General features: G+C 64.6%; 53 protein-coding genes, 1 tRNA gene and 1 pseudogene (1 of these 55 cut by a window edge). 32 read left to right on the top strand and 23 right to left on the bottom strand.

All coding sequences use genetic code 11. From position 1 onward, the window contains the following. The 8 genes from CUR21_RS15445 to CUR21_RS15410 form a co-directional block, all read right to left on the bottom strand. Window positions 1-119 carry the start of a Na+/H+ antiporter subunit G gene (locus CUR21_RS15445; protein WP_100197969.1) on the bottom strand. 280 nt of this gene lie to the left of the window's left edge, so 119 of the gene's 399 nt are visible here — the first part of the coding sequence; its start codon is at window positions 117-119; the stop codon falls past the left edge of the window. Between the two features lie 5 nt (window positions 120-124). Beyond that, window positions 125-394 carry a K+/H+ antiporter subunit F gene (locus CUR21_RS15440; RefSeq protein WP_100197991.1) on the bottom strand — a complete coding sequence of 90 codons (270 nt, stop codon included), beginning with the start codon at window positions 392-394 and terminating at the stop codon, window positions 125-127. Continuing rightward, entirely contained in the window at window positions 394-882 is a 489-nt protein-coding gene (locus CUR21_RS15435) for a Na+/H+ antiporter subunit E (protein WP_100197968.1), read from the bottom strand. Before CUR21_RS15435 ends, CUR21_RS15440 begins: the two co-directional genes overlap by 1 nt. 1 nt (window position 883) lies before the next feature. Next, entirely contained in the window at window positions 884-2,395 is a 1,512-nt protein-coding gene (locus CUR21_RS15430) for a monovalent cation/H+ antiporter subunit D (RefSeq protein ID WP_100197967.1), read from the bottom strand. Continuing rightward, window positions 2,395-2,748: a Na+/H+ antiporter subunit C gene (locus tag CUR21_RS15425; protein ID WP_100197966.1), complete on the bottom strand. Its 354-nt coding sequence runs from the start codon at window positions 2,746-2,748 to the stop codon at window positions 2,395-2,397. The genes CUR21_RS15430 and CUR21_RS15425 overlap by 1 nt, the downstream gene beginning before the upstream one ends. After that, the gene (locus CUR21_RS15420) at window positions 2,748-5,612 is read right to left on the bottom strand and encodes a monovalent cation/H+ antiporter subunit A (RefSeq protein ID WP_100197965.1); all 2,865 of its coding nucleotides are present in this window, start codon (window positions 5,610-5,612) and stop codon (window positions 2,748-2,750) included. Before CUR21_RS15420 ends, CUR21_RS15425 begins: the two co-directional genes overlap by 1 nt. A gap of 169 nt (window positions 5,613-5,781) precedes the next feature. Further along, a complete protein-coding gene (locus tag CUR21_RS15415; RefSeq protein WP_100197964.1) occupies window positions 5,782-7,014 on the bottom strand; it encodes an ROK family transcriptional regulator in 1,233 nt (410 codons plus the stop codon). Next, window positions 7,011-7,445, bottom strand: coding sequence for an RbsD/FucU family protein (locus CUR21_RS15410; protein ID WP_100197963.1), 435 nt, complete (start codon window positions 7,443-7,445; stop codon window positions 7,011-7,013). The genes CUR21_RS15415 and CUR21_RS15410 overlap by 4 nt, the downstream gene beginning before the upstream one ends. Before the next feature lie 215 nt (window positions 7,446-7,660). Between CUR21_RS15410 and CUR21_RS15405 the strand changes: the two genes are divergently transcribed. The 3 genes from CUR21_RS15405 (at window position 7,661) to CUR21_RS15395 (ending at window position 10,642) form a co-directional block, all read left to right on the top strand. After that, a complete protein-coding gene (locus CUR21_RS15405) occupies window positions 7,661-8,674 on the top strand; it encodes a sugar ABC transporter substrate-binding protein (RefSeq protein ID WP_198431730.1) in 1,014 nt (337 codons plus the stop codon). Between the two features lie 121 nt (window positions 8,675-8,795). Beyond that, window positions 8,796-9,866, top strand: a complete 1,071-nt coding sequence (locus CUR21_RS15400; RefSeq protein ID WP_100197962.1) for an ABC transporter permease — start codon at window positions 8,796-8,798, stop codon at window positions 9,864-9,866. Continuing rightward, a complete protein-coding gene (locus CUR21_RS15395; protein WP_100197961.1) occupies window positions 9,866-10,642 on the top strand; it encodes an ATP-binding cassette domain-containing protein in 777 nt (258 codons plus the stop codon). Before CUR21_RS15400 ends, CUR21_RS15395 begins: the two co-directional genes overlap by 1 nt. A 154-nt stretch (window positions 10,643-10,796) precedes the next feature. Here CUR21_RS15395 and CUR21_RS15390 read toward each other — a convergent pair whose 3' ends face one another. Continuing rightward, window positions 10,797-11,717 (bottom strand): DMT family transporter, encoded by a 921-nt coding sequence (locus tag CUR21_RS15390; RefSeq protein ID WP_100197960.1) that lies wholly within the window; start codon window positions 11,715-11,717, stop codon window positions 10,797-10,799. A 142-nt stretch (window positions 11,718-11,859) separates the two neighbouring features. Here CUR21_RS15390 and ade point away from each other — a divergent pair, with 142 nt between their 5' ends. The 4 genes from ade (at window position 11,860) to CUR21_RS15370 (ending at window position 16,202) form a co-directional block, all read left to right on the top strand. Beyond that, window positions 11,860-13,572 carry an adenine deaminase gene (ade, locus tag CUR21_RS15385; RefSeq protein WP_100197989.1) on the top strand — a complete coding sequence of 571 codons (1,713 nt, stop codon included), beginning with the start codon at window positions 11,860-11,862 and terminating at the stop codon, window positions 13,570-13,572. Between the two features lie 153 nt (window positions 13,573-13,725). Next, window positions 13,726-14,607, top strand: a complete 882-nt coding sequence (locus CUR21_RS15380) for a LysR family transcriptional regulator (RefSeq protein WP_100197959.1) — start codon at window positions 13,726-13,728, stop codon at window positions 14,605-14,607. 4 nt (window positions 14,608-14,611) lie between these two features. Further along, a complete protein-coding gene (locus CUR21_RS15375; protein WP_100197958.1) occupies window positions 14,612-15,394 on the top strand; it encodes an SDR family NAD(P)-dependent oxidoreductase in 783 nt (260 codons plus the stop codon). Window positions 15,395-15,434: 40 nt separating this feature from the next. Beyond that, window positions 15,435-16,202 (top strand): CbiX/SirB N-terminal domain-containing protein, encoded by a 768-nt coding sequence (locus CUR21_RS15370; RefSeq protein ID WP_100197957.1) that lies wholly within the window; start codon window positions 15,435-15,437, stop codon window positions 16,200-16,202. Here the strand turns inward: CUR21_RS15370 and CUR21_RS15365 are convergent. Further along, complete coding sequence (locus tag CUR21_RS15365) at window positions 16,188-18,755, bottom strand: ATP-binding protein (RefSeq protein WP_100197956.1); 2,568 nt, start codon at window positions 18,753-18,755, stop codon at window positions 16,188-16,190. The two genes, CUR21_RS15370 and CUR21_RS15365, sit on opposite strands and share 15 nt — an antisense overlap. Before the next feature lie 126 nt (window positions 18,756-18,881). Here CUR21_RS15365 and CUR21_RS15360 point away from each other — a divergent pair, with 126 nt between their 5' ends. Both CUR21_RS15360 and CUR21_RS15355 read left to right on the top strand, forming a co-directional pair. Beyond that, window positions 18,882-19,487, top strand: a complete 606-nt coding sequence (locus CUR21_RS15360; protein ID WP_100197955.1) for a response regulator transcription factor — start codon at window positions 18,882-18,884, stop codon at window positions 19,485-19,487. A 95-nt stretch (window positions 19,488-19,582) separates the two neighbouring features. Further along, window positions 19,583-19,656: transfer RNA gene (locus tag CUR21_RS15355), tRNA-Gly, on the top strand. A 1-nt stretch (window position 19,657) separates the two neighbouring features. On the opposite strand, the gene CUR21_RS15350 is transcribed toward CUR21_RS15355, so the two are convergent. Together CUR21_RS15350 and CUR21_RS15345 are read right to left on the bottom strand one after the other, a co-directional pair. Then, window positions 19,658-20,731 (bottom strand): DUF475 domain-containing protein, encoded by a 1,074-nt coding sequence (locus CUR21_RS15350; protein ID WP_100197954.1) that lies wholly within the window; start codon window positions 20,729-20,731, stop codon window positions 19,658-19,660. 216 nt (window positions 20,732-20,947) lie between these two features. Further along, window positions 20,948-22,549, bottom strand: a complete 1,602-nt coding sequence (locus tag CUR21_RS15345) for a bifunctional UDP-sugar hydrolase/5'-nucleotidase (RefSeq protein ID WP_100197953.1) — start codon at window positions 22,547-22,549, stop codon at window positions 20,948-20,950. Window positions 22,550-22,712: 163 nt separating this feature from the next. Between CUR21_RS15345 and CUR21_RS15340 the strand changes: the two genes are divergently transcribed. From CUR21_RS15340 to CUR21_RS15325, 4 genes are all read left to right on the top strand, one after another. Next, on the top strand, window positions 22,713-23,051 hold the full coding sequence (locus tag CUR21_RS15340; protein WP_100197952.1) for a DUF952 domain-containing protein: 339 nt from the start codon (window positions 22,713-22,715) through the stop codon (window positions 23,049-23,051). Continuing rightward, window positions 23,048-24,106, top strand: coding sequence for a quinone-dependent dihydroorotate dehydrogenase (locus CUR21_RS15335; RefSeq protein WP_100197951.1), 1,059 nt, complete (start codon window positions 23,048-23,050; stop codon window positions 24,104-24,106). The genes CUR21_RS15340 and CUR21_RS15335 overlap by 4 nt, the downstream gene beginning before the upstream one ends. Window positions 24,107-24,172: 66 nt before the next feature. Further along, window positions 24,173-25,540, top strand: a complete 1,368-nt coding sequence (locus tag CUR21_RS15330; RefSeq protein WP_100197950.1) for an aspartate aminotransferase family protein — start codon at window positions 24,173-24,175, stop codon at window positions 25,538-25,540. A gap of 7 nt (window positions 25,541-25,547) precedes the next feature. Further along, window positions 25,548-26,942, top strand: coding sequence for a glutamine synthetase family protein (locus CUR21_RS15325; protein WP_100197949.1), 1,395 nt, complete (start codon window positions 25,548-25,550; stop codon window positions 26,940-26,942). A gap of 57 nt (window positions 26,943-26,999) precedes the next feature. On the opposite strand, the gene CUR21_RS15320 is transcribed toward CUR21_RS15325, so the two are convergent. Genes CUR21_RS15320 through fabA form a run of 3 tightly spaced genes read right to left on the bottom strand, consistent with a single transcriptional unit; the run spans window position 27,000 to window position 29,560 of the window. Next, window positions 27,000-27,788, bottom strand: coding sequence for an enoyl-ACP reductase (locus CUR21_RS15320; RefSeq protein WP_100197948.1), 789 nt, complete (start codon window positions 27,786-27,788; stop codon window positions 27,000-27,002). A 10-nt stretch (window positions 27,789-27,798) separates the two neighbouring features. Continuing rightward, window positions 27,799-29,028 (bottom strand): beta-ketoacyl-ACP synthase I, encoded by a 1,230-nt coding sequence (fabB, locus tag CUR21_RS15315; protein WP_100197947.1) that lies wholly within the window; start codon window positions 29,026-29,028, stop codon window positions 27,799-27,801. A 22-nt stretch (window positions 29,029-29,050) separates the two neighbouring features. After that, on the bottom strand, window positions 29,051-29,560 hold the full coding sequence (gene fabA / locus CUR21_RS15310) for a bifunctional 3-hydroxydecanoyl-ACP dehydratase/trans-2-decenoyl-ACP isomerase (RefSeq protein WP_100197946.1): 510 nt from the start codon (window positions 29,558-29,560) through the stop codon (window positions 29,051-29,053). 149 nt (window positions 29,561-29,709) lie between these two features. On the opposite strand from fabA, the gene irrA reads away from it, so the two are divergent. Next, window positions 29,710-30,141 (top strand): iron response transcriptional regulator IrrA, encoded by a 432-nt coding sequence (irrA, locus tag CUR21_RS15305; protein WP_100197988.1) that lies wholly within the window; start codon window positions 29,710-29,712, stop codon window positions 30,139-30,141. An 18-nt stretch (window positions 30,142-30,159) separates the two neighbouring features. On the opposite strand, the gene CUR21_RS15300 is transcribed toward irrA, so the two are convergent. Next, window positions 30,160-30,495 carry a DUF6476 family protein gene (locus CUR21_RS15300; protein WP_100197945.1) on the bottom strand — a complete coding sequence of 112 codons (336 nt, stop codon included), beginning with the start codon at window positions 30,493-30,495 and terminating at the stop codon, window positions 30,160-30,162. On the opposite strand from CUR21_RS15300, the gene CUR21_RS15295 reads away from it, so the two are divergent. From CUR21_RS15295 to CUR21_RS15265, 7 genes are all read left to right on the top strand, one after another. After that, complete coding sequence (locus tag CUR21_RS15295; RefSeq protein ID WP_100197944.1) at window positions 30,494-31,552, top strand: RluA family pseudouridine synthase; 1,059 nt, start codon at window positions 30,494-30,496, stop codon at window positions 31,550-31,552. The two genes, CUR21_RS15300 and CUR21_RS15295, sit on opposite strands and share 2 nt — an antisense overlap. A 196-nt stretch (window positions 31,553-31,748) precedes the next feature. Then, complete coding sequence (rpoH, locus tag CUR21_RS15290; protein ID WP_100197943.1) at window positions 31,749-32,642, top strand: RNA polymerase sigma factor RpoH; 894 nt, start codon at window positions 31,749-31,751, stop codon at window positions 32,640-32,642. 238 nt (window positions 32,643-32,880) lie between these two features. Beyond that, window positions 32,881-33,573 (top strand): phosphatidylserine decarboxylase, encoded by a 693-nt coding sequence (locus CUR21_RS15285; protein ID WP_100197942.1) that lies wholly within the window; start codon window positions 32,881-32,883, stop codon window positions 33,571-33,573. Then, window positions 33,570-34,325, top strand: coding sequence for a CDP-diacylglycerol--serine O-phosphatidyltransferase (pssA, locus tag CUR21_RS15280; protein ID WP_100197941.1), 756 nt, complete (start codon window positions 33,570-33,572; stop codon window positions 34,323-34,325). Before CUR21_RS15285 ends, pssA begins: the two co-directional genes overlap by 4 nt. A 1-nt stretch (window position 34,326) precedes the next feature. Next, complete coding sequence (locus CUR21_RS15275; RefSeq protein WP_100197940.1) at window positions 34,327-34,950, top strand: class I SAM-dependent methyltransferase; 624 nt, start codon at window positions 34,327-34,329, stop codon at window positions 34,948-34,950. Between the two features lie 107 nt (window positions 34,951-35,057). Beyond that, entirely contained in the window at window positions 35,058-36,050 is a 993-nt protein-coding gene (locus CUR21_RS15270) for a Gfo/Idh/MocA family protein (RefSeq protein WP_100197939.1), read from the top strand. 184 nt (window positions 36,051-36,234) lie between these two features. Then, window positions 36,235-37,056 carry a B12-binding domain-containing protein gene (locus CUR21_RS15265; RefSeq protein WP_100197938.1) on the top strand — a complete coding sequence of 274 codons (822 nt, stop codon included), beginning with the start codon at window positions 36,235-36,237 and terminating at the stop codon, window positions 37,054-37,056. Between the two features lie 36 nt (window positions 37,057-37,092). On the opposite strand, the gene CUR21_RS15260 is transcribed toward CUR21_RS15265, so the two are convergent. From CUR21_RS15260 to CUR21_RS15250, 3 genes are all read right to left on the bottom strand, one after another. Further along, window positions 37,093-38,919 carry a M3 family oligoendopeptidase gene (locus CUR21_RS15260; RefSeq protein ID WP_100197937.1) on the bottom strand — a complete coding sequence of 609 codons (1,827 nt, stop codon included), beginning with the start codon at window positions 38,917-38,919 and terminating at the stop codon, window positions 37,093-37,095. Window positions 38,920-38,996: 77 nt separating this feature from the next. Continuing rightward, window positions 38,997-40,649, bottom strand: a complete 1,653-nt coding sequence (locus CUR21_RS15255; RefSeq protein WP_100197936.1) for an ATP-dependent DNA ligase — start codon at window positions 40,647-40,649, stop codon at window positions 38,997-38,999. Between the two features lie 94 nt (window positions 40,650-40,743). Further along, complete coding sequence (locus CUR21_RS15250) at window positions 40,744-41,760, bottom strand: ligase-associated DNA damage response exonuclease (protein WP_100197935.1); 1,017 nt, start codon at window positions 41,758-41,760, stop codon at window positions 40,744-40,746. A 189-nt stretch (window positions 41,761-41,949) separates the two neighbouring features. Here CUR21_RS15250 and CUR21_RS15245 point away from each other — a divergent pair, with 189 nt between their 5' ends. The 5 genes from CUR21_RS15245 (at window position 41,950) to CUR21_RS15225 (ending at window position 46,705) form a co-directional block, all read left to right on the top strand. Further along, the gene (locus tag CUR21_RS15245; RefSeq protein WP_198431731.1) at window positions 41,950-43,341 is read left to right on the top strand and encodes a circularly permuted type 2 ATP-grasp protein; all 1,392 of its coding nucleotides are present in this window, start codon (window positions 41,950-41,952) and stop codon (window positions 43,339-43,341) included. 7 nt (window positions 43,342-43,348) lie between these two features. Next, complete coding sequence (locus CUR21_RS15240; RefSeq protein WP_100197933.1) at window positions 43,349-44,299, top strand: alpha-E domain-containing protein; 951 nt, start codon at window positions 43,349-43,351, stop codon at window positions 44,297-44,299. Beyond that, the gene (locus CUR21_RS15235) at window positions 44,299-45,126 is read left to right on the top strand and encodes a transglutaminase family protein (RefSeq protein ID WP_100197932.1); all 828 of its coding nucleotides are present in this window, start codon (window positions 44,299-44,301) and stop codon (window positions 45,124-45,126) included. Before CUR21_RS15240 ends, CUR21_RS15235 begins: the two co-directional genes overlap by 1 nt. Before the next feature lie 97 nt (window positions 45,127-45,223). Continuing rightward, window positions 45,224-45,889, top strand: coding sequence for a hypothetical protein (locus tag CUR21_RS15230; RefSeq protein WP_157792038.1), 666 nt, complete (start codon window positions 45,224-45,226; stop codon window positions 45,887-45,889). A 93-nt stretch (window positions 45,890-45,982) separates the two neighbouring features. Beyond that, window positions 45,983-46,705 carry a proteasome-type protease gene (locus CUR21_RS15225; RefSeq protein WP_100197930.1) on the top strand — a complete coding sequence of 241 codons (723 nt, stop codon included), beginning with the start codon at window positions 45,983-45,985 and terminating at the stop codon, window positions 46,703-46,705. A gap of 35 nt (window positions 46,706-46,740) precedes the next feature. Here CUR21_RS15225 and CUR21_RS15220 read toward each other — a convergent pair whose 3' ends face one another. After that, window positions 46,741-47,682, bottom strand: coding sequence for an alpha/beta fold hydrolase (locus tag CUR21_RS15220; RefSeq protein WP_100197987.1), 942 nt, complete (start codon window positions 47,680-47,682; stop codon window positions 46,741-46,743). A 2-nt stretch (window positions 47,683-47,684) separates the two neighbouring features. Next, entirely contained in the window at window positions 47,685-47,972 is a 288-nt protein-coding gene (locus CUR21_RS15215; protein ID WP_100197929.1) for an SCP2 sterol-binding domain-containing protein, read from the bottom strand. Between the two features lie 69 nt (window positions 47,973-48,041). On the opposite strand from CUR21_RS15215, the gene CUR21_RS15210 reads away from it, so the two are divergent. The 5 genes from CUR21_RS15210 to CUR21_RS15190 all read left to right on the top strand — a co-directional run bounded on the left by CUR21_RS15210 (window position 48,042) and on the right by CUR21_RS15190 (window position 53,050). Continuing rightward, window positions 48,042-48,599, top strand: coding sequence for a tetratricopeptide repeat protein (locus CUR21_RS15210; protein ID WP_100197928.1), 558 nt, complete (start codon window positions 48,042-48,044; stop codon window positions 48,597-48,599). A gap of 21 nt (window positions 48,600-48,620) precedes the next feature. Then, window positions 48,621-51,536, top strand: a complete 2,916-nt coding sequence (locus tag CUR21_RS15205) for a helicase-related protein (protein WP_232622827.1) — start codon at window positions 48,621-48,623, stop codon at window positions 51,534-51,536. Window positions 51,537-51,539: 3 nt separating this feature from the next. Beyond that, a complete protein-coding gene (locus CUR21_RS15200) occupies window positions 51,540-51,860 on the top strand; it encodes an RNA-binding S4 domain-containing protein (protein ID WP_100197927.1) in 321 nt (106 codons plus the stop codon). A 51-nt stretch (window positions 51,861-51,911) separates the two neighbouring features. Further along, the gene (gene fdxA / locus CUR21_RS15195; RefSeq protein ID WP_100197926.1) at window positions 51,912-52,250 is read left to right on the top strand and encodes a ferredoxin FdxA; all 339 of its coding nucleotides are present in this window, start codon (window positions 51,912-51,914) and stop codon (window positions 52,248-52,250) included. Between the two features lie 290 nt (window positions 52,251-52,540). After that, entirely contained in the window at window positions 52,541-53,050 is a 510-nt protein-coding gene (locus CUR21_RS15190) for a CarD family transcriptional regulator (RefSeq protein WP_100197925.1), read from the top strand. A 51-nt stretch (window positions 53,051-53,101) separates the two neighbouring features. On the opposite strand, the gene CUR21_RS15185 is transcribed toward CUR21_RS15190, so the two are convergent. Further along, window positions 53,102-53,857 (bottom strand): adenosylcobinamide-GDP ribazoletransferase, encoded by a 756-nt coding sequence (locus tag CUR21_RS15185; protein WP_100197924.1) that lies wholly within the window; start codon window positions 53,855-53,857, stop codon window positions 53,102-53,104. Window positions 53,858-53,937: 80 nt separating this feature from the next. On the opposite strand from CUR21_RS15185, the gene cobT reads away from it, so the two are divergent. Beyond that, entirely contained in the window at window positions 53,938-54,954 is a 1,017-nt protein-coding gene (gene cobT, locus CUR21_RS15180; RefSeq protein WP_100197923.1) for a nicotinate-nucleotide--dimethylbenzimidazole phosphoribosyltransferase, read from the top strand. Between the two features lie 19 nt (window positions 54,955-54,973). On the opposite strand, the pseudogene CUR21_RS18675 reads toward cobT, so the two are convergent. Continuing rightward, window positions 54,974-55,927: pseudogene (locus tag CUR21_RS18675) on the bottom strand (pilus assembly protein PilP); the annotation flags it as partial.

Genomic DNA, 55,927 nt, shown 5'->3' with positions numbered 1-55,927 from the left:
GGGGCGTGCAGGCGCTGCATCATGGTGGGCAGCTTCAGCAGGCCAAAGCTGCCGACGATGGCGAAAAGTCCGCCGATGACCAGCAATGCCGCGAGAAGGTATTCTACGATCTGATCCATGCCACTCACTCGATGATGTCGCCGCGCAGGACGAATTTGCAATAGGCCACGGTCGAGACGAAGCCGGTCATCGCAAAGAGCAGCGCGGCTTCGAAGTTGACGCCCGAACGGGTGCGGATGCCATAAAGGATGAGCAGCGCCAGCACGTTGATCACCATGGTGTCCAAGGCCAAGATGCGATCGGTCACGCCGGGTGCGCGGAAGATGCGATACAGGTTCATCGCCAGACCCAGACCAAAGCAGAGAAAGGCGAAATCTAGGGCGTAGTTCAGGATCATTCGAATATCCTTTTCAGGCGGGCCTCGTAGCGGGTCTTGATGTCTTGGACGATGCTGTCGGGATCGGGCGCATGGAGCGCGTGGATCAAGAGCACCCGGCCACAGGACGACATGTCCGAGGTAACGGTGCCCGGCGTCATGGTGATGGTGCCGGCCAGAATGGTGATCGCCTCGGGCGTCTTCAGGTCGATCGGCACGGCGAGCCAGCCCGAGCGGATGTTTTCATTGCGCATGAACAGCACGATGCGGGCCACTTCGACATTGGCGCGCACGATATCCCACATCACCAGAAGCACATAGGCGGCGAAAGCGGGCACCCGTTTCAAAGGCGGACGGTTGGGCCAATAGGGGGCGGTCAGCTTGGGGATGATGATGGCCAGAATCAAGGCCATGACCAGACTGCCGATCTTGATCTGGTTGACCAAAAGCATCCAGGTGGCGAACAGCAGAAGGGACAAGAGCGGGTGCGGAAAGAGGCGGCGCATGTCAGTTCCCCTCGGGCAGTTGGTTGGCCGCGATATAGGCGGCGGGGTCGAACAGGCTTTCGGCGGTCACTTCGATCCAGCCGATGATGGGGCCCGCCAGCAGGGTCATTACGACCAAGCCCGCGATCAGGCTGCCAAGGCCGACAAAGGCCAGCGCTTGCGCCGGATGCGACGGGGCCTCGCCCTCGGGGGCCGAGGCATGGGCTTTCCAGAACAAGGTGGACCCGGCGCGGGCAAAGCCAAGAATGATCATCAGCGAGGTGACAAGGATCACCGACCAGACAAGGGCCGCCTGATCCCGCAGCGCATCCAGCACCAGAAGCTTGCCGATAAAGCCCGACAGCGGCGGCATCCCGGCGGTGGCGATGGCCGAAACCATGAAGAGCCCCGAGATCAGCCCGGCCTGTGCAATGGGCGGCAAGGCTTGGTGCAGCCCATCATGCGCCCGGCGGTTGCTGACCAGATCCGAGATCAGGAACAGGGCCGCCCCGGCAAGGGTGGAGTGCAGCATGTAATAGATCGCTGCTGCGGTCGATTCAGGCGTGAAGCCGGACACCGCGATAAAGGCGGTGCCCATCGAGGCGACCGCGGCAAAGGCTGCGAGCCGCGACAGGCTGGTGGCGCCCAGAATCCCCAGCGCGCCAAGGATCAGGGTGATCAAGGCGGCGGGCAGGATCAGGTCGACGATGAGGGTGCCGGTGATCGGATGCGTCGGCGGCAGGACGATCACGCCAAAGCGGATGATCGAATAGGCGCCGATCTTGGTCATCACCGCGAAAAGCGCGGCGACCGGGCCGGGCGCGTTGGAATAGGTGCCCGGCAGCCAGAATTGCAGCGGCACCAGCGCGCCCTTGATGGCGAAAACCATCATCATCATCACGGCGGCCACCCGGAAGAGGGCCGCATCGCCTTCGGTCAGTTCGGCCGATTTGACCGCCAGATCGGCGATGTTAAGGGTGCCGGTGATCGAATAGATCGCCCCCAGCGCAAAGAGGAACAGCGAGGAGCCGACAAGGTTGAAGGCGATGTATTGCACGCCCGCCCGCAACCGGTCGCGGCCCCCCGAATGGATCATCAGACCGTAAGAGGCGATCAGCAGAACCTCGAAGAACACGAACAGGTTGAAGGCATCGCCGGTGAGGAAAGCGCCGCAAATGCCCATCAGCTGAAACTGGAAGAGCGCGTGGAAATGCCGCCCGCGGGCATCCCAGCCCGAGCCGATGGTGTAGAGCAGCACCGAGACCGACAAGGCGGCGGTCAGGGTGACCATCAGCGCCGACAGCCGATCCAGCACCAGCACGATGCCAAAGGGCGCGGGCCAATCGCCCAGCTTGTAGACCTCGGGGCCTTCGTTGCTGGCGGCGATCAGCAGCGCCACGCTGACGGCAAGCAGGCCAAGGGCAGAGACCAGCGCGAAGATCCGCTGCAACAGCAGATCGTTGCGCATCAGAAGGACCATTGCTGCGCCCATGATGGCGGGCAAAAGAACCGGAGCCGAAATCCAGTGATACATCATTTCTGGCCCCCGTCGGTCGGGGTGTCTTCGTCGTTCATATCCACCTTGTCATGGCCAGCTTCAAGAAAGGCGCCCAGCGCCATCATCACGATGACCGCCGTCATCCCGAAAGAGATCACGATCGCGGTCAGCACCAGCGCCTGTGGCAGCGGGTCGGAATAGCCCGGCGCGCCTTCGCCATAGATCGCGGGCATATTGGTGGCCAGACGGCCTGAGGTGAACAGGAATACGTTCACCGCATAGGTCAGCAGGGTCAGCCCGACGATCACCGGGAAGGTGCGCTGGCGCAGCATCAGATAGACCCCGGCGGCAGTCATCATGCCGATTGCAGAGGAAACAAGGGCTTCCATCAGCGGACCTCCCCGGAATTGAGGGTGCGGCCTTCGGACGGGTCGATGTCGAAGGGTTGCACGTTGACGGTTTCCCCGGCGCGCAGGCCGATGCGAGACAGCGAGGCAAGCGCCAGCATCACGGCCCCCAGCACGGTGAGGAACACCCCGATGTCGAACAACAGCGCCGTGGCAAGCTCGAATTCCTCAAGCGGCCAGATGGTGAAGTAGCCAAAGGCCGAGGTGAGGAAGGGCAGGCCGTTGAACCAGGCCCCGATGCCGGTGGCGGCAGCCACCAGAATGCCGCAGGCGATCAGCGCATGGTAATCGATCTTTTGCCGCGCCGCCGTCCAGGCAAAGCCCGAGGCCATGTATTGCATGACCAAGGCGATGGCGACGATCAGACCGGCGATAAAGCCGCCGCCCGGTTCGTTGTGGCCGCGCAGGAAGATGAAGAAGCCCACCATCAGCGCGATGGGCAGAATCACCCGCGTGGCCACCACCAGCATCATCGGGTGGCGGTCGCCCGCACGCCGCTGATCCGGGGTCCAGGCCAGCAGACGGTCATTCGCGGGGCCCGCGCGCAGCAAGGCCTCGGTCAAGGCGAAGATGACCAGAGCGGCGATGCCCAGCACGATGATCTCGCCAAAGGTGTCATAGCCGCGGAAGTCCACCAGAATGACGTTGACGATATTGGTGCCACCGCCTTCGGGTTTGGAATTGGTGATGTGGTATTCCGAAATCGGGCTGAAGGCCTGATCGCGGGTCATCAAGGCGAAGGCGAGCACCGCAATCGCGACGCCGGCAGTCACGGCCACGGCCCCATCCCATGTGCGCCGCGTGGGCGTGCTTTCGGAGGGGGTCGTCTTGGGCAGGAAGTTGAGCGCCAGAAGCATCAGGATGATGGTGGCGACCTCGACCGAGATCTGCGTCAGCGCAAGGTCGGGGGCCGAGAAATAAGCGAAGCCGACCGAGACCATCAGGCCGATGATCCCCACCAGCACCAGCGTCAGCAGGCGCTGACGGTGGTAAATCACGATGGCCGCCGTGGCGAGGCAGAGCGCGAACCAGCCGAGCGCCGGAACCGGCTGGATCGGCATCAGGTCGCGGGTGCCCGCACTGTGGGTGGCGGTGGCAAAGGCGTAATAGGACACGCCCACGATCCCCAGCACGCCGATGGCGATATAGCGGGTCAGCGCGCCGTCATGCAGGCGATTCGCGATCCGCCCGGCAAGCGCGGCAAACGGCTCGACCACGCCATCAAAGATACGCTTCGCCTCGGGGCGGGGGGTGGCGTTCCACAGCGCCATCAGGCGCGGGTGCAGGCCCATCAGCATCAGACCCCCGCCAATGGCCGCAAGCGACATCCACAGCGCGGGCGCATAAAGCCCGTGCCAATGGGTGATCTTCACCGCAATCACCTCACCCGTGACCGCGCTTGCCGCGGCGTTCACCAGCCAAGCGGCGGTGAGCATCGGGAAAAGGCCGATCAGGATGACCAGACCCGCCAGCAGGGCAGGGGCCGCCCAAAGGCCAAAGCCCGGATCATGCGGTTTACTGGGGTAATCGCTGCGCACCGGGCCAAGGAAGGCATGGGCGATGAAGCGGAAGCTGTAGGCGACCGAGAACAGCGCGCCGATGGTGGCCAGCACGCCGATCAGCCAAGGATTGGCCATCCATGTGGTGTGCGCCGCCTCTTCCAGCATCAGTTCCTTGGACAGGAAGCCGTTGAGCGGCGGGATGCCCGCCATCGACAGCGACGCGATGGTGACGATGGTGAAGGTGATCGGCATCAGCGTGCGCAGACCGCCCAGACGTTTCAGGTCCCGCGTGTGCGCCTCGTGGTCGACGATGCCCGCCGACATGAAGAGCGCGGCCTTGAACGTGGCGTGGTTGATGATGTGGAACACGGCCACCGTGGCGGCCTCGGCGGTGCCAAAGCCCAGAAGCATGGTGATCAGGCCAAGGTGCGAGACGGTGGAGAAGGCCAGAAGCGCCTTCAGGTCATCCTTGAACAGCGCGATCTTGGCGGCCATCACCATGGTGATCAGCCCGATGGTGGCGACGATGTAGAACCATTCCGGCGTGCCCGCCAGAACTGGCCACATGCGCGCCATCAGGAACAGACCCGCCTTCACCATCGTGGCCGAATGCAGATAGGCCGAAACCGGGGTGGGCGCGGCCATCGCGTGCGGCAACCAGAAATGGAAGGGGAACTGCGCCGATTTGGTAAAGCAGCCCAAGAGGATCAGGATCAGCGCGGGCAGATACCAGTCCGAGGCTTGGATCATTTCCTTGTTTTCAAGAATGACCGACAGATCATAGCTGCCCACGATATTGCCAAGGATCAGCATGCCCGCGATCATCGCAAGACCGCCGCCGCCCGTCACGGTCAGCGCCATCCGCGCGCCTTGGCGGCCTTCGGGCAGGTGCTTCCAATAGCCGATGAGCAGGAAGGACGACAGCGAGGTGAGTTCCCAGAACACCAGCAAAAGCAGGATGTTGTCGGACAGAACGATCCCCACCATCGCGCCTTGGAACAGCATGAGATAGGTGTAGAACTGCCCCATCGGATCAGATTTCGCGAGGTAGAAACGCGCGTAAAGAATGATCAGCAAGCCGATGCCAAGGATCAGGCCCGCAAACAGCAGGCCCAGCCCGTCGAGAAAGAAATTGGCGTTCAAGCCCAACGAGGGAATCCATTCGATGCGGGTCTGCACCACCTCGCCGCGCAGAACGGCGGGGGCATTCAGACCGAGCATCAAAAGGGCAAGGGCAGTGACCGATCCGGTCACAAGGGCGCAGGCATTCTTGCCTGAGCGGATCATAAGGCCGGGAAGAAGCGCTCCGATAAATGGCAGCGCAGCAATCAGGGCGAGTGACATGAAACGGGCGTTCCCTCGTCGTGGCGTGGCGTTTTTGCGTCTTAGGCGTCGCGGCGGGTTTTTGCCGATCAAAGACCTGGCAACAGAATTTTCAAGACCTTTAGGGCCCTGTGCCGGGGGTGGAAAGCATTTTCGGCACCCAAGGGCGCAACAGACCGCAAAACCGCGACTAGGTGTCGCGGCCAGACGCGTTTTGGTCGATCAGATAGCGTTGCGAGAGGGGAATCGCGGCGGCGCCCAGCACGCGCGCATTGGCGCCGACCGTGCCTTCCCGGATGGCCGGAGGGTCGATTCCGGCCAGATCCAGCCGATGCAGCGCCTCATGCGTGCGCTGCGTCAGCGCCGCACGAATGCTGGTGGGCATCCAGCCATCAATCAGCACGGCCTCAAGCTCGATCAGCGCGGCGGCAGACAGGATCGCGTGGGCAAGCCCGCGTGCGGCGGTGTCCAGCCAATCGTCAAGCAAGGCCGGAGCAACGTGCCATTCGCTGTGCTGCGCCCAGAGGTGATCGGCGCTTTGGCCCGCGCGCTCCATCGCATCGGCCAGCACCGACATCGACGCGGTGTCGAACAGCCGCTGGATCTTGCCATCGGGGCCGGGCACCGGCATCGGGCCCACGCCCGCCGCATTGCCGCTGCGCCCGGTGAAGAGCTGGCCGTTCAGCACCAGCCCGCCGCCGATAAAGGTGCCGAAGTAGAAATACAGAAAATCCTTGGGCCGCTCGCCAGTGCCAAACACCAGTTCCGCACCGCAGGCGGCGGTGGCATCGTTTTGCACAAAGACCGGAAGGCCTGACAAGGCGGCGAGTTCGGCCTGAATGTCGCGGTGGCGCCAAGCGTCCATTTCGGCCTGCGGCGCGCCGATGGATTGCACCCAGTTCCACAGCTGAAACGGCATGGCGACCCCCAGACCGCCAATGCGGCCCTGCGCGGGCGGGGGCAGGGCAGCGATCAGGCGGGGCAGGGTGGCGGCCACGAAATCCACCACCGCGCCGGGGGTGGGATAGCGGTAGACCTGACGTTCCAACCGCACCACTTGGCCCAGAAAATCCACCAGCGTCAGATCAGCCGACCGCCGCCCGATCTTGAGCCCGAAGAAATAGGCGCCATCCGCCGCCAGCGACATTGGAATCGACGGCTGGCCGATGCGCCCGCGCTGCGGCGCGCCGCGCGACAACAGACCATCGTTTTCCAGCGCGCGCATGATGACCGATACGGTTTGCGCCGACAGTCCGGTGATGCGGGCGATATCGGATTTCGCCAAGGCACCGTGCTGGCGCAAGAGGGTGAGCACAAGGCGTTCGTTCTGGGCGCGCATGCCGGATTGATTGGTGCCGCGCAGCACCGGATCATCGGTGTTGATACGGTCAACAAGGGGTGCGGCTTCGCCCGGCACGGTCATCCATCTTCCCTGATTACGCCCTTGCGCAGGATCACATTGGCATAAAGCGCGGTTTCGCTGCTGGCAACGATCGTGTGCGCGGCGCGGATGCGCGGATACAGCGCTTCTCCGGCCAGCGCCTGCACGGCATAGCCCGGCTTCAGCCGCCCGCACAGCGCCTCGATCGCGTGGTGAAACGGCCCGGCCTGATCGGGGTCGTTGAACAGGCTGGCGCGGCAAATCGCAAAGGGCGCGTCATCATCCAGCGGCAGCACCGTCAGAATGGCGTCCAGCAAGGGCAAAAGCCCGTGGCCATCGGCACGCACCAGACGGCGCGCATGGTCTTGGGCGGGATAGTTGCCATCGACAATGGCGATTTCATCGCCATGCCCCATGGCGCGGAGCGTGGCCAGCAGATCTGGCCCGAGAATGGATGGTATGCCGATCAACATCTGTCGTCACCTCTGCGCCTTGTGCCCAGAGGCTTCCTCCCCTTGCGCCAGATTGGCGGGCTTTTGCGGCAGCTGTCAATACTAAATCACTCTGATTTATTTATGTTGACGCAAGGCCGCGAATCGGGTTTTGTAAGGGCACCGCAGCAGGAGGAACGGCTGCGACACAAACGTGCAGCAGGGGGCGATCCCCTGACATCCTTGGGAGGAACAGCATGAAACTTTCGATGACGGCTCTGATGGGCTCGGCCGCGCTTGCGCTGATGGCAACCACCGCCAGCGCCCAGACCAGCGCCTGCCTGATCACCAAGACCGACACCAACCCCTTCTTCGTGAAGATGAAAGAAGGCGCCGAGGCCAAGGCGGCCGAGTTGGGCGTGACGCTGAAATCCTATGCTGGCAAGATCGACGGCGACCATGAAAGCCAAGTGGCGGCGGTCGAAGCCTGTGTGGCCGATGGCGCCAAGGGCATCCTGATCACCGCATCCGACACCAAGGCCATCGTGGACTCGGTCAAGGCGGCCCGCGATGCCGGCGTTCTGGTCATCGCGCTCGACACTCCGCTGGACCCGATTGATGCCGCCGATGCCACCTTTGCAACCGACAACTTCCAGGCCGGTCTGCTGATCGGTCAGTGGGCCGCCGCCACCTTGGGCGCCGAGGCTGCCAATGCCAAGATCGCCATGCTCGACCTGTCGATCGCCCAGCCGTCGGTCGACGTGCTGCGCGATCAGGGCTTCCTGCAAGGCTTCGGCATCGATCTGGCCGACCCGAACAAATGGGGCGATGAAACCGATCCGCGCATCGTGGGCAATGAAGTCACCGCAGGCAATGAAGAAGGCGGCCTGAAGGCGATGGAGGCCCTGCTGGCCAAGGACCCGGATATCAACGTGGTCTATACCATCAACGAACCTTCGGCAGCGGGTGCGTTCGAGGCGCTGAAGGCCGCTGGCAAGGAAGGCGTGCTGATCGTCTCGGTCGATGGCGGCTGCCCGGGTGTGGCCGATGTCAAGGGCGGTGTGATCGGGGCCACCTCGCAGCAATATCCGCTGCAAATGGCGGCGCTGGGTGTGGAAGCCATCGCGAAATTCGCCGCCGACGGCACCAAACCTGCGCCAACCGAAGGCAAGGCCTTCTTTGACACGGGTGTCGCCCTGATCACCGATAAGCCGGTGGACGGCGTCGAGTCGATCGACACCGCCAAAGGCACCGAGCTTTGCTGGGGCTGAGGCCAAGGCGCGCCTGATCTTGGGCGCGTGACCATACAGACTTCGCCAAGGGCGGCCATTGCGCCGCCCTTGTCACAGCCAGCGCACAGACATGACCGCAGTGCCGGGGGAGGGGAACGACATGACAGAGGCAAAGACGGCTTCCAGTTTTGAAGAAGGGCTGAAAGGCGCTTCCGAGAAAGTGGCCGAATTCCACGAAGAGAAAAGCACTTTGAAGAAGGTGCAGCACTGGCTGCACCAGACGCCTTCGGCCGTGCCGATGATCGTGCTGATGGTGGCACTGCTTGTTTTCGGGCTTCTGGCCGAGAATTTCTTCAAGGCCGGCACGCTTTCGGTGATCCTGCAGCAAATTGCCATCGTGGGGATCCTGGGCTGCGCGCAGACCATCGTGATCCTGACCGCCGGCATTGACCTGTCGGTGGGGGCGATCGCGGTGTTCTCCTCCGTGCTGATGGGGCAGGCGACCTTTCGCTATGGGGTGCCGGCCGAGCTCTCCATCGTGATCGGGCTGATCCTTGGCACCGCGATGGGCGCGCTGAACGGATTGCTGATCGCCAAGATGAAACTGCCGCCCTTTATCGCCACGCTGGGCACTTGGCAGATCCTGCTTTCCGCGAACTTCATCTTTTCGGCCAATGAAACCATCCGGTCGTCGGATATTGCCGAAGTGGCCCCGGCCTTGCAGTTCTGGGGCGGGTCGATCCAGCCCGGCGGGGTGAAGATCCTGTATGCCGTGTTCCTGATGATCGCGCTGGTGGCGATCATGGCCTATGTGCTGCGCAGCACCGCTTGGGGGCGCCATGTCTATGCCACGGGGGATGATCCGCAGGCGGCTGAACTGGCAGGGGTGCCGACGGGCCGCGTGCTGATCCAGGTCTATGCTTTGGCGGGGCTCTTTTGCGCCATCGCGGGCTGGGTGATGATCGGGCGCTTTGGCTCGGTCTCTCCCACCGCCTCGACGGGGCAGTTGGGCAATATCCAGTCCATCACCGCCGTGGTGATCGGAGGCATCTCGCTCTTTGGGGGGCGTGGCAGCATCATGGGGATGTTCTTCGGTGCCCTGATCGTCGGCGTGTTTGAAATGGGCCTGCGCCTTGTCGGCACCGACCCGCAATGGACGTTCTTCCTCATCGGCGTGCTGATCATTTTTGCAGTGGCCGTGGACCAGTGGATCAGAAAGGTGGCAAGCTGATGGAACCGCTTCTGAAAGGCAAAAACCTCGTCAAACGCTATGGCAAGGTCACCGCACTCGATCATTGCGATTTCGACCTTTACCCCGGTGAAATCCTCGCCGTGATCGGGGACAATGGCGCGGGAAAATCCACGCTGATCAAGGCGATCTCGGGCGCGGTGGTGCCCGATGAAGGCGAGATCACGCTGGAAGGCCGCCCCGTGCGCTTTGCCAACCCGATCGAGGCGCGCGCCGCCGGGATCGAGACGGTGTATCAGACGCTGGCAATGTCGCCCGCCCTGTCCATCGCCGACAATATGTTCATGGGGCGCGAACTCCGCGCGCCGGGGATCATGGGGTCGGTGTTTCGCAAGCTTGACCGCCCCCGGATGGAGAAATTCGCCCGCGAAAAGCTGAACGAGCTGGGGCTGATGACCATTCAGAACATCAATCAGGCGGTGGAAACCCTGTCAGGCGGCCAGCGTCAGGGGGTGGCGGTGGCGCGTGCCGCGGCCTTCGGGTCCAAGGTGGTGATCTTGGATGAGCCGACGGCGGCGCTGGGCGTCAAGGAAAGCCGCCGGGTGCTGGAACTGATCCGCGATGTGCGGGCGCGCGGGATTCCGATCATCCTGATCAGCCACAACATGCCGCATGTGTTCGAAGTGGCCGACCGCATCCACATCCACCGCTTGGGCAAGCGTCTGTGTGTGATCAAACCGGGCGAGCACAGCATGTCGGATGCGGTGGCCTATATGACCGGGGCCAAGGTGCCCGAAGGGGTGGCCGAACAGGCCTGACCGCCGCGCCCCAACGTCTCAAAGCGCCCGGCCCGCACAGGCCGGGCGCTTTCGCATGCACCCTTGCGGCTCATCTGTTTCGAAATATCCTCGGGGGTGAATTGGCGCTTGCGCCAAGAGGGGGCAGACAGCCCCCTTTCTTGCACCGCCTGCCTCAGGCGCCCGGTGGCATCGCCTTGCGCGCCCGCGCCCGCGCCAGACCCAGCTTGCGCTCGCGCCAGATGATCAGAACGCCCGCGCTGATCACCAGCGACGCCCCGATCAGCATCGTCGCGGTCGGCACTTCGGAAAAGAAGAACCAGCCGATCAGCAGCGCAAACAGCATCGAGGCATAATCAAAGGGCGCGATCACCGAAGCATCGGCGCTGCGGTAGGACGAGGTGAGAAAGATCTGCCCCACCCCGCCCAGAAGCCCGGCCGTGACCAGCAAACCGGCCTCGGTCGCGCTGGGCCAGACCCAGCCCCACGGCAGGGTCAGCAAGGACAATAGCGCTGCGGTGACAGAGAACCAGAACACGATCGAGGCGGTTTGCTCGGTATTCACCAGCTTGCGCACGAAGACCTGCGCCAGTGCGGTAAAGACCGCGCCGCTCAGCACCAGCATGGCGCCAAAGGCCTCGGCATGGCTGGCGCCGGTGTTGAGCACGCTCAGCCGGGGGGAGACCACGATCAGCACGCCGATCATGCCAAGGATCACGCAGCTGATCCGAAAGGCCCGCACCTGCTCGCCCAGAAACATGGCGGCAAAGATCACCGTGAGCAACGGGGCGGTATAGCCGATCGCCGTGACCTCGGGCAGCGGCAGATAGGCAAGGGCTGCAAAGCCAAGGCCCATCGCCACGGTGCCCATCAGCCCGCGCCAGAAATGGCCAAAAGGGTTTTGGGTGCGCAAGCCTGTCGACAGCTCGCCGCGCCACACCAGCCAGATCAGGATCACCGGAATCGCGAAGAACGAGCGGAAGAACACCGCCTCTCCGGGGGGGATATGCTCTGCGGTGGCCTTGATCATCGCGGCCATCGTGATGAAGACAAGGACCGAGATCAGCTTGAGGGCAATGCCGCGCAACGGGTTCATGCGCTTATGGTGGCCGAGCCATCGGCGGGCCGCAAGGGGCGCGATTGTCCCCCGCACAATCGCCCGCTTGCGGGGCGCGCATGCATTCGCGGCTTTCCTGTCGCGCCCGGCTCTGATTTGCTGGCGGGCAAAGGAGTCGCCCATGCCGCATATCGCCCCCCAAGCCCCGCTGTCTGACCGTATCGCCCAAGGCCGGGGGGAGGTGCCCGCCGATCTGGTGCTGAAGGGGGGGCGGGTGTTCGACCTGATCACGGGCGATCTGGTGGAAACCGATGTGGCGATCTGTGGCGACACCATCGTGGGGGTGTTCGGCACCTATGCCGGGAAGCGCGAGATCGATGTCTCGGGGCAGATTCTGGTGCCGGGGTTCATCGACACCCATCTGCACATCGAAAGCTCGCTGGTGACGCCGTTTGAGTTTGACCGCTGCGTCACGCCGCGCGGGGTGACGACGGCGATCTGCGATCCGCATGAAATCGCCAATGTTTGCGGGATCAAAGGGGTGGAGTATTTTCTGGCGGCGTCCTTGCACTGCCTAATGGATATCCGGGTGCAGCTGTCGTCTTGCGTGCCTTCGACCCATATGGAAACCGCCGGGGCCCGGTTGGAGGCGGCGGATCTTTTGCCCTTGCGCGACCATCCGCGCGGGATCGGGCTGGCCGAGGTCATGAACTTTCCGGGCGTGCTGATGCAGGATGCGGGCATGATGGCCAAGCTGGAAGGCTGGCAAGGCCGCCATATCGATGGCCATGCGCCGCTTTTGCGCGGGAACGAGCTGAACGGCTATATCAGCGCGGGCATCCGCACCGAACATGAGGCGACCACCGCCGAGGAAGGCTTGGAAAAGCTGCGCAAGGGCATGCGGGTGCTGATCCGCGAAGGGTCGGTCAGCAAGGATCTGGACGCGCTGACGCCTTTGCTGACCGAGCGACACGCGCCCTATCTGTGCCTGTGCACCGATGACCGTAATCCTTTGGACATCGCCGAGCATGGGCATCTGGATTACATGATCCGCAGACTGATGGCGCGGGGCTGTTCACCGCTTGCGGTCTATCGCGCGGCCAGCCTGTCGGCGGCCGAGGCCTTTGGGCTGAAGGACCGCGGGCTGATCGCGCCGGGCAAGCGGGCGGATATCGCGGTGATCGGGTCACTGGAGGCGTGCGACGCGCGGCTGGTGCTGGCGGGCGGTGTGCTGGCCGATGCGGCGGCCTTTGCCGCGCGCGGCACGGTTGACCCGGTGGCGCGGCAGTCGGTCAAGGCGCGCGCGGTGCGGCCGCTGGACTTCCGCACCGGGGGCAATCGGGCCGAGACGCCGGTGATCGGCATTCTGCCCGGCAAGATCATCACCGAGCATCTGACCTTTGACATCGCGCCCGAGGATGGCGACAAGCGCCCCGACCTCGCGCGGGATCTGGTGAAGATCGCGGTGATCGAGCGGCACGGGGTGAATGGCAATCTGGCCACCGGCTTTGTGAAAGGCTTTGGGCTGCAGCGCGGGGCCATCGCCTCGACCGTGTGCCATGACCATCACAACATCGCGGTGGTCGGGGCGGATTATGCCGATATGGCACGGGCGGCGAACCGGCTGGGCGAGATCGAGGGCGGGTTCGTGGTGGTGGCGGGGGGCGAGGTGCTGGCCGAGCTGGCGCTGCCGGTGGCGGGGCTGATGAGCCTTGAGCCGTTCGAGGCGGTGCGCGATGCGCTGATCGCCTTGCGCGCGGCGGCACGCGGCCTGGGGGTGGAGCTGGAAGAGCCGTTCCTGCAACTGGCGTTCCTGTGTCTGCCGGTGATCCCGCATCTGAAGATCACCGATCTGGGGATGGTGGATGTGGACCGATTCGAGGTGATGGCGTGACGGGTGATGGCGTGACGGGGCGGGGCGGCCTCGGGGGGCATCGAGCCCCCGCTCGGCCGCGCTGCCGCGGCACGGCACCGGGCGGTGCGCGTGGCGCTTGCCGGGGCCTCCGGCGGGAGTATTTGGCAAAGATGCAAGCCACGGGGTGGCCCGGTGCTTGAGAAGCTGGAGATGTTCATCGCACTTGCGCGGGCGCGGCATTTCGGGCGGGCGGCAGAGGCCTGCGGGGTGACGCAGCCTTCACTTTCGGCGGCGATCCGGCAGCTGGAAGAGCATCTGGGAGTGCAGCTGGTGTTTCGCGGCGCGCGCTTTCAAGGGCTGACACCGGAAGGGCAGCGCGTGCTCGAGCGGGCGCAGGGGATTGTGGCCGAAGCGCGCGCCTTGCGCGACGAGATGCGCGCGGTGAAGAAAGGGCTGGCAGGAAACCTGCGGATCGGGGTTATCCCGACGGCCTTGCCGATGGTTGCAGAGCTGACCGCGCCCTTCACACAGCGGCATCCCAAGGTGTCGGTCACGATCCTGTCGCGCACCAGCGCCGAGATTCTGGACGGAATCGAGCGGCTGGAGCTGGATGCGGGGATCACCTATCTGGACAACGAGCCTTTGGGCCGGGTGCTGCGCCAGCCGCTTTATGCCGAATTCTACCGTCTGGTCTGCGCGCCGGGCGCGGCCCTGGCCGCGCGGGCGCGGGTGGACTGGGCCGAACTGGCCGGGGTGCCGCTGTGCCTGCTGACATCGGACATGCAGAACCGGCGCATCATCAACCAGCATCTGGCCGAGGCCGGGCTGCGGGCCGAGCCTTCGGTGGAGGCCAATTCCACCATCGCCTTGATGGCACATGTGATGACGGGGCAATGGGCCTCGATCCTGCCCAAGGCGCTGGCGGATCTGTTCGCGCAATCGGGGGCGGTGCGCGCGGTGCCGATCGTCTCGCCGGAGGCAGAGCATCTGGTGGGCTTGATCGCGGCGCGGCGGGACCCGCCGACGCCGTTGATCGAAGCACTGATGGAAGAGGCGCGGCGGATCGCGGGGTGAACAAATGGCTGTGGAAAGGGAGGATGGCATGTTTGCCATGGTGACAGCGGGGCCATCGGCCATCGGGCGCAGTCTGGTGCTGGCTTTGGCCAAGGCCGGGTATGATGTGGCGTTTACCCACCGGGGGGCGGGGCCTGCGGCGGCGGCGTTGGAGGCGGCAGTGGCGGCCGTGGGGCGGCGTGGCCGGGCTTGGGAGAGTGATGCCGGAGACGCGGCGGCGGTGGCGCGGTTTCATGCCGAGGCGGCGGATTGGGCCGGGACGGCGCCGGATGTGCTGGTCAACAACGCGGGCGTGCAGACTTGGGCCGGGCTTTTGGACTTGCGGGCCGATCAGTGGGATGCGGTGATGCACACCAATCTGCGCGGCACCTTTCTGAACACGCAGGCCGCAGGCCGGGCGATGGTGGCGGCGGGCAAGGGCGGCGCGATCGTCAACCTTGGGTCGGGCTGCAACAAGCTCGCCTTTCCGCGGCTGGTGGATTACACGGCCAGCAAGGGTGGCATCGAGCAATTCACCAAATCGGCGGCGGTGGAATTGGGGCCGCATGGCATCCGGGTCAATTGCATCGCGCCCGGCGCGATTGCGACCGAGCGGACGGCGGCGGAAGCGGGCGACTATGCGGCCACATGGTCACGGGTGACCCCGCTGCGCCGGGTGGGCACGCCCGAGGATATTGCCGGGCCGCTGCTGTTCCTGTGCTCGCCCGCTGCGGGTTTCATCACCGGGCAGACGATCTGGGTGGATGGGGGCGTGTTTTCGCAAGCGACCTGGCCTTATGAGGATTGAGGCTTGCCCTGCGCGGTGCTGCCCCTAACTTTGCCGGATGATGACACAGACCGCCTTGATCGTGGCCCATGGCCAACCTTCTGACCCGGCACCCGCGGAAGCGGCACTGGGCAGGCTTGCCGCCGCGGTGGCAGAGCATCTGCCGGGCTGGCGGGTGCTTTCGGCGACTCTGGCAGCCGAAGGCGCGCTGACAAACGCCGCAAAGGCGGCGGGCACGGCGGGGGGGCTGGTCTTCCCGATGTTCATGGCGGACGGATGGTTCACGCGGCAACACCTGCCGGAGCGTCTGGTCAAGGCCTGCCGGGCGGCGCTGTTCGACGCGGGCGGCTGCGACCGATCGGGCTGCGGCGGGGCCGCGGGCTGCGCGCGCTGGCGCGTTCTGCCGCCCTTTGGGCTTGATCCCACGGTGCAGACCTTGGCCCTGCGGGTGCTGCATGAAGCCGGGGTGCCTTTGGGGGGCGAGGTCTTGCTGGCTGCCCATGGCTCGGGGCGCAGTCCCGCACCGGCGGAGGTGGCCCATGCGCTTGCGGCCCTTTTGAAAGAGGGGTTGCAACTGCGTCGGTCCGAGGCGGCCTTTATCGAGCAGGACCCCCGGCTTTCGTCGGTGGCAGGCTTTTCCGCCGAGGCGGTGTGCCTGCCCTTCTTTGCCGCCGAAGGCGAGCATGTGACAGATGATCTGCCCGAGGCCTTGGCCGAGGCGGGCTTTCCCGGCCGGATCCTGCCGCCCTTGGGGCGCGATCCGCGGGTGCCTGCCGCCATCGCCGCGGTCTTGCGGGCGGCGCAAGGCACCGGGTCAGGCGACCAGTGAATCGCGCTTTTCGCTCAGCACCTGCCAAGTGTCGCGCCACAGGGCAGGCAAGGCGCTGATCAGCCGGTTGGCCTCGGCCAGATTGGTCTGGCGCAAGGCCTGTTCCAGCCGCGACAGCAGATCACACAAGGCAAAAGCGCCGAATGTGGCGCAGCTTCCCGCAAGATGATGCGCCAGCCGACCGGTTTCGTCATCCGGGCCTGAGGGATCGACGAGGCGGGCGATGATGGTGTCGCCTTCGGCCAGCATCCGGTTCATCAACGACAGCGTGGCCTCGGCCCCCAGCATATCGCGCAGGTCCTCAAAGGCCGCCAACTGCACCAAGGGGCGCTCTGCCAGAGGGGGCGCGGCGGGTTCCGGGGGCTTGTCCAACAAAGCCAGCAGCCGCGCCCGGGTGACGGGTTTGGTCAGGCAGGCATCCATCCCGGCCTGACGAAAGCGGTCGAGATCTTCGGGCAGGGCATGGGCGGTCAGCGCGATGATCCGGGCCGCTTGCGAGGCGCCCCCGGCCCGGATGCGGCGGGTGGCCTCGATCCCGTCGAGCCCCGGCATGGAGATATCGGTGAAGATCGTGTCAAAGCGCGTTCTTTCGGCCAAGGCCACACCTTGCAGGCCATCGCTGGCCTCGGTCACCTGATGGTGACAATCGCTCAGCGTGCGGTGCAGCAGAAAGCGGTTGATGTCGTTGTCTTCGATCACAAGGATGCGCTGCGCCTTTTCGTCGGAGAGGGCGGTCTTGGCCAAGGGCGGGCGGTTTTGCGCGGCGTCTGGCACTGGCAGGACGGTGGCCACCTCTGGCAGCGGCAGACGCAGCCAGAACAGACTGCCTTCGCCGAACTCGCTTTCCAGCCCGATGCTGCCGCCCATCGCTTGCACCAAGCGCCGCGCGATGCCAAGGCCAAGGCCGGTGCCGCCGGCCTCGCGCCGGTAAGAGGAATCCACCGTGGCGAAATCCTCGAAGACGCGGCTCAGGTCGGCCTTGGGAATGCCGATGCCGGTGTCGCTGACGCGGATTTCCACCATTTCAGGTGTCTGGCTGTCCACCAGCCGTTCGGTTTCGACGGTGATCACGCCGTTGCGGGTGAACTTGACCGCATTGCCGATCAGGTTGAGCAGGATTTGCTGCAAACGCCCCGGATCGCCGCGCACCGTGCCCAAGGGGCCGGTGAGGGCGACGTGACGGATGGTGTTTCCCCCGGCCCGTGCCACGCCCGCCTGATTGGCGATGCAATCGTCGATCAGACGGTCCAGCACGAAGGGCGCTTCCGACAAAAGGATCTGCCCGGCTTCCGAGCGTGAGATGTCGAGAACCGATTCCACATGGCCCAGCAGGATGTCGCCAGACACCTGCATGACCCGCAAAAGCTCGTGCTGGGCCTCGTTCAGCACGGTGTCCTGCATCAGTTCGATCGAGCCGATCAGCCCGTTGAGCGGGGTGCGCATCTCATGGCTCATGACGGCCAGAAAATCGGCCTTGGCCTTTTGCCCGGCGCGCGCCCGCGTCAGCGCCTGTTCCATTGCCAGCCGATCTGCCTGCCGCTGCGAGACATCGCGCAAGAAGCCCACGATCAGCGCGCCCGGGTTGAGATCGCGCACGGCCAGCGAGACTTCGAGCGGAAAGCTGCGCCCATCCGCGCGGCGGCCTGTCACTTCAAAGCGCTGCGGTCCTGCGGCCACCGCCTCGGCCACGGTGTCGCGCAGGCGCTGCGTCTCGGCCGCCGCATCCTCGGCCGCCAGCAAAAGCGGCACGATCTGGCGTCCCATCACCTCGGCGCGGTCATAGCCGAACATGCGCTGGGCGGCCGGGTTGAATTCCACCACCCAGCCGCCCCGGTTTGTCACCACGATGGCATCGGGAGAGGTGGCAATGATCATCTGCAACCGCTCTCCGGCGATCTCGTTTTCCCGCGCCTGACGCCGGGTGACCCGATACAGCCGTGTCGCCATCGCGGCCAGCAGCCCCAACAGCAAGATTGTGGCGGCAGTTGTCACGGCAAGGTTGGTCAGCGTGTCCGACACCCGCGCCCGGGTCCTGTCGGTGCCTGCCGAAAAGGCCAGCAGCGAATCCATCGAAAGCTCGCGCGCGATCTGCTGCACTGCCTCGCTTTCGACCGCCATCTGGGGCAGGGCGGCTGACAAGACCGGATCTGATCCGTCAATGGCGGTGACCCAGCGGTCGACATAGGATTGCATCGCCTGAAGCCGTTGCAGGTTGTCGGGCTGCAGGATGAAATCGGCGTAAAGCGGGCTTTGTTGAAGCAATTGCAGCCGACTGTAAAGCACGTTGAACCAGCGCCGTACCTCGGCCAGTTCGTCCTCGCGCGACTGCGCCCGCAGCAGGGTGGTCTGCAGGCGCAGCAGTTCAACCTCGGTCTGCATCATCACCCATTGGCCATTGTCGCTGTCGGCACGATCCAGCGCCGACATCCGCGCCCGCACATCCAGCGCCAATAAGGTGATCATCGACAACAGGCCCAGCACGACCCCGATCACAAGCATCTGGCGCGTCGTCTCTCCGATGGATTTACGGATCTTGATCGGAACAATTGTCATGCCAAGCCTTGCATCTGCGTGCCAAAGTCAGGCTAGAATACACTGGCAGCTTCGACTCTGTCGATGTGACCTCCTCGGTGCTGTGCAAATGTCCGGCGGCGGACAAAGGATGACCTGATCGTGCGGATGCTTCTGGCCGATGACCACGACCTGTTCCGTGAGGCAGTGGCCGCAATGCTCACCGCCGAAGGCGGTGTTCAGGTGGTTTCGGTCTCGCGGCTGGAAGCCGTGATTGACCGGATGGCGGGGCAGACATTCGATCTGATCCTGCTTGATTATCAGATGCCGGGGATGAATGGCCTGTCGGGGCTGCAACGCGTGCGGGCGCTGGCACCGCAGGTGCCGGTCGCAGTGATGTCTGGCACCACCTTGCGCGATCTGGCCACCGAAGCGCTGGCCTGCGGGGCGGCCGGTTTCGTGCCCAAGACATTGGGAATCCGGGCGATGATTGCCGCCGTCAAGCGCATGGCGGCGGGCGAGATCTTTGCGCCGCTGTCGATGCTGGATGCTCCGCCGCCCTTGCATCCTCCGCTGGAAGATCTGACCCGGCGCGAGCGCGAGGTGCTGGAAGGCATCTGCAACGGCAAGTCCAACAAGGAAATCGCCCGCGATCTGGACGTGCAGGAGGTGACGGTGAAGCTGCATGTCAAGACGCTGGCCCGCAAGCTGGGCGCGCGCAACCGCACCCATGCCGCGATGATTGCCCGCGATGCGGGGCTGACCTTGACCTGACCAGGGGGCAGGGGGCGATCTGCGCAAATCTCGCGCGCGACCCCACACCCCCGGTTGACCCTGCCTGCGCGATCCTTTAATCGAACAGGCAGAGCGCGGGCGTTGTGTAATGGTAAGACCTTAGCCTTCCAAGCTAATGACGCGGGTTCGATTCCCGCCGCCCGCTCCAGTCACTCCGCCGGGTTTGCCTTGTTCCAGCGGATCGATGACCACAGCGACACCCCGATCAATGCTGCGCCGCCCAGTCCTGTGATGACTTCGGGAATATGCGTCAGCGTCTGCACATACATGATCACCGACAGGATCAGGATGGCATAGAAGGCGCCGTGTTCCAGATAGCGGTATTGCGCCAGCGTGCCGCGCTCGACCAGCATGATGGTCATGGACCGCACATACATGGCCCCCACGCCCAGACCGATGGCGATGACGAACAGGTTTGACGACAGCGCGAAAGCGCCGATCACGCCGTCAAAGCTGAAGCTCGCGTCCAGCACTTCCAGATAGAGGAACGCGCCCAGACCGCCCTTGGCCGCTCCGGCCAGCATTTCCTGGCTGCGGTCCAGAATGCCGCCCAGCACCTCGACCAGCAAAAAGGTCAACAGGCCCCAGATCGCCGCATGGAAGAAGGTGGTGGCGTAAACCACGCCCTTTTGGCCTTCGATCACCTTGGAAAAGGCCAGCATCACCACCAGCACAAAGGCAATCTCGATGCCCTTGACCGAAGAATAGGCGGTGACCTTTTCTTCCAGCCAGCGCACCCAATGCACATCCTTTTCGTGGTCAAAGAAAAAGGACAGCGCCACCATCATCAGGAAGGTGCCGCCAAAGGCCGCAATCGGCAGATGCGCCTCGTGCATGATGCGGCTGTATTCCTCGGGCTGGGTCGCGGCCATGACAATGGCGCTCCAAGGCCCGACATTGGCGGCGATCACCACGATCAGCAGCGGGAACACGATCCGCATGCCGAACACCGCGATCAGGATGCCCCAGGTCAGAAAGCGCTGCTGCCAGACCGGGGTCATGTCCTTGAGCTTGTTGGCGTTGACGATGGCATTGTCGAAGGACAGCGAGATTTCCAGCACCGCCAGCACACAGACGATGAAGAACACCTTCATCGCGCCGCCAAAGCTGTGCTCGGTGGCAAAGCCAAGCCAAAGGCCCAGCGCAAGTCCGATGGCGGTCATGATAAACGCCCAAGTGAAATAGGACAGCGTCGAGCGCTGTGTGGCTTCAAGGGAAGACATGAGAATAGCACCGTGCGGCAGGTGGTGGTTCAGGTGCCGACATCGCAGGATTGCCGCATAAACCTGCCAGAGGGGCCCGGTCACCCATGCCGCCAGCTATGCGCCATTTTGTCTCAGCTTGCAAGGTCGACGAAGGCCCGGCTGTGCTTGGGCCCGCCTTTGCCGCATGAAAAAGGGGCCGCCGATGCAGCGGCCCCCAAGGCGCGTGAGCCGCCTTTATTTGCGGGTGATGCGCCCGTCGAGGTAAGGCGTATAGGACCCGTTCTTGGCCAGGAACTCTGCCAGCACATCGGCCAGATCGGGGCCGAAGTCATAGGCGTTCTTGGCGTCGACAAACATCCGGAAGCCATCGCCGCCGCCGCGCACATAGTTGTTGGACACCACGGTGTATTCGACGGCCGGGTCGATCGGGGCCCAGGCATCGCCGCCCAGCATCACTTGCACATCAGACACCCGCGCATCGACCGGCTGCGCCGGATCAAAGGTGTACTTCATCCCCGACACTTGCGCAAAGCGCCCGCCGCCGTCTTCCAGACGGCTGACCCCGTTTTCCAGTGCCGCCACCAGATCGGCGCCTGTCACCGTAAAGGTGGACAGCGTGTTCTGGAAGGGCAGCACGCTGAGCACTTCGCCCATCGTGACGGGCCCCGCGTCAATGGACGAGCGCAGGCCGCCGCCATTGGTGATGGCGATGGTCACGCCCTGATCTTTCACCCGGTCCAGCATCGCATCGGTCACCAGATTGCCCATCTGGCATTCCATCTGGCGGCAGGTTTCGCGGCTTCCGTCGATGGCTTCGGTCGATTCGCCGATCACCCGGGCCTTCACCTCCTCGATCGGCCCTGCCAGTTCGGCGACGCGTGCCTCGATGGCCGGGTCGGGGGTGACGCTGGAATCCAGCAGGATCGTGTTGCCGGACGCATGGATCAGGCTGCCGTCATCGGCAAAGGTCAATTCGAGATGGCCGAGGTATTTCGAATAAGCATAGGCCTGCACCACCGGCACCATCGCGCCGGAGTCCTGACTTACCCATGTGGGGTAGGGGCCTGCCCGGTTGGGATCGGTGGCCGACAGATAGGTGTGGCTGTGGCCGCCCACCACGGCATCAATGCCCGGCACGGCCGCCGCAATCTCCTGATCCAGCGTATAGCCCACATGGGTGACCGCGATGATCTTGGTCACCCCTTCGGCTTCCAGCGTGGCGACATCGGCCTTCAGACTGTCGATCTCGTTCTGAAAGATCACCTGATTGCCGGGGCTGGAGGTTTCGGTGGTGTCCACCGCCAGCGCCGAGATGATGCCGATTTTCTCGCCGCCGACTTCCAGCACCACATGATTCTGCACGCGGCCTGCCAGCACGTTGGACTGGCTGACATCCAGATTGCCCGAGATCACCGGGAAGGTCACCTTGTCAAGGAAGGTGGCCAACCCTTCGGGACCATCGTCGAATTCATGGTTGCCCAAGGCCATCGCATCCGGGCGCAGTGCCTCAAGAAACTCGGCTTCCGCCGCGCCCTTGTAGGTGGTGTACATCAGGCTGCCCTGAAACTGATCGCCCGCATCCACAAGGATCACGTTTTCGCCCGCTGCTGTCAGGCTGTCGCGCAGTTCGTTCACCTTGGCCGACAGGCGGGCAATGCCGCCAAAGCATTTGTTTTCCGCCGCATCTTCGGCGGAACAGGTCGAGTCGGTGGCCCCCACGGGCTCGATCCGGCTGTGGAAATCGTTGATGTGCAGAACGTGCAAGGTGTAGTCGGCCTGCGCGGCACCGGCCGACAGCGCCAGAAAGGCGACAGACCCCAGCAAATGGTTTTTCATAAAGTGCTCCCTTGTTGGTTGATGGGCAAAGCCTGACTCGCGTCTGGCGTGGAGTCAAACCCATGCTGTCGCCTTGCGCGGCTTTGACCTTGGGTCAGCAGTGCAAAACCGGCGTGACAGCAGTTTCGATTGACCAAAGCCTGTGCAATGTGCATGGAAAGCCATGCTGATTTACAAGATCTTCCGCCGCCCCGAATGGGATGCCTTCCGCGCCGCCGGGGAAACCGAGGGTGCCCCCGTCGATCTGGCCGATGGCTTCATTCATTTCTCGACCGCCGCGCAGGTGGCCGAAACCGCTGCCCGGCATTTCGCCACCGAAAGTGATCTGGTGCTGGTGGCCTTTCGCGCCGATGCGCTGGGGCCGGATCTGAAATGGGAGCCGTCGCGGGGCGGCGCGTTGTTTCCCCATCTTTACCGCGCCTTGCGTTTGACCGATGTGGTCTGGGACAAATCCCTGCCGCTGGGTGCGACGGGGCATATTTTTCCCGAAGGTGTCTGGTGAACCTGATCGAACGCGCGGGCCTTGCTGCCCTGCACCGCATGGACCCCGAGGCTGCACATGGCCTATCGCTCAAGGCGCTGAGCCTTGGGCTGGTGCCGCTGCCGGGTCTGGTGACCTCGCCCCGGCTGGCGTGCACGCTGGCAGGGATGCCGCTTGCCAATCCGGTGGGGCTTGCCGCCGGGTTCGACAAGAACGCCACCGCCTTGGGCGCGCTGGCCCGCGCGGGCTTTGGCTTTCTGGAAGTGGGAGCGGCCACACCCTTGCCGCAACCGGGCAACCCCAAGCCGCGCCTGTTCCGGCTGAGCGAAGACCGCGCCGCGATCAACCGCTTTGGCTTCAACAATGACGGCATGCAGGCCATCGCCGCGCGGCTTAAGGCGCGCCCGCGCAGCCTGCCCATCGGGCTCAATCTTGGGGCCAACAAAACCTCGGCCGACCGTGCCGCCGATTTCGCGCATGTGCTGGCGGCCTGCGGTCCCTCTGTCGATTTCGCCACCGTCAATGTCAGCTCTCCCAACACGGAAAAGCTGCGCGATCTTCAGGGGCCGGCGGCGCTGACCGCGCTGCTCGCCCGGGTGATGGAAGTGCGCGACGGGCTGGCCGCGCCGATCCCGGTGTTTCTCAAGATCGCGCCCGATCTGACCCAAGACGAAATCGCCGAGATTGGCGAAATCGCACTTGCCGCCGGTCTTGCCGGGATCATCGCGACAAACACCACGCTCTCGCGCGAAGGTTTGAAAAGTGCAGCTGCCGCCGAAATGGGCGGGCTTTCCGGGGCGCCATTGTTTGAAAAGTCCACCCGCGTGCTGGCGCAACTGTCGCAAGCCACCCAAGGCCGCCTGCCGCTGATCGGCGTGGGCGGCATCAGCACCGCCGAACAGGCCTATGCCAAGATTCGCGCCGGGGCCTCGGCGGTGCAGCTTTATACGGCCATGGTCTATCACGGCATCGGGCTCGCCGGGCGCATCGCGCAAGGGCTGGACGCGCTGCTGGCACGCGATGGCTTTGCCTCGGTTGCGGCGGCCACAGGCACCGGGCGGGCCGACTGGCTCTGACCGCCACGCGACCCCCTTCCATTTGATCAAATTCCCGGCAATACTTCGGCTGACCAAGGGGGCCCCATGTCTCAACCAGCCATTGCCGGAGTGCCGACCGACCGCCTGAACGCCTTCGCCCTTCGCGAAGCCAAACGCTATGGCCAAAGCCGCCCCAAGGCGGCCAAGGCGCTGGCGGCGGGAGCGGGCCATTATCTCAACGGCGTGCCGATGCACTGGATGCGCGATTGGCCGATGCCGCACCTGCCGCTGGTGGCACAGGCCAAGGGCGCGCGGATCACCGATATCGATGGCTATGGCATCGATGATTTTTGTCTGGGCGACACTGGCAGCATGTTCGGCCATTCGCCCAAACCGCTGGCAAGGGCGATCCGCAAACAGGCGGGGCGGGGCCTGACCTATATGCTGCCCACCGAAACCGCGCTGAAAGCCGGGCGGCTGCTGACCAAACGCTTTGGCGATTTTCGCTGGCAGATCGCCACCACCGCCACCGATGCCAACCGCTTTGCCCTGCGGGTGGCGCGGGCGGTGACCGGGCGGCCCAAGGTGCTTGTGTTCAACGGCTGCTATCACGGCACGCTGGATGACACGATGGTGGAGCTGTCACATGGCGAAACCGTCAACCGCGCGGGCCTTGTCGGGCAGGTGCAGGATCTGACGCTTGGCGCGGTGGTCTGTGAATTCAACGATTTGCACGGGGTCGAGGCCGCCTTGGCCAAGGGCGATGTGGCGGCGATCCTCACCGAGCCGGTGATGACCAATTCCTGCATGGTGTTGCCAGAGCCCGGCTTTCACGCCGGGTTGCGCGCGCTGGCGCAGGCGCATGGCGCGCTGCTAATCATCGACGAGACGCACACCATCTCGTCAGGGCAGGGGGGCTATACAAAGGTGCATGGGCTGACGCCCGATCTCTTTGTGGTTGGCAAATGCGTGGCGGGCGGGATGCCAACGGCGGTCTGGGGCATGACCGATGCGGTGGCCGAGCGTTTCAACGTCTATGACGCCGCGCGCCCGGCCGGGCATTCGGGCATGGGCACCACGCTTTCGGCCAATCCGATGCAATTCGCCTGCCTGGCCGCGACCCTGTCCAAGGTGATGACCAAACACGCCTATGCGGTGATGGAGGCGGGCGCGGCGCGGTTGGCCGAAGGCTTGCAGCAGGCGATCACCACCCATGGCGCGCCTTGGCATGTGGTGCGGGTGGGCGCGCGGGTCGAATTCATCTGCGCCCCCGGCCCCTTGAAGAACGGCACCGAAGCCGCCGCTGCGCATCAGCCGCAGGTCGAGGCCGCGCTGCACACCGGCCTGTTGAACCGGGGCTGCCTGATCGCGCCCTTTCACAACATGATGCTGGTCAGCCCCGCCACCCGCCCGCGTCAGATCGACCGTCTGGTGCTGGCCTTTGATGAAATCCTCGCTGAACTCTTTGCCTGAGGCCCCCATGCGCGCGCAGTCCAGCCCCTCCGGTTCCACCACTGCCGAGGCCGAGGCCTTTCTGGCCGCGCATCCGCAGATCGAGGCGATCGATCTGGTCTTGCACGATTCCAACGGAATTGGTCGGGGAAAGATCATAAGACGGGCCGAACTCCTGTCATTTTACAACAATGGTCGGCATCTGCCGATTTCCATTCTGGGACTCGACATCTGTGGTGAGGATGTGGGCGAAACCGGATTGATCTGGGATCAGGGTGATGCCGACCTGCGGGCATGGCCCATCCCCGGCACGCTGGTGCCCTTGCACAACAGCACCCCGCCGCGCGCCGAAGTGCTGATGTCGCTTTACGATCTCGACGGGCAGCCGATGACCTCTGACCCGCGCCATGCGCTTCAGCGCCAGGTTGCGGCCTTGGCCGCCGAGGGCCTGTTTCCGGCAGGCGCTTTCGAGTTGGAGTTCTTCCTGTTGTCCAACACGCGCGGCCCGGATGGCAAGGTGCAGCCCGCCGCCGATGTGCTGGACGGCCGCCGCGGGCCGCGGACGGATGTCTATTCGGTGGACCGGCTGCATGGCATGCTGCCGCTCTTCACCGATATCTATGCGGCGGCGGCGCTTGCGGGGATCACGGCAGAGACCCTGATCTCGGAATATGCGCCGGGGCAATATGAGCTGACGCTGCACTACCGCACGAATATCCTGCAGGCGGCGGATGATCTGATCCGGCTCAAGCGCATGGTGCGGGCGCAGGCCCGCGCGCATGGCGTGACCGCCTGTTTCATGGCCAAGCCAATGGCGGATCACGCCGGATCTGGCATGCATTTCCACGTGTCGATGCAGGATGCCGCAGGCCGGAACCTGTTTGTCGAGGGTGATGCAGCTGGCTGGAACCCGCGCCTCTTGCAGGCCTTGGGCGGCTTGCGCGCGACCATGGGGGAGTCGATGCTGGTCTTTGCCCCGCATGCCAATTCATGGCGGCGCTTTGCCGACCAGAGCTACGCGCCAGTCAGCCCGACTTGGGGTGTCAACAACCGCTCGGTGGCGCTGCGCATTCCGGCAGGTGATCCGCGCGCGCGGCGGATCGAACATCGCCCCGCCGGGGTGGATGCAAACCCCTATCTGGTGGCGGCCACCGTGCTTGCCGGCATACGCCATGGCTGGCAGCACCAGATTGATCCGGGGCCGGAAACGACCGGAAATGGTTATGAAGCGGGGCAGGCGGCGCCTGAGATCCCGGCCGATTGGCGGCAGGCGATCGAGGCTGCCAAAGCCTCCACCTTCTTGAGGCAGGCGCTGGGGGAAGACATGCACCGCACCTTTACCGCCGTGAAAGAGGCAGAATACCGGCGCGTGATGCGGACGGTATCCGAGGTCGATTACGATCTTTACTTGCACAGCGTCTGACCGCGCGATTTTTCTGCGAAAAATCGTTTCCCGAATTTTCGCAGAAAATTCGTGCGCTTACATGTTGGCCGGTTGCGGGAACCCAAGGACATGATAGCCGCCATCCACATGGATGATCTCACCGGTCGTCGATGCGCCGAAATCCGAGCAAAGCCAGGCCGCCGTGCCGCCGATCGCTTCCAGCGTGGCATTGGCGCGCAGGGGGGCATTTTCCTCGGTGTGCCGATAGGTCGCCCGCGCGCCGCCAATGGCCGCCCCCGCCAGCGTCTTCATCGGCCCCGGCGAGATCGCGTTCACCCGCACCTTTTGCGGCCCCAGATCATTCGCCAGATAGCGCGTCGCGCTTTCCAACGCCGCCTTGGCTACGCCCATCACGTTGTAATTGGGCGACACGCGGTTTGACCCTTGAAAGGTCAGGGTGATCAGGCTGCCGCCCTCGGGCATCATCTCGGAGGCGCGGCGCGCCACATCGATGAAGGAAAAGCAGGAGATCGTCAGCGAGTTCTGAAAGTTGCCCCGGCTCGTGTTGATGAAACGCCCCGTGAGTTCAGTCTTGTCGGAAAAGGCGATGGCATGGATCAGGAAATCCATCGTGCCCCAGCGCTCTTTCAGCGTGGCAAAGCAGGCGTCCAGACTGGCGTCATCATTCACATCAACATCAACCAACAGGTCAGACCCGACGGAGGCGGCCAAAGGTTCTACCCGCTTGCCAAAGGCCTCGCCCTGATAGGAAAACGCCAGTTCTGCGCCTTCGTCCGCCAGCGTCTTGGCGATACCCCAAGCGATCGAGCGTTCATTCGCGACGCCCATCACGAGCCCGCGTTTGCCGGTCATCCAATTGGCCATGATCTGCCCCTTACCCGCGATACTTGCTCATCACCAATGTCGCATTGGTGCCGCCAAAGCCAAAGCTGTTCGACAGGACCGAGTCCATCTCGACGCCTTCGCGGTAGTCCGTCGCGATTTCCTCGGGCTTCAACTCGGGGTCAAGCTGGGTGACGTTTGCCGAAGCGGTGATGAAATTGCCTTGCAGCATCAGCAGCGAATAGATCGCCTCATGCACGCCGGTCGCGCCAAGGCTGTGACCGGTCAGCGATTTGGTGGAGGAGATCGGCGGCACCGCCCCTTCGCCAAACACCCGGCGAACGGCCTTGACTTCCGTCACATCGCCCGCGGGCGTGCTGGTGCCATGGGCGTTGATGTAGCTGATCTTGCGATCCGCAGGCAGGGTGGACAGTGCCTGCCGCATCGAGCGTTCGCCGCCCTCACCGCTGGGGGCCACCATGTCATGCCCGTCGGATGTGGCGCCATAGCCGGTCACTTCGCCGTAGATCTTGGCCCCGCGCGCCAGCGCATGGTTCAGCTCTTCCAGAACCACCACACCGCCGCCGCCCGCGATCACAAAGCCATCGCGCGTGGCGTCAAAGGCGCGCGACGCGAGTTCCGGCGTGTCATTGTATTTCGACGACATCGCGCCCATCGCATCGAACAGGCAAGACAGCGTCCAGTCCAGTTCCTCGCCGCCGCCCGCGAAGACGATGTCCTGCTTGCCGAACTGGATCAGCTCTGCCCCGTTGCCGATGCAATGCGCCGAGGTGGAGCAGGCCGAGGTGATCGAATAGTTCACGCCCTTGATCTTGAACGGGGTCGCAAGGCAGGCCGAATTGGTCGAGGACATGCCCTTGGTCACGCCAAACGGCCCGATCCGCTTGGGGCTGCCGCTTTCGCGCACGATGTTATGCGCCTTGAAGAACGACTTGGTCGAAGGCCCGCCGGACCCCACGATGATCCCGGTGCGCTCGTTCGAGATGTCCGAAGCCTCCAGCCCCGAATCCTCGATCGCCTGCCGCATCGCGATGAAGTTATAGGCCGCACCATCGCCCATGAAGCGCAGGTCACGCTTGTCGATGTTGTCTTCCAGCACGATCTGCGGCTGGCCATGCACTTGGCTGCGGAAGCCGCGCTCGGCATATTCGGGCGAGAAGATGATGCCGGATTTTCCGGCGCGCAAAGATGCCTCGACTTCGGCGGCGGTGTTGCCGATGGGCGAAACAATGCCGATGCCGGTGATGACAACGCGACGCATGGGCGCCTCCTTGGTTAGGGGATCAGGTGGTCGAGAGGGCCACTTTCATATCGGTGACTTGGTAGATCACTTCGCCGTCGGCTTCCACCCGGCCATTGGCCACGCCCATGGTCAGGCGGCGCGTTTGCAGCGCTTTGGTGAAATCAACGGTATAGCGCAGCATCTTGCGGTCGGGGCGGACCATCCCTGTCAGCTTGACCTCGCCCACACCCAGCGCATAACCGCGCCCTTGCCAGCCGCGCCAGCCGAGGTTGAAGCCGGTCAGCTGCCACAGCCCGTCAAGGCCAAGGCAGCCGGGCATGATCGGGTTGCCGGGAAAGTGACACTCAAAGAACCACAGGTCGGGGGTGATGTCGAACTCGGCCACCACATGGCCCTTGCCGAACGCGCCACCATCGTCCGAAATCTCGGTGATCCGGTCCATCATCAGCATGGGCGGCGCGGGCAGTTGTGCATTGCCGGGGCCGAACAATTCGCCGCGCGCGCAGGCCAACAGTGCCTCTTTGTCAAAGCTTGACGGATATTGCCCCATCGCCGACGGCTCCCCCTTGTTCCGTGTCGTTCATTTCAACGCTGTAACACTCGCAGCGAGTCAGAGGCAAGGGTGCCCCGCGCGGCAAGACCGGGGGCTTGGGCCTGATTTCCATTGAAATCCCGCCGACACGCCCTTTATATGGGCCTATGACCGAGAGCTTTCTGAACGATACGGCACTGGAACGCGGCACCGAATGGTTGGCGCGCGGCGGCCTGCGGCCCACGCGGCAACGCCTTTCCTTGGCGTGCCTCTTGGTGGGGGACGGGGTGGATCGCCACGTCACCGCCGAGAGCCTGTTTGCCTTGTCGGTCGAGTCTGGGGATCGCGTCAGCCTTGCGACTGTTTACAACACCTTGCGGGCGTTCTGCGCCGCCGGATTGATGAATGAAGTCGTGGTCGACGGGTCGAAAAGCTATTTTGACACCCGGATGGATGACCATCCGCATTTCTATTGGGAAGACACGGCAGAGCTGACCGATGCGCCCAAGGATCAGCTGGAGATCAGCGGTCTGCCTGATGCGCCGCAGGGCACCGAAATCTCGCGCGTGGATGTGGTGATCCGGCTGCGCCGCCGCTGAGCCGTCAGGAAGGGGCCATCAAGGCTGCGCCGTTGGTGCGGCGTTGGAGGTGGTTCCCGGCGCCAGCGCCACCTCTTGCAGCAAGGCGCCATCACGGTCGAAGATCAGGATGCGGTCATCCTCTGTCACCACGGCAATAAATCCCTGACCCATCGTCACCGCCGCCGGACGCGCGCCATCCGGCAGGGCCAGCTGTTCCGGCACGGCCATGGGCGCCAGATTGGGCATCCGGGTGACAAGCAGACCAACCACGGTTATGACACCGACAATCATCGTGGCGGTAAGAACGATCACCAGCCATTTCAGAAGTCTCAGCGAAGGCGGAAGCGCTTCGGGTTCAGGAGTGTTGTTCATGTCAGGTCCTTTTGCCGAAGCCGCCGAAGATGAGGATCTGGCGCTGGTGGTGACCATCGCCGAAGGCTGCGCTGACCGCCTTGATAAGGCGCTTGCCCGCTCGGTGCCAGAGGAAGCGTCGCTGTCGCGCACGCGGTTGATGAAGATGATCGCCGAAGGCGCGGTCTGGCGCGGGGGCGTGGCGCTCACCGATCCCAAGATCAAGGTGGAAGAGGGAGAGGTCATCACCCTGATGCTGGACCCGCCCGCCAGTGTGGACACGCTGGCCGAAGAGATTCCGCTGGTGGTGGTCTATGAAGACGATCACCTGATCGTGGTCGACAAACCCGTGGGCATGGTGGTGCATCCGGCCCCCGGCACGCCGTCCGGCACGCTGGTCAATGCGCTGCTTGCGCATTGTGGCGACACGCTGTCGGGCATCGGCGGCGAACGGCGGCCGGGCATCGTCCACCGGATCGACAAAGACACCTCGGGCCTCTTGGTGGTGGCGAAATCCGACAAGGCGCATCATGGCCTCGCCGCGCAATTCGAACGCCACACCGTCAATCGCCGCTATCTGGCGCTGGTCCATGCGGTGCCCAATGCCGCCGATCCGCGCCTGCGCGGGATCAAGGGGGTCAGCTTTGAAACCGGTGGCATCATCAAGATTGCCACCCTGCTCGCGCGGCACAAGACCGACCGCCAGCGTCAGGCCGTGGTCTGGCACGATGGCCGCCATGCGGTGACCCGCGTGCGCGTGCTGGAAAGCTTTGCCGATCAGGCGGCGCTGGTGGAATGCTGGCTGGAAACCGGGCGCACGCATCAGATCCGGGTGCATATGGCCCATGCGGGCCACGGTCTTCTGGGCGATCAGACCTATGGCGGCAAGCGCAAGCTTTCGCCCAAGGCGCTCAGCGCCCAAGGGGCGGATCTGGGCAACAGCTTCCCCCGGCAGGCGCTGCATGCCGCCACGCTGGGCTTTAGCCACCCGGTCACCGAAGACTGGCTGGAATTCACCTCGCCATTGCCCGAGGATATGGACACACTCTTGCACGCGCTGCGCCAGCCGCCCGAATGAGCGCGGCCCCCAAGACTGCCGCCGAGTGACATTCGCGTGATCTGTTGGTCACAAAGCTTCCGTTACGGAACGGAAATGCCTTCATCCTGCGTTAATTCAGGGATGATACCTCGTGCCCTTGCAGGGGCGGGGGGCAGACCTTAGGTTACACAGTCCTCCGGGGGCTGATGGCACCGGAGATAACAGGGGGCGACAGATGAGCACCTATACGAACCTACCCGCACCAAGCCCGGAACAGGGCTTGAACCGGTACATGCAGGAAATCCGCAAGTTTCCGCTGCTGGAGCCGGAAGAGGAATATATGCTGGCCAAGGCTTGGGTGGACCGGCAGGATAGCGCCGCAGCGCATAAGCTGGTCACCTCGCACCTGCGCTTGGCCGCCAAGATCGCCATGGGCTATCGCGGCTATGGCCTGCCGCAGGCCGAAGTGATTTCCGAAGCCAACGTCGGTTTGATGCAAGCGGTGAAACGCTTTGATCCCGAACGTGGGTTCCGTTTGGCCACCTATGCGATGTGGTGGATTCGGGCCAGCATTCAGGAATACATCCTCCGCTCGTGGAGCTTGGTGAAACTCGGCACCACTTCGGCGCAGAAAAAGCTGTTCTTCAACCTGCGCAAGGCCAAGGCCAAGCTGGGTGCCTTGGAAGAGGGCGACTTGCGGCCCGAGAATGTGGCCCAGATCGCCAAGGATCTGTCGGTCAGCGAGGAAGAAGTCGTCGCGATGAACCGCCGGATGGCTGGCGCCGATGCCTCGCTGAACGCGACCGTGGGCTCTGAAGACGGGGGTGCACAGTGGCAGGACTGGCTGGAAGACGAAAACAGCGATCAGGCCGAAGCCTATGCCGAAAACGATGAGCTTGATATGCGCCGCCGCCTGCTGGTGCAGGCGATGTCGGTGCTGAACGACCGGGAAAAGGAAATCCTGATCCAGCGCCGTCTGGCCGATGAGCCTGTCACGCTGGAAACCCTGTCGGAAAAGCACAGCGTCAGCCGGGAACGGATCCGCCAGATCGAAGTGCGCGCCTTTGAAAAGCTGCAAGGCAAGATGCGCGAACTTGCCAAAGGCAAAGGCATGGTGGTTCCGGGCTGATCCGCGGCCCCGCCGTTGCGGTCAAAGGCGGCCTCACCCGGGGCCGCCTTTTGCATGTCAGGCGCAGCCTGCTTGCCAGCCCTTGGCCTTGGCCGCGCCGCCAGATACGACTCGCTGCACAAACGGCGGCCATCCGCCGATCATATGACGTTTTCGTTGGCTGATGCGTCGTTTTTGTTTGCCCCGGCACAGTGGGCAGGCTACGCCTCGGCCTAAGGTTGAAAGGACCGGACCACAGATGACGATGCTGGGCACATTTCTAAAGCCGATGCACCCCGAGGGGTATAAGTTTGTGGCGATCTTCGCCGCGATCACCTTGGTGCTGTTCTGGCTGTGGGAGCCTTTGGGCTGGATCGGTGTGGGCCTGACGGTCTGGTGCTATTACTTTTTCCGCGATCCGGTCCGCGCCGTGCCGCAAGGTGCGGGGCTTCTGGTATCGCCCGCTGATGGGGTCATCAGCCTGATCGAGCGTGCGGTGCCACCGCCAGAACTCGGGATGGGACCCGAGGCGCTGATGCGCGTGTCGGTGTTCATGAACGTGTTCAACTGCCATGTGAACCGCGCCCCCATTGCGGGAACCGTGGGTGCCATGAGCTATCGTCCGGGCAAATTCCTGAACGCCTCGCTCGACAAGGCCTCGGTGGACAATGAGCGCAATTCGCTGCGCATCGACCTGCCCGATGGCCGCCAGATCGCCGTGGTGCAGATTGCCGGTCTGGTGGCGCGCCGCATCATGTGGTGGGTGTCCGAAGGGCAGGGCCTGCGCACGGGCGAACGCTTCGGCCTGATCCGCTTTGGCAGCCGCGTCGATGTTTACCTGCCCGAAGGCGTGGCACCGCAGGTCGCCATCGGCCAGACCATGGTGGCCGGGGAAACGGTGCTGGCCGTGCTGGGCCGGGATCTGCCTCAGACCGTGGGTCGCATGGAATGACGCAGGAACCCGCCACACCGCCCCGGCGCCGGATGCCGCTGCTGTATCTGGTGCCCAATCTGATCTCCATTCTTGCGCTATGCGCCGGATTGACCGCGATCCGGGCGGCGGTGGAGGGAAACTTTGGCCTTGCCGTCGCGCTGATCGGCCTTGCTGCCGCGCTCGATGGCATCGATGGCCGCATTGCGCGGATGCTGAAAACCGAAAGCGCCATCGGGGCCGAGCTTGATTCGCTCTGCGATCTGGTCAACTTCGGCGTCACCCCGGCGCTGGTGCTGTATTACTGGGGCATGCGCGCCGATACCTCGCTGGGATGGATCGCCGTGTTGATCTATGCCGTGTGCTGCATGCTGCGGCTGGCCCGCTTCAACGTGGGCAACCGCCTGCCGGAAGGGGCAGAGAAGCCCAAGGGCTTTGTCGGCGTGCCGTCTCCCGCCGGGGCCATGTTGGCGTTGCTGCCGCTCTACCTTGCCTATGCGTTCGACAATGCCCTGCGCATGCCGCCTTGGGCCGTGTCGCTCTGGATGGTCTTTGTCGGCGGCTTGATGATTTCGCGCATGCCCACCCCTTCTTTCAAAGGGGTGCGCATCTATGCCGAATATGCCCGTTTCATCCTCGTGGGGTCAGTCGCGCTCATCGCTGCCTTGCTGACCTATCCTTGGGTCACATTGTTGTTGCTGGACGTGGTTTACCTGACCGCCATTCTGGTCCTCTGGCGAAAAAGCGCCCGTTCCCTCAGGAGTGTTGTCTGACATGGATATCCAAGCCGTCCGCAAGTCCTATGCCCGCTGGGCCCCGATCTATGACGCCACCTTCGGCGTGATCACCCGGGTGGGGCGGCGGCGGGCGGTGTCGGTGCTCAACGGTCTTGGGGGCCGCGTGCTCGAGGTGGGGGTGGGCACCGGCCTTTCGCTGCCCGCCTATCGCCCGGATGTGTCCGTCACCGGGATCGACGCCAGCGAAGCCATGCTGGAGAAAGCGCGCGACAAGGTCAAGGAACAGGGCCTCGCGCATGTCGAGGCGCTGCGCCTGATGGATGCCCGTGCCTTGGAATTCGCCGACAACAGCTTTGACCATATCAGCGCCCTGCACATCATGTCGGTGGTGCCCGAGCCTGAGCGGGTGATGGCGGAAATGACGCGCGTGCTGCGCCCCGGCGGCACCATCGTGATGGTCAACCACTTCGCCCGTGATCCCGCCGACAAGGGGGCCTTGCCGTGGCTTGAGCGGGTCTTCGCCCCTTTCGCAGACCGTCTGGGATGGCACTCTGATTTTCAGCGCAGCACGGTGACAGGCACGCGCGGGCTTACTCTGATCGAAGAAACCGCGCTGCCCCCCTTTGGCATGATGACGCTGATGCGCTTTCGCAAGGCGTGACGCCTGACAGACCGCATGGACGGCCCTCTGCACCAGCCTTGCGTCAAATGACTTCCCCCAATCCGTGCAAGCCGTTAGTCTGATTGCGCTAACAGGGAGAGAAGCAGATGAAACCAGTCCGTTGGGGCGTGCTCGGCGCGGCCAAATTCGCACGCGAGCATATGGCCCCCGCCATCCATGCCGCCGAGGGGGCCGAACTTGCGGCGCTGGCCACCTCTGATCCGGCCAAGGCCGAAGGGTTCCGCGCCTTTTGCCCCGCGCTGGAGGTGCACAGCAGCTATGAGGCCCTGTTGGCCGACCCCGGCATTGAGGCTGTCTATGTCCCGCTGCCCAACCATCTGCATGTGGAGTGGACACTCAAGGCGCTTGCGGCAGGCAAGCATGTGCTGACCGAAAAGCCCATCGCCTTGCGCGCCGAACAGATCGACCAGATCATCGCCGCGCGCGATGCCAGCGGGCTCTTGGCGGCCGAGGCCTATATGATCGTGCATCACCCGCAATGGCAGCGCGCCAAAGCGTGGCTGGAGGCGGGCGAGATTGGCACCCTGCGCCATGTCGACGCGGCTTTCAGCTATAACAACGCGGCCGAACCCGGCAACATCCGCAACCGCCCCGACACCGGCGGTGGCTCGCTGCGCGATATCGGCGTTTACACGCTGGGCTCCATGCGCTTTGTCACCGGGGCCGAGCCTGTGGATGTCTCTGCGCGCGTCATCATGGACGCCGGGGTCGAGGTCTTTGCCGATCTGGCCGCGCTGATGCAAGGCCCCACCGGACGCTTCACCTATCGCTCGATGACGTCGATGCGCCTGTCGAACCGGCAAGAGGTGGTGTTCCAAGGCGACAAGGGCATGATCCGCGTCGGCTCTGCGCCCTTCAACGCCAATGTGCATGACGTGGCCGAGGTGGAATTGCACCTTCCCGGCCAGCGCGTCATCACCGACCGCTTCCCCACCGCCAATCACTACAAGCTGCAGGTCGAGGCGTTTGGCCGCAGCATCCGCACCGGCGCGGCCTATCCTTGCCCGCTGGAATTCGTGCGGGGGACGCAAGCGATGATGGATCTTGCCTTGGACGGGGCGTCCGAAATCCGCCTCTAAACAGCCTTGGTCACAGGCCCTGCGCTCGTCGCGGCGCGGGGCCTTTGCAAAAGTAATGTGGACAGGTTGACAGTTTTCCCCCAAATTTCACCTCAAGGGCGGGAATCGCCCAGGGGGGGATCGCCCCGCGCGGGAAGGGCCATCCGGTCCGTCACAGGCGGGGCCACGTTCAAAGTGATCAGAGATGGCAACAGGGCTTCCAGCGTTCACCGCTGACACCGGTTGGCAGTTTTCGCCCGAGGCGGAACTGACCGAGCGGCCGCAGGCCATCGTGCATTCCTTTGCCGCCGAAGTCATCCTGCGCGTGGCCGCGCAGGCCCGCCGCGACCGGATCGAGGCAAGCGCACCCAAGATCGCGCTTTTGCGGGATGCGCTGCTCGGGGCGGATGACGGCGCTGCCTCCGATTTCATGCGCGATGCCCGGCTGTCCGGCATGCCTGCCGACACGCTGTATCATGGCTTGCTCGCAGGGGCGGTGCAGCAGGTGGGCGATGTCTGGGCGCGCGACTCGATTGCGATGCCCGAAATGCTGCGCGCCTCGCACCGCGTCTGGCGCATCATGAACGACCTGCGCGAGGTTTTCGTGCGCCTGTCCGACCGCAAACCCGGCCAGCACGCTGTCTTTGCCCCCTGTCCGGGCGAGGGGCATCTTTTCGGCCTGACCCTTGCCGCCGATGACCTGCGCCGCCGGGGCTGGACAATCGACGTGGTGCAGAACGACAGCGCCGATGATCTCGTGCAAGAGATCGAGGGCCATGCGCCGATCACTGTGGCCTTGGGGGCCACGTCGATCGAGATGATCCTGCCGCTCACACGGTTGGTGGTGGCCTTGCGCGCGCATATCCCCGGGGTTTGGGTGATGATCGGTGGCCCGATCATCAGCCAAGAGTCGCGCCTGCTGTCCTTGACCGGGGCGGATGCCTTGGCAAATTCCGCGGATGAGGCCGAACAGTTGATGCTGGCCCATATGGACGCCCTGATCCAGCGCCGCGCCAACCGGATCTGAGCGTTCGCGCCAGATCCGGCGGCCTTGCGTGAAGGCTCAGTCCTCCATCGCCTCCAGCTCGTCGATGAAGCCTGCAATCATCGACAGGCCTTTGTCCCAGAATTTCGGGTCGGACGCATCCAGACCAAAGGGCGCCAGCAACTCCTTGTGGTGCTTTGATCCACCGGCCTTCAGCATCTCGAAATACTTCTGCTCAAAGTCGGGCAGCCCGCTTTCATAGGCGGCATAAAGCGCGTTCACCAGACCGTCGCCGAAAGCATAGGCATAGACATAAAACGGCGAATGCACGAAATGCGGGATATAGGCCCAGAAGGTTTCATAGCCGTCCATGAAATCAAAGGCATCGCCCAGCGATTCCGCCTGCACACTCATCCACAGGGCGTTGATGTCGTCCGGGGTCAGCTCGCCCTCGGCGCGGGCGGCGTGCAGCTTGCACTCGAAATCATAAAAGGCGATCTGGCGCACGACCGTGTTGATCATGTCCTCCACCTTGCCGGCCAGCAGCGTCTTGCGCTCGGCCGGGGTCTTGGCCTGATCAAGCAGCTTGCGGAAGGTCAGCATCTCGCCAAACACGCTGGCGGTTTCCGCCAGTGTCAGCGGGGTCGAAGAGAGCAATTCTCCCTGTCCCGCCGCCAGCACCTGATGCACCCCATGCCCCAGCTCATGCGCCAAGGTCATCACATCGCGCGGCTTGCCCAGATAGTTGAGCATCACATAAGGGTGGACGGTGGACACGGTCGGATGCGCAAAAGCGCCCGGTGCCTTGCCCGGCTTCACCCCTGCGTCGATCCAGCCTTTCTCGAAAAAGGGCTTGGCCAGATCTGCCATCTCGGGGGCGAAATCGCCATAAGCCCCCAGCACGGTCTGCGTGGCCTCTTCCCAACCCACCACCTTGGGCGCTTCCAGTGCCAAGGGTGCGTTGCGGTCCCAGACCTGCAACCGCTCCAGCCCCATCCATTTGGCCTTCAGCCGGTAGTAGCGGTGGCTCAGCTTGGGATAGGCGGCCACCACCGCATTGCGCAAGGCCTCCACCACCTCGGGCTCCACATGGTTCGACAGATGCCGCCCATGCTGCGGGCTGGGCATCTTGCGCCAGCGGTCGTGGATCTCCTTTTCCTTGGCAAGCGTGTTGTGGACCCGGGCAAAAAGCTTGATGTTCTTGTCAAACACCGCCGCCAGCGCGCGCGCCGCCGCCTCGCGTTTCGTGCGGTCCGGGTCGGTGAGCAGGTTCAGCGTCGCCTCGAGGTTCAGCTCCTCCTCTTCGCCCGCCACCTTGAACATCAGCCCGGCCATGGTCTCGTCGAACAGCTTGTTCCAAGCGCTTGCGCCCACAACCGACTCGTCATGCAGGAACTTTTCCAGCTCATCCGACAGCTGATGCGGCCGCATCGCCCGCATCCGGTCGAACACCGGCTTGTAGCGGGCAAGATCGGCATTGGCGGCGATCAGCGCCGCCAGATGCGCATCTTCCAGACGGTTGAACTCGAGGCTGAAAAACACGAGCGGCGTGGTGAAGGTCGTCACCTCATCCTGCACATCGGCGATGAACTTGGCGCGGTCGCTGTCCATGGTGTTCTGATAGTAGCGCAGGCCCGCATAAGACATCAGCCGCCCGGCCACGATGTCGATCTTTTCATAGGCCAGCACACAGTCCAGCAAGCCCGCCGCATCCAGACTTGCTAGCTTGCCCTCATATTTGGCAGCGAAATCGGCACAAGCCGTCTCCAGCCATGCCAGATCGGCCTGAAACGCCTCCGAGTCGGGCGCCGGATACAGATCGCGCAAGTCCCATTCGGGCAAAGCCCCGAACCCGCCCGAAGCGGCATTGGCATCAAACACAGGGCGAGGCAGCGGCAGGGTCATGGGAATACCTTTCAAAGTTCCCCCTTCAATAGGGCCTGCACGCCCTGCATTTCAACCCGCGCGGACGTCATCTGTTTTCAAATATCCTGGGGGCCCGGGGGCGAAGCCCCCGGATCTTCCTTTTCGGCGGGCAAAGCCCCCGGCTCTGACACCTGCCGCAACAGGCTGCGCAGGCTTTCCAGCGTGTCGATCTCGTCCACCGCCTTGTCCTGCCGCCAGCGCAACATGCGCGGAAAGCGCAAGGCGATGCCGGATTTGTGGCGGGGGCTTTCCTGAATGCCCTCGAAGCCGATCTCGAACACCAGTTCCGGCACCACGCGGCGCACGGGGCCAAAGCGCTCCACCGTGTGCTTGCCCACCCAGCGGGTGATCTCCGCGAATTCGGCATCCGTCAGGCCGGAATAGGCCTTGGTAAAGGGCACCAGATCATTGCCATCGCGCACCGCAAAGGTGAAATCGGTGAACAGATTGGCCCGCCGCCCATGGCCCGATTGCGCATAAAGCATCACCGCATCCACGCTGAACGGGTCCAGCTTCCATTTCCACCAGTCGCCGCGCTTGCGCCCGGCGTGATAGGGCGAGGACAGGCGCTTGAGCATCAGCCCTTCGGCCCGGCGCGCCCGCGCGGTGGCGCGCAGCGCGATCAACTCTGGCCAGTCCCCCTGCACCACCGGGGAAGCCGAGATCGGCAGGCCGGGCGGCAGGGCGGCAAGGATCGCTTCCAGCCGTGCGCGCCGCGCGGCCAGAGGTGTCTCGCGCAGATCCGTGCCCTCCGCTTCCAGCAGGTCATAGGCCAGAAAATGCCCGGGCGCCTCGGTCAGAAGCTTTTTCGGCACCGTCTTGCGGGCGATGCGTTTTTGCAGGTCGGCAAAGGGCAGGGGGGCTGTGCCGCCCCAGGCCACGATCTCGCCATCCAGCACGGTGCCGGGGGGCAGGTGGTCTTGCAAAGGGGCGAATTCGGGAAAGCGGTCGGTGATCAGATCCTCGCCACGGCTCCAGATCGCAAAGCTTTGCGCGCGGGCGATGATCTGGCCGCGGATGCCATCCCATTTCCATTCCGCCAGCCAGTCCGCAGCGGGGCCAAGGCTTTCCGGCGCAGTCTCCAGCCCGCTGGCCAGCGCGAAAGGGTAGGGCCGCGCACCGGTCTCGGCGCCGCCGCTTTCGGTCAGCTCGGCAAAGCGGGTGCGGGCCGGGTCCCAGTCGCCCATCAGCCGATGCGCCATCACCGCCGCATCCACCCCGGTCGCCTGCGCCAGCGCGCGCGTCATCAGCCCGGAACTGACCCCCATGCGAAAGCCGCCCGTCATCAGCTTGTTGAAGAGGAAGCGCTCATCGGGCCCCAGCCCGGCCCAGGCCGCGGTGACATAGGCGCGCCGCTCCGCCTCGGGGCGTCCGGTCAGGGCAATCAGCCCGCGCAAGCTGGCGTCGAGCGAGGGATCTGCCGCCTGTGTGGCGCGTGGCAAAAGATGCGCGATGGTTTCGGCCAGATCGCCCGCGATGGCGTAGGATTCCTCGAACAGCCACAGCGGCACCCCGGCCGCCTCTGCCGCCCATGTGCGCAATTCGGTGGCATTGACCACCCGCTTGGGGCGGCGGCCCGACAAAAGCGCGATGGTCCAGACCCGGTCGGCCTCGGGGGCGGTGCGGAAGTAATCGACCAAGGCGGCGGTTTTGGCCCCGGTCTTGGTGGTGGAATCGAGGGCGTTGAACAGGGCGGCGAAGCGTTTCATGCGCGCGCGCCCTTGGCCAGCGTCGCAGGGGGGGCTGTCTGCCCCCCCAGGCCTGCGGCCTCCCCCCCCGAGAGTATTTCGGAAAGGTGCAAGATCATGACGGCTCCGCCTCGCTTGGGGTGTCGGCCTCTTCGCCGCCGAATTCGGTCTGCACGATCCCGGCTTCATAGCCCTGTTCTTCCAGCCAGCGGCGGAAGGGGGTGGTGTAGCCATGGGTCACGAACACCCGCTCGGCCCCGGTGGCGCGGATGGCGGCGTTGAGGCCGGGCCAATCGGCATGGTCCGAGATCACGAAGCCGGTGCCAAGGCCACGGCGGCGGCGGATGCCGCGCAGGGCCATCCAGCCGCTGGCAAAGGCCTCGGCGCTGGGGCCAAAGCGCCGCGCCCAAGCGGTGCCCAAGGCCGAAGGCGGCGCGATGATCAGCGCGCCGGGGTGGGATTTCGCATCCATCCCGGCGACCACGCGGGTGGTGGCGGGCAGGGGATAGCCTTGGTCGCGCAGGATGCGGGTGGTTTCCTCGACCGCGCCATGGGTGAGGATCGGCCCCGCCTGCGGCAGCAGCGTCATCAGCCGCTGCGCCTTGCCCAAGCCGTAAGCCGCGAGGATCGAGGCTCGCCCTTCGGCAGCATTGGTGTGCCACCAGTTGGCCAGTTGCTCCGCGATCACCGCTTGCGGTTGCCAGCGGAACAGCGGCAGGCCGAAGGTGCATTCGCTGATGAAGCTGTGGCAGGCGACAGGCTCGAAGGGTTCTGACAGCCCGTCGGCTTCCACCTTGTAATCGCCCGACACCACCCAGACCTCGCCGCCACGCGCCACCCGGATCTGCGCCGAGCCGGGCACATGGCCGGCCGGGTGAAAGCTCACCTCGACCCCGCCGATCTGGCGCCGCTCGCCATAGCCGATGCCTTCGGCGCGGATATCGCCAAGGCGGTGCCGCATCACCGGCAGCGCCTGATGGGTGCACAGATAGTGCCCATGGCCCCAGCGGGCATGGTCGCTGTGGCCATGGGTGATCAGCGCGCGGTCCACCGGGTGCCACGGGTCGATGTAGAACCCCCCTTCGGCGCAGAAGATGCCTCGGTCGGTAAAGCTGAGCAATTGTGCGGACATAAGGGGAGCCTAGCACGCCGCGCGCCGGGGGAAAGACCCGCTGCCAGCAAATCGCCGCACAAAATTGGGGCGAATGGCCATTAAGCGCGCAGGAAATGCAGGCTCCCCCTTTCGCAGGCGGGACGGGGCTGATTAACTGAGGTCAAGGACCGGGGAACGGGGGCCGTTGTGACCAGCTATTTTAACGAGATGTATCAGGGCCATTCGGTGCGCGCGCCCTATGCGCGGCTGCAGGACTGGATGACGGCCATGCCGGCCGAGTTGCGCCAGATGAAACAGGCCGAGGCCGAGGCGCTGTTCCGGCGCATCGGCATCACCTTTGCCGTTTATGGCGAAGGCGGCGATCCGGACCGCCTGATCCCGTTCGACATGTTTCCGCGGGTGTTTTCCGGCGCGGAATGGGCCAAGCTGGAGCGCGGCATCAAGCAGCGCGCGCGCGCGCTCAATGCCTTTCTGGTCGATGTCTATGGCCGGGGCGAGATTGTGCGCGCGGGCCGCATTCCGGCGCGGCTGGTCTATCTGAACGAGGCCTATGAGAAGGCGGTCGTCGGTATCGTGCCGCCCAAAGGGGTTTATTCCCATATCGTCGGCATCGATCTGGTGCGCACCGGCCCCGATGAGTTCTTTGTGCTGGAAGACAACTGCCGCACCCCTTCGGGCGTGTCCTACATGCTGGAAAACCGCGAGATCATGATGCGCATGTTCCCGGATCTGTTCCGCGAGAACCGCATCCAGCCCGTCGACAGTTACCCCGAGATCCTGCGCCGCACGCTGGCCTCGGTCGCGCCGCAGAAATGCGACCGCGAGCCGACGGTGGTGATCCTGACCCCCGGCCATTACAACAGCGCCTATTACGAACACAGCTTTCTGGCCGATCTGATGGGCGTGGAGCTGGTCGAAGGGCAGGATCTGTTTGTCGAGGGCGAATTCGTCTTCATGCGCACCACCGAAGGCCCGCGCCGGGTGGATGTGATCTACCGCCGTCTGGATGACGCTTTTATCGATCCTTTGTGCTTCCGCCCCGATTCCATGCTGGGCGTGCCGGGGTTGATGGATGTTTACCGCTCGGGCGGGGTGAGCATCTGTTCGGCGCCGGGTGCGGGCGTTGCCGATGACAAGGCCGTCTACACCTATGTGCCCGAGATGATCCGCTTTTACCTTGGGGAAGAGCCCATTCTGAACAACGTCCCCACCTGGCAATGCGGCAAGGCGGAAGATCTGAAATATGTGCTGGCGCATCTGAATGAGCTGGTGGTGAAAGAGGTGCATGGCTCGGGCGGCTACGGCATGCTGGTGGGCCCCAAGGCCAGCGCCGATCAGGTGGAGCTGTTCCGCGCCCGCATCACCGCCAATCCGGGCAATTACATCGCGCAACCCACGCTCGCGCTGTCGACGACGCCCACCTTTGTGGCCGAAGGCATCGCGCCGCGCCATGTGGATCTGCGGCCCTATTGCCTTGTGGGCGAGCGGATCGAACTGGTGCCCGGTGGCCTCACCCGGGTGGCGTTGACCGAAGGGTCTTTGGTGGTGAACTCGTCGCAGGGCGGCGGGGTTAAGGATACTTGGGTGCTGGCGGAGTGAACCAGACATGCTGAGCAGAACCGCAGACAATCTTTTCTGGCTGGCCCGTTACATGGAGCGCGCCGAAACCTCGGCCCGGCTGTTGGAAGTGGGGGCACGCATCGCGCTGATGCCCTCGGCCGCAGGCTATCGCAACGAATGGGAATCGCTTCTGCACGCGAGCGGCACCGCCGATGGCTTTGCCCGCAAATATGGCGATGCGGTGCAGCGCAATCTGGAAAGCTGGTTCTTTTTCGACGGGGACAATCCGTCTTCGGTGATGTCCTGCATCCGGGCCGCGCGGGAAAACGGGCGCATCGTGCGCACCGCGCTGACCACGCAGGTCTGGGATGCGCTGAACACCGCCTTTCAGGAGCTGCGTCAGCTGGAGCGCCGTCCCCGGTCGGAACTCGATCTGTCGGTGCTGACCGATTGGACCATGCGCAACACCGCCCTTGTGCGCGGGTCGATCGATGCCACGCTGTTGCGCAACGATGGCTGGGATTTCCTGAACCTTGGCTATTTTCTGGAACGCGCCGACAACACCGCGCGGCTGATGGATGTGAAATATTACGTCCTGCTGCCCCGGTTGGAGTTTGTCGGCTCGGGGCTGGACAATTACCAATGGACCACGCTTTTGCGCGCCATGTCCTCGCACCGGGCCTTTCACTGGGCCTATGGCGGCGAGGTGACGGCGGCCAAGATCGCGCATTTCCTGATCCTGAACCCGCAATGCCCGCGCAGCCTGATCACCTGTGTCGACGGCATGACCACGCATCTGGACCGGCTGGCGCGCGGCTATCAGCGCAAGACGGCGGCGCAGGAAAAGGCGCGCGGCATTCAGGCCGAACTGGCCGAGTTGCGCGTGGAAGACATCTTTGACGAAGGCCTGCACGAATTCCTCAGCCGCTTCATCGGCGATATGGCGCGGGCGGGCTCTGTCATCCGGGACTGCTATCTGAATGGGGATGTGCGCTGATGCTGCTGACGGTCGATCATGTCACCCGCTACCATTACGACCAACCCGTGCGCGGCGTGGTGCAAAGCCACCGGCTGATGCCATCGCTCTGCGCAGGGCAAAAGATGCTGCGCTGGAAGGTCACGGTCAGCGATGGCCAGATGGGCGGCGGCTTTCGTGACGGGGCAGGCGACTGGGTTCAGGGATGGACGGTGCTCGGCCCGGTGAATGAGATCACCGTGCATGTGACCGGACAGGTGGAAACGCTGGATCAGGCCGGGGTCTTGCGGGGCCACAAGGAATTGGTGCCGCCAGAGGCCTATCTGCGCAAGACCCATCCCACCGAAGCCGATGCGGCCCTGATCGCCTTGGCAGAAGGGCTGACGCCGCAGCAGGATGCCTTGGCCGCCGCCCATGCCGTTTCGGCGCGCGTCTCTGACGCCATCGTCTACACCCCTGGCACCACAACCTCACAGACCACCGCGGCCGAGGCGATGGCGCTGGGCACCGGTGTCTGTCAGGATCAGGCGCATGCGGTCATCGCCGTGGCCCGCCACATCGGCCTGCCCGCGCGCTATGTCTCGGGCTATCTTCTGGTGGGCATCGACGGCGCGGCCCATGACGCCGCCCATGCTTGGGCCGAGGTGTTCATCGCCGGTCTGGGCTGGGTCGGGTTCGACCCCGCCAACCGGTGCTGCCCGGATGACCGCTACATCCGGCTTGGCTCGGGCCTTGATTCGGCACATGCGGCGATGATTCGTGGCACCACGCGCGGCCCGGGCGAGGAAAGCCTTGATGTCTCGGTGACGGTGCTCCAAAGCCAAACCCAGTCGCAAACCCAGCAATAGCGGCGGAATTGGCGACAGTTTTCGCAATTCCGCCGCGCTGTTGCCACAACTGCTGCGCACCTTGCCCTTGCGAGACAAAGCGCACATGGGGGGCAGCATGGCCTTGGGTTACGATTTCGACATTTTTGAAGTGATCCCGCAGTCGAACGCGCCGGACTCACGGCTGGACGGTCTGCTCGCCGCCGCCGGATTCAGCCCGCAGGATGATTCCGCCACCGTCGCCCTGTTCCGCGATCCGGCCACCGCCGAAGCCTTGCGCCGCGCCCCCAAGCCCTTGCGCGACTATTTCGAGGCCTCGGGCTTTGGCTACAACACCTTCAGTTCCGGGGCCCCCTCAGGGCGCTATCCGGCCAAGGATGAGGCCGCGCGGCTCGCCATCATCTTGCGACTCACCGAAAATGCCGCCCGCCATGCGTTGCCCCCGCTGGAACCCGCCTCGGGAACCGCCTTCAGCCTGGCCGATTTTCTGGCCGCGCTGGACAAGGCGCAACCCATTGACCCAGCGGCACCGCTGGTGTTGCACGCGCCCGTGCCCGCCGCCTCGGTGGCCGCCACCGCCAGCCCCAAACCGCGCCGCCGCACGCTGCCCGCCATGTTCCAGACCGACCCCGGAACGGCTTCCGAGGTCGACAGCGAAGACCTCACCCCCCGGCGCAAATTCTGGCAGCATCGCTTCTTCCGGATCGGTGCCGCCGCCGCACTCGTCCTTGTGACGATGCAACTGGTGAAAGGCCCCGCTTTCACGGTGCTGGCAAGCCTTTAGATGTGCAGTCATGCAGGGCTTTGCTGCATGATCGCCCTTTCCATCCCTCCGCGCCGGCAGTAGCGTTCGGCGTCGAGTCTTGGGGGCGGAAATATGACTTATTGTGTCGGGCTGTTGCTGAACGAGGGCATGGTGCTGTTGTCGGATACGCGCACCAATGCCGGGCTCGACAACATCGCCACCTATCGCAAGATGTTCCACTTCGAAGAACCGGGTGAGCGGATCATCACCATCCTCACTGCAGGCAGCCTATCGGTGACCCAAACCACGATTGCCCGCCTGCGCGACGCGATGGACGACAAGGACGCCACCCCCGACACCTCGGTGATGCTGGCCCCCACCATGCTCAAGGTGGCGCAGATCGTGGGCAATGTGCTGGCCGAGGTGCGGCGCGAGATTGATGAAAAACTGTCGATGGCCCAAGGCGCCAGCGCCACCATGATCGTGGCAGGGCAGCGCAAGGGCGGCGGCATGCGCATGTTCCTGATCTATCCGGAAGGCAATTTCATCGAAGCCACCGAAGACACGCCCTTCTTGCAGATTGGCGAGCATAAATACGGCAAGCCCATCCTTGACCGGGTGGTGAAACCTTCCACCTCGCTCAGCGATGCCCAAAAGGCGGTGCTGTTGTCGATGGATTCCACCTTGCGCTCCAACCTGTCGGTGGGCATGCCGCTTGATCTGTGCGTCATCCCCCGCGATGCGCTGCGCATCGGCACCCAGCGCCGGATCGAAGCGGGCGACGAATCCTTCCGCGCCATGAGCGAGGCTTGGTCACATGCGCTGCGCGAAGGCTTCAGCCAGATCAAGATCTGATCAGCGGCAGGCCGCGCCTCAGGGCGCGGCGCCACTCAGCGATGCGCGTCGAACAGCGCCGCTGCCTCGTCATAGAAACGGGTCCGGTGCATCGGTGTTTCCATCGGCACCTCATGCTCGGCGCGCTCATACAGCGCCAGCCGCCCCCCCCGCCAACGCGCCATGCGCAGATGGATCGGCGCCACATCAACCACCTTTTCGGCGGTGCCCAGCGCCGTCAGCGCCGGATAATCGGGCGAAGGCCGCAGCGCCAGATCGCGGCATTCCGCCAGCGCCGTGGCCAGCCATGCAATGCTCGGCCCGCCCAAGGCCAGTTCTGGCCGCTCGACCATCTGGCGTTTCATATACTGCCACATCTCGGGGTCGGTGGTCAGCACATTGCCGCCAAAGCCGGTTTCCAGCACATAGCTTTTGGCGCTGGTGCTGGGCGCCAGCCGGTTGGCCTGTCCCAACCAGCCCGAGACCCGCGTCACCTGCGGCACAAAGGGCCGCAACCACGCTTTCATCGCAATGCCCCACATCGGTGCCGAAAACACCGCCGCCTTGACCGGCAGGCCCTGCATCAGCGAGCGCAGCGCAATCGCGCCGCCCATCGAATGCGAGATCAGGTAATAGGGTTCCGGCAGGCCCAACCGCTGCGCCATTTGCAGCACCGCCTGCACATCGCGCTGATAATCCTGAAACTGCGCCACATGCCCCAGCATACGGTCAGGCAGCAACCGGTCCGCCAGCCCTTGGCCGCGCCAGTCGATCACCACCGTCGCATAACCGCGCGCGCGCAGATCCGCCGCGCCCAACCCGTATTTCTCAACATATTCGGTGCGGCCGGGAAACAGCAGCACCGTCCCTTTTTCGCCGCTCGGCCACACCCCGGCACGGATACGCACCCCATCCGAGGCGGTCAGCCAATAGGCGGCACCGCCCTCTGGCCCCAGCGCCAGTTCGGCATGCAGCGGTGCGGGGGGCGGGCCGGACACGCTCACCCCAGAACCGAGCCCAGTTTCATCGCCATGCCCATGCTGCCATCCACCGCCAGCTTGCCCTGCATGAAGGCCATCGTCGGATTCAGATCGCCGTCAAGGATGCGCTTGAACACCTCGGCGCTCGCCGTCATCGTCACATCGGCCGGGTCGTCGCCCGCGCGCACGCCTTCGCCATCCAGCATGATCGCGCCTTCGCCTTCGATCACGAATTTGGCCACGCCGTCAAAGCCGCCCGACAGCTTTTTCGACAGCACCTGCACCGCTTCGGTTACCACGTCGCTCATGTAGAAATCCTCTCTGCCTTGTGACGGCTTGGATATGGTTTTTCCGCGCCAATACGCTACCTTCGACATATGAAAGCACATGCGCGGTTTCTCAATCTTTTCGTGGCGGCACTTTGTGCAGTTTTTCTCTCCGCGCCGGTGGCAGGGGCAGAGGAATCGCTCGACGATTTGTTCGACAAGCTCAAATCTGCCGATGAACGCACCGCCCCCCGGCTGGAGCGTGAGATCTGGAACGAATGGTCCAAAAGCGGCTCTCCGGCGATGGATCTGCTGTTGCAGCGCGGGCGTGACGCCATGGCCGCGGGCAAGATCTCGGAGGCGATCGATCACTTCACCGCGCTGACAGACCATGCCCCAGAGTTTGCCGAAGGCTGGAATGCGCGGGCCACCGCCTATTATCAGGCGCGCCAGCTCGGCCCCTCGATCTCGGACATCGGGCGCGCGCTGACCCTGAACCCACGCCATTTCGGGGCGCTGGCAGGCTTGGGCGCGATTTACGAAGAACTGGACAATCCCGGCAAGGCGTTGGAGGTCTACCGCGCCGCGCTGGCTATACATCCCAATCTGCGCGGCGTATCAGACAATGTGAAGCGGCTGGAAACCCAGGTCGCGGGCACCGATCTTTAACGTCAGGCACAAGGGCACAGGATGGGCGCGACCACCGGCCGGATCACGGCGGTCCTCGGGCCGACCAATACGGGCAAGACCCATTATGCGATCGACCGCATGCTCGGCCACCGCACGGGGGTGATCGGCCTGCCGCTGCGTCTGCTTGCCCGCGAAGTCTATGACCGGATCGTTGCGCTGCGCGGCCCTTCGGTCGTGGCGCTGGTCACCGGGGAAGAGCGGATCGTGCCCGACCGCACCCAGTATTGGGTCTGCACGGTCGAAGCGATGCCGCTGGAAATCGGTGCCGACTTCGTGGCCATCGACGAAATCCAGCTTTGCGCCGATCCCGACCGCGGCCATGTCTTCACCGACCGTCTGCTGCGGGCGCGCGGCCTGCATGAAACCCTGTTCATGGGCGCGGAAACCATGCGCCCCGCGATTGCGGGTCTGGTGCCGGGGGTGACCTTCCTGAAACGCGAGCGTTTCAGCGAGCTGACCTATACAGGTTCGAAAAAGATAAGCCGTATGCCCCCGCGCAGCGCGATTGTGGGCTTTTCGGTTGAAAACGTCTATGCCATCGCCGAGTTGATCCGTCGTCAGAAGGGTGGCTGTGCGGTGGTGATGGGGGCGCTTTCCCCACGCACCCGCAATGCGCAGGTGGCGCTGTATCAGAATGGGGATGTCGATTATCTGGTGGCCACCGATGCCATCGGCATGGGGCTCAACCTTGATATCAAGCACATCGCCTTCTCCGCCACCGCCAAATTCGATGGCCGCCGGATGCGCGGGCTTTACCCGCAAGAATTGGCGCAGATCGCCGGGCGGGCAGGGCGCCACACCGAAAACGGCACCTTTGGCGTCACCGGTGAGGCGCGGCCCTTTGACGAAGAGATCATCGAGGCCATTGAAAACCACCAGTTTGCCCCGGTGCGCAAGCTCATGTGGCGCAACCACGCGCTGGATTTCGGCAACGCCGACCGGCTGATCCGCAGCCTGGAAGAGCATACCTCGAACGAATGGCTCACCCGCGCCCGCGATGCCGATGACGTGCTGGCGCTGAAATCGCTGGTCGAGATGCCCGAGGTGCGCGACCGGCTGACCGGGCCAAAGCGGGTGCAGCTGTTGTGGGATGTCTGCCGCGTCCCCGATTTTCGCGGGGCCTCCGCCAGCGATCACGCAGGGCTTCTCGCCCGCCTTTTCGAATTCCTCTGTGGCCGGGGTCTTGGCGGCGGGCGGGTGCCTTCTGACTGGATCGGCAAGGCGGTCGCCCGCATCGACCGCACCGATGGGGACATCGACGCCATCTCGAAACGCCTCGCCTATATCCGCACCTGGACCTACATTGCGCAGCGCAAAGGCTGGGTGGATAACGAAAGCCATTGGCGCGACGAGACTCGCGCTGTAGAAGACCGTCTGTCAGATGCATTGCACGCAAGACTGACGCAAAGATTTGTAGACCGGCGGACAAGTGTGCTGCTTCGCCGGTTGAAGCAGAAGGAGACCCTCGTGGCCGAGGTGAACGACAAAGGCGAAGTGACGGTTGAAGGCGAATTCGTCGGCCGTCTGGAGGGATTCCGGTTCCGGCAGGATGCCAGCACCTCACCCGATGAGGCAAAGGTGATGGCGCAGGCCGCCGTTCAGGCGCTCAAGCCGGAATTCCACCTGCGGGCAGACCGGTTCTACAATGCGCCCGACACCGAGATGGATTTCACCGAGCAGGGGGGCCTGATGTGGGGCACCACTGCGGTGGGCAAACTGGTGAAAGGCGCCGAGGCGCTGCGCCCCTCGGTCGAGGCTTTCGTGGACGAGGAAGCGGGCTTCGAGGTGGCCGAAAAGGTGCGCCGTCGCTTGCAGCATTTCATCGACCGCAAGGTGGCCGCCCTGTTCGAGCCGCTGGCCGCGATGAGCCGGGATGAAACCCTCACCGGGCTGGCCCGGGGGTTCGCCTTCCGTCTGGTCGAGGGTCTGGGCGTCTTGCCGCGCGACCTCGTGGCCAATGACGTGAAAGAGCTGGATCAAGAGTCGCGCGGCGCGCTGCGCAAGCATGGCGTGCGCTTTGGCCAGTTCACCATCTTCCTGCCGCTTCTGCTCAAACCCGCGCCCACCCGGTTGCGCTTGGTGCTGTGGTCGCTGTGGAACGGTCTGGACGAATTCCCCGAAAGCCCGCCTCCGGGCCTCGTGACCATCCCCAATGTGGCCGAGGTGCCGAAATCGCATTACACGCTGGCGGGCTATCACCCGGCGGGCAGCCGTGCGATCCGCATCGACATGCTGGAGCGTCTGGCCGATATCCTGCGCCAGAAAGACAGCCGCGCCGGGTTCGAGGCAACGCCCGACATGCTGTCGATCACCGGCATGACGCTGGACCAGTTCGCGGATCTGATGGCGGGTCTGGGCTATAAGGGCGAAAAGGCCGAACGCGCCAAGGTCAAGACCTCGGAACCCGTGGTCGTGGCCCCGGCCGTCGATCCCGACGCGCCGCAAAACCCGATCCCGGAAGAAGTCTCGGTGCTGGCCCCCGTGCCGGAAGAGCCGCAGGCCGAAGCTGCCGCACCCGAGATGGAGTCGTTCTACACCTTCACTTGGGCGCCCAAGCCTCGCAACCCGCGCCCCGAGCGCGGCGCGCGGCCGCAAGGCGAACGGCGGGAGCGTCCCGCAGGGGATCGGCCGCGCGGCGAACGTCCGCAAGGGGATCGTCCGCAAGGCGACAAGCCGCGCAGCGAGCGCCCGCAGGGCGACCGGCGCGACCGTCCGCAAGGCGAGGGCAAGCCCGCGCAGGGCAAGGGGGACCGTCCTAAGAACGACCGTGGCGGCAAGGGCGACCGTGGCAAGGGCGGCGACCGCCCCGACAGCAACAAGCCCCGCCAGTTCGAGGCACGCCCTCAGCGCGCCGAAAAGCCGATCGATCCCGACAACCCCTTTGCCGCGCTGATGGCGCTGAAGGGCAAGGTCTGACGCTTGGCCGGTCCGGGCGCGAAACCCGCCCCCGGTGTCCAGCCGCGCCTGCGGCTGGACAAATGGCTCTGGCAGGCGCGGTTCTTCAAGACCCGCGCCTTGTCTGCCGAGGTGATCGAAGGCGGCCATTGCCGAGTGAACGGTCAGCGCACCAAAAAGCCCGGCCATGGCATCTGCATCGGCGATGTGCTGACCTTTGCCCAAGGCCGCCAGATCCGCGTGATCAAGGTGCAGGCGCTTGGCCTGCGCCGGGGTCCCGCCGCCGAGGCGCAGGCGCTTTATCTCGATCTCGACCCGCAAGCCGCGCCAGAGGCGCTTGAATGATCCCACCGCTTGCTCTAGCTACTGACCCGACCAATCCAAGGGCCTGATCCGATGACATATGTGGTGATTGATAACTGCATCGCCTGCAAATACACCGATTGCGTGGAAGTCTGTCCGGTGGACTGCTTCTACGAAGGCGAGAACATGCTGGTCATTCACCCCGATGAATGCATCGATTGCGGTGTGTGCGAACCCGAATGCCCCGCCGATGCCATCCGCCCGGACACCGAGCCGGACATGGATCAATGGGTGGCCTTCAACCGCAAATATTCCGAAATGTGGCCGGTCATCACCGTGCGCAAAGACCCTCTGCCCGAGGCCGAGGCGCGCGATGGCGAAAAAGACAAGCGCGAGAAGTATTTCTCCGAAGCCCCCGGCGAAGGCAGCTGACGCCTTTTTCCTGCCTGATTCGTCAAACCAGCTATGCCGATTCGGCAAAGATGGTAAATATTCCATGTTTTCAACCCCGGTTTGCCCCTTTGAACGGGTCTGCGGCAGTTGGAATCATGCAAAATTTGTGATATACCAGCGTCACAAACAATCATGGACGCCTGACCTCCGCTCAGCGCTGCTCGCCTGAGGTGGAATTTCTTGTGACAAAACCGCCGTATCGCCCGACCTGATGGGGTCGGGGCGGTTCTTTTGTCGCCAGAGGGCCTCCGCTGTTAGGAAGCGACTGAATGACCAAGTCCAAAAGACCCGAGTTCCGCCCCAACGAATTCGTCGTATATCCCGCCCATGGCGTGGGCAAGATCATGTCCATCGAAGAGCAGGAAATCGCCGGCTTCAAGCTGGAGCTGTTCGTCATCACCTTTGAAAAAGACAAGATGACGCTGCGGGTGCCCACCCATAAGGCCACCGAAATCGGCATGCGCGCCCTGTCTGCGCCCGATGTGGTGTCGAAGGCGCTGGACACGCTGAAGGGCAAGGCCAAGGTCAAGCGGGCGATGTGGTCGCGCCGGGCGCAGGAATATGAACAGAAGATCAACTCCGGCGATCTGATGGCCATTGCCGAAGTGGTGCGCGACCTGCACCGCAGCGACGATCAGCGCGAACAATCCTATTCCGAGCGTCAGCTTTATGAAGCCGCGCTGGAACGGCTCACCCGCGAAGTCGCGGCGGTGTCGGGTGTGGACGCAGGCTCCGCCGCGAAAACCGTGGATGACGTGTTGGTCAGCCGCGCCGCCTGATCCGCGCGCCTTTGCCCTATTTCACGGCGGCCCCGCAGCGGGCCGCCGTTTTCATGTCAGCAGCGCCGCCGCCATGCTCAGCGCCGCCAGATGCGCCATCTGCTGACTGGCGCCCAGAATATCGCCGGTCTGCCCGCCGATCTTGGCCCGCGCGATCAGCGCCACCGCCAAAGCGGCCAGAGCCGCCGCCGCCGCCATGGCTCCGGCCAGCCCGCCCAGCGGCGCCACAAGCGCCAGTGCCATCCCCAGCGCCGCCGCCGCCGCAAGCGCCGAAGGCCGCCCGACGCGCCGCGACAGACCATCGGCCCGCGCATAGGGCAGGGCGGCCATCACCACCGCCATCGGCGCACGCGACAGCACCGCCGCCGCCAGAATCGCGCCATAAGCGCCCACCGACAGCAGGGCCACCAGCACCGACCAGACCGCCAACCCCATCAGCAGCAGCGCCAGCGTGCCATAGCTGCCGATATGGCTGTCCTTCATGATCTCCAGCCGCCGCTCGCGCGTCCAGCCGCCGAACAGCCCGTCCGCCGTATCGGCCAGTCCGTCCTCGTGCAGCGCGCCGGTGCACAGCACCCCCGCCGCCAGCACGGCCGCCGCCGCCAGCCCCACCGGCAGCCCCAGCGCCAGCGCGCCCCAGCCCGCCGCCGCGCCAAGACTGCCCACCGCCAGCCCCACCAGCGGCCAAGCCCAGCAGGCCTCGGGCCGGTGGTGCCGCGTTTGCGGAAAGGGCAGGCGGCTCAGTAAGCCGAAGGCCGAGGCCACATCCGCCAAAAGCCACACCGGCCTGTCGTCCTTGGAGGGCATCCTGTCTGATCCTGACTGGAACTTCTGTTCAGACGTCTGTAGCCAAGCCTCAGACGCCGCGCAACGCAGGACACCCCGCCATGACCGCCCCCTTCGCCTCGCTCGACGATTTCCGCAAGCGCCTCGCCACCCAGCCCGCGGCCGACAGCGCCGCGCAGGCGGCGGCGACGGCCCGCAATGGCCAACTCACCAAACCGCCCGGCGCGCTGGGCCGACTGGAGGATCTGGCGATCTGGTTGGCGGGCTGGCAGGGCCGCGAAAAGCCGCAGGCCGCGCAACCGCAGGTCCTGATCTTCGCCGCCAATCACGGCATCGCCGCGCGCGGGGTGTCGGCCTTCCCGCCCGAAGTCACGGCGCAGATGGTGGCCAATTTCCGGCACGGCGGCGCGGCCATCAACCAGCTGTCGCGCGCATTTGGCGCGACGCTCAGCGTGCATGCGCTCGATCTCGATCAGCCCACCGCCGATTTCACCCAAAGCCCCGCCATGACCGAAGCCGAGCTTCTGGCGGCCCTAGCCGCGGGGTGGAATGCGGTCGATCCCAAGGCCGATCTTCTCGTGACGGGGGAGATGGGGATCGGCAACACCACGTCGGCCGCGGCCCTTGCCACCGCGCTGCTGGGGGGGCGCGCGCAAGATTGGGTGGGGCGCGGCACCGGGGTGGATGATCACGGCCTGATCCGCAAGGCGCAGGTGATCGACGCCGGGCTCGCCCGTCACGCCGCTCATCTTTCCGACCCGCTGCAGGTGCTGCGCTGCCTAGGCGGGCGCGAGATTGCGGCCATGGCCGGGGCCATCGCGCGGGCGCGCGCGGAGCGGGTGGCGGTGATTCTGGATGGCTTCATCTGTTGCGCGGCGGCGCTCGTGTTGTGGCGCGCACACCCCGGCGCGCTCGACCACTGCTTGGCGGGCCATGTCAGCGCCGAATCAGGCCATGCGCGCCTGCTTGGCGCCTTGGGCAAAGAGCCTTTGCTCAACCTTGGCCTGCGCTTGGGCGAAGGATCGGGCGCGGCTTTGGCTTTGGGGGTGGTTCAAGGTGCGGTCGCCTGCCATTCCGGCATGGCCACCTTTGCCGAGGCCGGGGTCAGCGGGGCCTGAGGCCCCGCACCTCCGGGATTCAGCCTGCAGGCATGGCAAGCGCCAGCAACCGCCCGCCTTTTTGATAGCGCACTTCCGAAGCCGTGATCGCCTGAACGCGCCCGCCATCAAGGCTGTCGCCCACCTGCACCTTGCGGTAACGGCCATTGGGCTGGCGCACCAGCGCATAGCGCTTGGATTGCGTGCCATAGACGCCGATCAGGTTCAGCCGTCCCAAATTGATCGCGTTCACAAAAGTCGCCTGCTTGGCCACATTGGCCGAAGAGGGAATGCGCGGCGCCGCCGTGGCAACCTCTGGCTCGTCATCCGCCTCATCGGCCTCGACCTGCGGCGCCGCGTTGCGCGGGGCAGGGGCGGCGGCGGCCACCACTTCGGGCGCGGCTTGGCGGGTGGCGGCTGCCACCGCGGCTTCCACCGCGCGGCTCATGTCACGCGGACGCGCCGCCGGAACCCGAGAGACCGAAACCGCAAGCGGGCTCAGGTTGGCCTCCTCGGCGGCGGCTTCCGCCACCACCGCCTGCACCGCGAGCGAGGCCGCTTCCGAGGCCTGCCGCGCGGCTTCCCCGGCGGCCAGAATCGCTTGCGGCCGCAGACGCGGCCGCAGGCTGGCAAAACGGCTGTCCTCGGCCGGAGCCAAGGACGCATCATCCTCGGCCCGTTCCGCAGCCGCCGGGGCCAGCCCGGCAGGCCGGACGCGCGGCCGCGCATCTGACAAGGCGGGATCTGCCGCAAAGGTCTCGGCCGGCGTCAGCGCACCCGGCGCGACGGGGGCCGCCTCTGCCGCCGCCGTCGCATCCGCCTCTGCGGGCACCGCAACCGCCGCCGCTGCCGCCGCCGCGACCGAGGCCGGGCGCTGGGGCGGCAGACGCGCGGGCTTGCCCGCCACCAGCAGCACGCCATCGGGCGTCATGATGCCTTCGGCAGTCGGAACGATCCGCCCTTGCGCATCAAACTGATACACCGTCCCAAAGGG

It is taken from the genome of Pseudorhodobacter sp. MZDSW-24AT, from assembly GCF_002794355.1.
Lineage (GTDB): Bacteria > Pseudomonadota > Alphaproteobacteria > Rhodobacterales > Rhodobacteraceae > Pseudotabrizicola.
The sequence above is the reverse complement of the archived record's forward strand: the minus strand, read 5'-3'. Positions and strand labels throughout refer to the sequence as shown.

Excerpts from the sequence above, each read along its gene's own strand:
- CUR21_RS15185 (WP_100197924.1), bottom strand. The coding sequence starts at position 53,857 with ATGCCCTCCAAGGACGACAGGCCGGTGTGGCTTTTGGCGGATGTGGCC.
- CUR21_RS15425 (WP_100197966.1), bottom strand. The coding sequence starts at position 2,748 with ATGGAAGCCCTTGTTTCCTCTGCAATCGGCATGATGACTGCCGCCGGG.
- CUR21_RS15430 (WP_100197967.1), bottom strand. The coding sequence starts at position 2,395 with ATGTATCACTGGATTTCGGCTCCGGTTCTTTTGCCCGCCATCATGGGC.
- CUR21_RS15215 (WP_100197929.1), bottom strand. The coding sequence starts at position 47,972 with ATGAGCGACGTGGTAACCGAAGCGGTGCAGGTGCTGTCGAAAAAGCTG.
- CUR21_RS15345 (WP_100197953.1), bottom strand. The coding sequence starts at position 22,549 with ATGAAAAACCATTTGCTGGGGTCTGTCGCCTTTCTGGCGCTGTCGGCC.
- CUR21_RS15270 (WP_100197939.1), top strand. The coding sequence starts at position 35,058 with ATGAAACCAGTCCGTTGGGGCGTGCTCGGCGCGGCCAAATTCGCACGC.
- CUR21_RS15435 (WP_100197968.1), bottom strand. The coding sequence starts at position 882 with ATGCGCCGCCTCTTTCCGCACCCGCTCTTGTCCCTTCTGCTGTTCGCC.
- CUR21_RS15340 (WP_100197952.1), top strand. The coding sequence starts at position 22,713 with ATGCTGATTTACAAGATCTTCCGCCGCCCCGAATGGGATGCCTTCCGC.
- CUR21_RS15255 (WP_100197936.1), bottom strand. The coding sequence starts at position 40,649 with ATGAAACGCTTCGCCGCCCTGTTCAACGCCCTCGATTCCACCACCAAG.
- CUR21_RS15415 (WP_100197964.1), bottom strand. The coding sequence starts at position 7,014 with ATGACCGTGCCGGGCGAAGCCGCACCCCTTGTTGACCGTATCAACACC.
- CUR21_RS15390 (WP_100197960.1), bottom strand. The coding sequence starts at position 11,717 with ATGAACCCGTTGCGCGGCATTGCCCTCAAGCTGATCTCGGTCCTTGTC.
- CUR21_RS15295 (WP_100197944.1), top strand. The coding sequence starts at position 30,494 with ATGTCAGGTCCTTTTGCCGAAGCCGCCGAAGATGAGGATCTGGCGCTG.
- CUR21_RS15240 (WP_100197933.1), top strand. The coding sequence starts at position 43,349 with ATGCTGAGCAGAACCGCAGACAATCTTTTCTGGCTGGCCCGTTACATG.
- CUR21_RS15405 (WP_198431730.1), top strand. The coding sequence starts at position 7,661 with ATGAAACTTTCGATGACGGCTCTGATGGGCTCGGCCGCGCTTGCGCTG.
- CUR21_RS15325 (WP_100197949.1), top strand. The coding sequence starts at position 25,548 with ATGCGCGCGCAGTCCAGCCCCTCCGGTTCCACCACTGCCGAGGCCGAG.
- CUR21_RS15400 (WP_100197962.1), top strand. The coding sequence starts at position 8,796 with ATGACAGAGGCAAAGACGGCTTCCAGTTTTGAAGAAGGGCTGAAAGGC.
- CUR21_RS15265 (WP_100197938.1), top strand. The coding sequence starts at position 36,235 with ATGGCAACAGGGCTTCCAGCGTTCACCGCTGACACCGGTTGGCAGTTT.
- CUR21_RS15235 (WP_100197932.1), top strand. The coding sequence starts at position 44,299 with ATGCTGCTGACGGTCGATCATGTCACCCGCTACCATTACGACCAACCC.
- CUR21_RS15420 (WP_100197965.1), bottom strand. The coding sequence starts at position 5,612 with ATGTCACTCGCCCTGATTGCTGCGCTGCCATTTATCGGAGCGCTTCTT.
- CUR21_RS15230 (WP_157792038.1), top strand. The coding sequence starts at position 45,224 with ATGGCCTTGGGTTACGATTTCGACATTTTTGAAGTGATCCCGCAGTCG.
- fdxA (WP_100197926.1), top strand. The coding sequence starts at position 51,912 with ATGACATATGTGGTGATTGATAACTGCATCGCCTGCAAATACACCGAT.
- ade (WP_100197989.1), top strand. The coding sequence starts at position 11,860 with ATGCCGCATATCGCCCCCCAAGCCCCGCTGTCTGACCGTATCGCCCAA.
- CUR21_RS15360 (WP_100197955.1), top strand. The coding sequence starts at position 18,882 with ATGCTTCTGGCCGATGACCACGACCTGTTCCGTGAGGCAGTGGCCGCA.
- CUR21_RS15300 (WP_100197945.1), bottom strand. The coding sequence starts at position 30,495 with ATGAACAACACTCCTGAACCCGAAGCGCTTCCGCCTTCGCTGAGACTT.
- rpoH (WP_100197943.1), top strand. The coding sequence starts at position 31,749 with ATGAGCACCTATACGAACCTACCCGCACCAAGCCCGGAACAGGGCTTG.
- fabB (WP_100197947.1), bottom strand. The coding sequence starts at position 29,028 with ATGCGTCGCGTTGTCATCACCGGCATCGGCATTGTTTCGCCCATCGGC.
- CUR21_RS15350 (WP_100197954.1), bottom strand. The coding sequence starts at position 20,731 with ATGTCTTCCCTTGAAGCCACACAGCGCTCGACGCTGTCCTATTTCACT.
- CUR21_RS15330 (WP_100197950.1), top strand. The coding sequence starts at position 24,173 with ATGTCTCAACCAGCCATTGCCGGAGTGCCGACCGACCGCCTGAACGCC.
- CUR21_RS15275 (WP_100197940.1), top strand. The coding sequence starts at position 34,327 with ATGGATATCCAAGCCGTCCGCAAGTCCTATGCCCGCTGGGCCCCGATC.
- CUR21_RS15410 (WP_100197963.1), bottom strand. The coding sequence starts at position 7,445 with ATGTTGATCGGCATACCATCCATTCTCGGGCCAGATCTGCTGGCCACG.
- CUR21_RS15190 (WP_100197925.1), top strand. The coding sequence starts at position 52,541 with ATGACCAAGTCCAAAAGACCCGAGTTCCGCCCCAACGAATTCGTCGTA.
- CUR21_RS15245 (WP_198431731.1), top strand. The coding sequence starts at position 41,950 with ATGTATCAGGGCCATTCGGTGCGCGCGCCCTATGCGCGGCTGCAGGAC.
- fabA (WP_100197946.1), bottom strand. The coding sequence starts at position 29,560 with ATGGGGCAATATCCGTCAAGCTTTGACAAAGAGGCACTGTTGGCCTGC.
- CUR21_RS15250 (WP_100197935.1), bottom strand. The coding sequence starts at position 41,760 with ATGTCCGCACAATTGCTCAGCTTTACCGACCGAGGCATCTTCTGCGCC.
- irrA (WP_100197988.1), top strand. The coding sequence starts at position 29,710 with ATGACCGAGAGCTTTCTGAACGATACGGCACTGGAACGCGGCACCGAA.
- CUR21_RS15210 (WP_100197928.1), top strand. The coding sequence starts at position 48,042 with ATGAAAGCACATGCGCGGTTTCTCAATCTTTTCGTGGCGGCACTTTGT.
- CUR21_RS15285 (WP_100197942.1), top strand. The coding sequence starts at position 32,881 with ATGACGATGCTGGGCACATTTCTAAAGCCGATGCACCCCGAGGGGTAT.
- CUR21_RS15395 (WP_100197961.1), top strand. The coding sequence starts at position 9,866 with ATGGAACCGCTTCTGAAAGGCAAAAACCTCGTCAAACGCTATGGCAAG.
- CUR21_RS15370 (WP_100197957.1), top strand. The coding sequence starts at position 15,435 with ATGACACAGACCGCCTTGATCGTGGCCCATGGCCAACCTTCTGACCCG.
- cobT (WP_100197923.1), top strand. The coding sequence starts at position 53,938 with ATGACCGCCCCCTTCGCCTCGCTCGACGATTTCCGCAAGCGCCTCGCC.
- CUR21_RS15260 (WP_100197937.1), bottom strand. The coding sequence starts at position 38,919 with ATGACCCTGCCGCTGCCTCGCCCTGTGTTTGATGCCAATGCCGCTTCG.
- CUR21_RS15225 (WP_100197930.1), top strand. The coding sequence starts at position 45,983 with ATGACTTATTGTGTCGGGCTGTTGCTGAACGAGGGCATGGTGCTGTTG.
- CUR21_RS15320 (WP_100197948.1), bottom strand. The coding sequence starts at position 27,788 with ATGGCCAATTGGATGACCGGCAAACGCGGGCTCGTGATGGGCGTCGCG.
- CUR21_RS15205 (WP_232622827.1), top strand. The coding sequence starts at position 48,621 with ATGGGCGCGACCACCGGCCGGATCACGGCGGTCCTCGGGCCGACCAAT.
- CUR21_RS15365 (WP_100197956.1), bottom strand. The coding sequence starts at position 18,755 with ATGACAATTGTTCCGATCAAGATCCGTAAATCCATCGGAGAGACGACG.
- pssA (WP_100197941.1), top strand. The coding sequence starts at position 33,570 with ATGACGCAGGAACCCGCCACACCGCCCCGGCGCCGGATGCCGCTGCTG.
- CUR21_RS15375 (WP_100197958.1), top strand. The coding sequence starts at position 14,612 with ATGGCTGTGGAAAGGGAGGATGGCATGTTTGCCATGGTGACAGCGGGG.